General features: G+C 44.8%; 40 protein-coding genes and 1 CRISPR repeat array (1 of these 41 only partly in view). Of the genes, 16 read left to right on the forward strand and 24 right to left on the reverse strand.

Annotation, left to right across the window (positions count from 1 at the left end; translation table 11 throughout):
* From QUA50_RS08850 to QUA50_RS08870, 5 genes are all read left to right on the forward strand, one after another.
* A protein-coding gene (locus QUA50_RS08850) for a hypothetical protein (protein WP_333232807.1) crosses the window boundary here: on the forward strand, positions 1-179 show its 3' portion. Its footprint begins 100 nt before the window's first position; the window shows 179 of its 279 coding nt (coding positions 101-279); its start codon lies off the left edge, out of view; its stop codon occupies positions 177-179.
* A gap of 380 nt (positions 180-559) precedes the next feature.
* Positions 560-1,183 (forward strand): hypothetical protein, encoded by a 624-nt coding sequence (locus tag QUA50_RS08855; RefSeq protein WP_333232809.1) that lies wholly within the window; start codon positions 560-562, stop codon positions 1,181-1,183.
* On the forward strand, positions 1,177-2,613 hold the full coding sequence (locus QUA50_RS08860; RefSeq protein WP_333298626.1) for a 7-cyano-7-deazaguanine synthase: 1,437 nt from the start codon (positions 1,177-1,179) through the stop codon (positions 2,611-2,613). The genes QUA50_RS08855 and QUA50_RS08860 overlap by 7 nt, the downstream gene beginning before the upstream one ends.
* Before the next feature lie 114 nt (positions 2,614-2,727).
* Positions 2,728-3,921, forward strand: a complete 1,194-nt coding sequence (locus QUA50_RS08865; RefSeq protein ID WP_333232813.1) for an XRE family transcriptional regulator — start codon at positions 2,728-2,730, stop codon at positions 3,919-3,921.
* Positions 3,922-3,940: 19 nt separating this feature from the next.
* On the forward strand, positions 3,941-4,492 hold the full coding sequence (locus QUA50_RS08870) for a hypothetical protein (protein WP_333262805.1): 552 nt from the start codon (positions 3,941-3,943) through the stop codon (positions 4,490-4,492).
* 228 nt (positions 4,493-4,720) lie between these two features.
* Here the strand turns inward: QUA50_RS08870 and QUA50_RS08875 are convergent, their stop codons facing one another.
* On the reverse strand, positions 4,721-6,907 hold the full coding sequence (locus QUA50_RS08875; protein WP_333262807.1) for a ShlB/FhaC/HecB family hemolysin secretion/activation protein: 2,187 nt from the start codon (positions 6,905-6,907) through the stop codon (positions 4,721-4,723).
* Between the two features lie 423 nt (positions 6,908-7,330).
* Here QUA50_RS08875 and QUA50_RS08880 point away from each other — a divergent pair, with 423 nt between their 5' ends.
* Complete coding sequence (locus tag QUA50_RS08880) at positions 7,331-7,600, forward strand: hypothetical protein (protein WP_333298624.1); 270 nt, start codon at positions 7,331-7,333, stop codon at positions 7,598-7,600.
* A 19-nt stretch (positions 7,601-7,619) separates the two neighbouring features.
* Here QUA50_RS08880 and QUA50_RS08885 read toward each other — a convergent pair whose 3' ends face one another.
* The 9 genes from QUA50_RS08885 to cas5d all read right to left on the reverse strand — a co-directional run bounded on the left by QUA50_RS08885 (position 7,620) and on the right by cas5d (position 18,544).
* The gene (locus tag QUA50_RS08885) at positions 7,620-8,627 is read right to left on the reverse strand and encodes a protochlorophyllide reductase (RefSeq protein WP_333262810.1); all 1,008 of its coding nucleotides are present in this window, start codon (positions 8,625-8,627) and stop codon (positions 7,620-7,622) included.
* A gap of 507 nt (positions 8,628-9,134) precedes the next feature.
* The gene (locus tag QUA50_RS08890) at positions 9,135-10,253 is read right to left on the reverse strand and encodes an alkene reductase (protein ID WP_333262813.1); all 1,119 of its coding nucleotides are present in this window, start codon (positions 10,251-10,253) and stop codon (positions 9,135-9,137) included.
* Positions 10,254-10,377: 124 nt separating this feature from the next.
* Positions 10,378-10,638 (reverse strand): transposase, encoded by a 261-nt coding sequence (locus tag QUA50_RS29250; protein WP_445243134.1) that lies wholly within the window; start codon positions 10,636-10,638, stop codon positions 10,378-10,380.
* Between the two features lie 105 nt (positions 10,639-10,743).
* Positions 10,744-12,324: direct repeats of the CRISPR family, unit length 37 nt; unit sequence GTTTCAATCCCTGATAGGGTTTTAGGTTGTTTTCGGC.
* A 254-nt stretch (positions 12,325-12,578) separates the two neighbouring features.
* Positions 12,579-12,851 carry a CRISPR-associated endonuclease Cas2 gene (gene cas2, locus QUA50_RS08895; protein ID WP_333262816.1) on the reverse strand — a complete coding sequence of 91 codons (273 nt, stop codon included), beginning with the start codon at positions 12,849-12,851 and terminating at the stop codon, positions 12,579-12,581.
* Between the two features lie 15 nt (positions 12,852-12,866).
* Positions 12,867-13,871: a type I-D CRISPR-associated endonuclease Cas1d gene (cas1d, locus tag QUA50_RS08900; RefSeq protein WP_333262818.1), complete on the reverse strand. Its 1,005-nt coding sequence runs from the start codon at positions 13,869-13,871 to the stop codon at positions 12,867-12,869.
* A gap of 22 nt (positions 13,872-13,893) precedes the next feature.
* Positions 13,894-14,487: a CRISPR-associated protein Cas4 gene (gene cas4, locus QUA50_RS08905; protein WP_333262821.1), complete on the reverse strand. Its 594-nt coding sequence runs from the start codon at positions 14,485-14,487 to the stop codon at positions 13,894-13,896.
* A 174-nt stretch (positions 14,488-14,661) separates the two neighbouring features.
* A complete protein-coding gene (cas6, locus tag QUA50_RS08910) occupies positions 14,662-15,495 on the reverse strand; it encodes a CRISPR-associated endoribonuclease Cas6 (RefSeq protein WP_333262824.1) in 834 nt (277 codons plus the stop codon).
* A 3-nt stretch (positions 15,496-15,498) separates the two neighbouring features.
* Positions 15,499-17,775: a type I-D CRISPR-associated helicase Cas3' gene (gene cas3 / locus QUA50_RS08915; protein WP_333262826.1), complete on the reverse strand. Its 2,277-nt coding sequence runs from the start codon at positions 17,773-17,775 to the stop codon at positions 15,499-15,501.
* Complete coding sequence (gene cas5d / locus QUA50_RS08920; RefSeq protein WP_333262829.1) at positions 17,756-18,544, reverse strand: type I-D CRISPR-associated protein Cas5/Csc1; 789 nt, start codon at positions 18,542-18,544, stop codon at positions 17,756-17,758. Before cas5d ends, cas3 begins: the two co-directional genes overlap by 20 nt.
* A gap of 25 nt (positions 18,545-18,569) precedes the next feature.
* Between cas5d and QUA50_RS08925 the strand changes: the two genes are divergently transcribed.
* Positions 18,570-19,145, forward strand: coding sequence for a Uma2 family endonuclease (locus tag QUA50_RS08925; protein WP_333052653.1), 576 nt, complete (start codon positions 18,570-18,572; stop codon positions 19,143-19,145).
* Between the two features lie 167 nt (positions 19,146-19,312).
* Here QUA50_RS08925 and cas7d read toward each other — a convergent pair whose 3' ends face one another.
* The 4 genes from cas7d to mntA are packed head-to-tail and all read right to left on the reverse strand — an operon-like array spanning position 19,313 to position 24,032.
* Positions 19,313-20,362, reverse strand: coding sequence for a type I-D CRISPR-associated protein Cas7/Csc2 (gene cas7d / locus QUA50_RS08930; protein ID WP_333262832.1), 1,050 nt, complete (start codon positions 20,360-20,362; stop codon positions 19,313-19,315).
* A gap of 11 nt (positions 20,363-20,373) precedes the next feature.
* Positions 20,374-23,091: a CRISPR-associated protein Csc3 gene (locus QUA50_RS08935; RefSeq protein ID WP_333262835.1), complete on the reverse strand. Its 2,718-nt coding sequence runs from the start codon at positions 23,089-23,091 to the stop codon at positions 20,374-20,376.
* A 60-nt stretch (positions 23,092-23,151) separates the two neighbouring features.
* Positions 23,152-23,580 (reverse strand): type VII toxin-antitoxin system HepT family RNase toxin, encoded by a 429-nt coding sequence (gene hepT / locus QUA50_RS08940; protein ID WP_333262837.1) that lies wholly within the window; start codon positions 23,578-23,580, stop codon positions 23,152-23,154.
* On the reverse strand, positions 23,577-24,032 hold the full coding sequence (mntA, locus tag QUA50_RS08945) for a type VII toxin-antitoxin system MntA family adenylyltransferase antitoxin (protein ID WP_333262840.1): 456 nt from the start codon (positions 24,030-24,032) through the stop codon (positions 23,577-23,579). Before mntA ends, hepT begins: the two co-directional genes overlap by 4 nt.
* Before the next feature lie 753 nt (positions 24,033-24,785).
* Here mntA and QUA50_RS08950 point away from each other — a divergent pair.
* Complete coding sequence (locus QUA50_RS08950; protein WP_333262842.1) at positions 24,786-25,637, forward strand: WYL domain-containing protein; 852 nt, start codon at positions 24,786-24,788, stop codon at positions 25,635-25,637.
* A 289-nt stretch (positions 25,638-25,926) separates the two neighbouring features.
* On the opposite strand, the gene QUA50_RS08955 is transcribed toward QUA50_RS08950, so the two are convergent.
* Complete coding sequence (locus tag QUA50_RS08955; RefSeq protein ID WP_190731630.1) at positions 25,927-26,142, reverse strand: hypothetical protein; 216 nt, start codon at positions 26,140-26,142, stop codon at positions 25,927-25,929.
* Positions 26,143-26,407: 265 nt separating this feature from the next.
* Here QUA50_RS08955 and grxC point away from each other — a divergent pair, with 265 nt between their 5' ends.
* Entirely contained in the window at positions 26,408-26,722 is a 315-nt protein-coding gene (grxC, locus tag QUA50_RS08960; RefSeq protein ID WP_333262845.1) for a glutaredoxin 3, read from the forward strand.
* A 200-nt stretch (positions 26,723-26,922) separates the two neighbouring features.
* Here the strand turns inward: grxC and menD are convergent, their stop codons facing one another.
* A complete protein-coding gene (gene menD, locus QUA50_RS08965; protein WP_333262848.1) occupies positions 26,923-28,824 on the reverse strand; it encodes a 2-succinyl-5-enolpyruvyl-6-hydroxy-3-cyclohexene-1-carboxylic-acid synthase in 1,902 nt (633 codons plus the stop codon).
* Between the two features lie 73 nt (positions 28,825-28,897).
* On the opposite strand from menD, the gene QUA50_RS08970 reads away from it, so the two are divergent.
* Positions 28,898-29,194, forward strand: coding sequence for an antibiotic biosynthesis monooxygenase (locus QUA50_RS08970; protein WP_333262851.1), 297 nt, complete (start codon positions 28,898-28,900; stop codon positions 29,192-29,194).
* Positions 29,195-29,445: 251 nt separating this feature from the next.
* On the opposite strand, the gene QUA50_RS08975 is transcribed toward QUA50_RS08970, so the two are convergent.
* Positions 29,446-30,879, reverse strand: coding sequence for an isochorismate synthase (locus QUA50_RS08975; protein ID WP_333262854.1), 1,434 nt, complete (start codon positions 30,877-30,879; stop codon positions 29,446-29,448).
* A 382-nt stretch (positions 30,880-31,261) separates the two neighbouring features.
* On the opposite strand from QUA50_RS08975, the gene menA reads away from it, so the two are divergent.
* From menA to QUA50_RS08995, 4 genes are all read left to right on the forward strand, one after another.
* A complete protein-coding gene (menA, locus tag QUA50_RS08980) occupies positions 31,262-32,158 on the forward strand; it encodes a 2-carboxy-1,4-naphthoquinone phytyltransferase (RefSeq protein WP_333262856.1) in 897 nt (298 codons plus the stop codon).
* 133 nt (positions 32,159-32,291) lie between these two features.
* Positions 32,292-33,092: a 2-succinyl-6-hydroxy-2,4-cyclohexadiene-1-carboxylate synthase gene (gene menH, locus QUA50_RS08985; RefSeq protein WP_333262859.1), complete on the forward strand. Its 801-nt coding sequence runs from the start codon at positions 32,292-32,294 to the stop codon at positions 33,090-33,092.
* A gap of 120 nt (positions 33,093-33,212) precedes the next feature.
* Positions 33,213-34,247, forward strand: a complete 1,035-nt coding sequence (locus QUA50_RS08990) for an o-succinylbenzoate synthase (protein ID WP_333262862.1) — start codon at positions 33,213-33,215, stop codon at positions 34,245-34,247.
* Between the two features lie 147 nt (positions 34,248-34,394).
* Positions 34,395-35,840, forward strand: coding sequence for a 2-succinylbenzoate--CoA ligase (locus QUA50_RS08995; RefSeq protein WP_333262865.1), 1,446 nt, complete (start codon positions 34,395-34,397; stop codon positions 35,838-35,840).
* A 120-nt stretch (positions 35,841-35,960) separates the two neighbouring features.
* Here QUA50_RS08995 and QUA50_RS09000 read toward each other — a convergent pair whose 3' ends face one another.
* The 4 genes from QUA50_RS09000 to QUA50_RS09015 all read right to left on the reverse strand — a co-directional run bounded on the left by QUA50_RS09000 (position 35,961) and on the right by QUA50_RS09015 (position 39,709).
* A complete protein-coding gene (locus tag QUA50_RS09000; protein WP_333262867.1) occupies positions 35,961-36,932 on the reverse strand; it encodes a putative 2-dehydropantoate 2-reductase in 972 nt (323 codons plus the stop codon).
* Positions 36,933-37,009: 77 nt separating this feature from the next.
* On the reverse strand, positions 37,010-37,435 hold the full coding sequence (locus QUA50_RS09005) for a thioesterase family protein (RefSeq protein WP_333262870.1): 426 nt from the start codon (positions 37,433-37,435) through the stop codon (positions 37,010-37,012).
* 153 nt (positions 37,436-37,588) lie between these two features.
* Positions 37,589-38,035, reverse strand: a complete 447-nt coding sequence (locus QUA50_RS09010) for a tellurite resistance TerB family protein (protein ID WP_333052618.1) — start codon at positions 38,033-38,035, stop codon at positions 37,589-37,591.
* Between the two features lie 369 nt (positions 38,036-38,404).
* Positions 38,405-39,709: an ATP-binding protein gene (locus QUA50_RS09015; RefSeq protein ID WP_333262873.1), complete on the reverse strand. Its 1,305-nt coding sequence runs from the start codon at positions 39,707-39,709 to the stop codon at positions 38,405-38,407.
* A gap of 126 nt (positions 39,710-39,835) precedes the next feature.
* On the opposite strand from QUA50_RS09015, the gene QUA50_RS09020 reads away from it, so the two are divergent.
* The gene (locus QUA50_RS09020; RefSeq protein ID WP_190735279.1) at positions 39,836-40,159 is read left to right on the forward strand and encodes a TMEM14 family protein; all 324 of its coding nucleotides are present in this window, start codon (positions 39,836-39,838) and stop codon (positions 40,157-40,159) included.
* A gap of 327 nt (positions 40,160-40,486) precedes the next feature.
* Here the strand turns inward: QUA50_RS09020 and QUA50_RS09025 are convergent, their stop codons facing one another.
* Positions 40,487-41,512 (reverse strand): hypothetical protein, encoded by a 1,026-nt coding sequence (locus tag QUA50_RS09025; protein WP_333262876.1) that lies wholly within the window; start codon positions 41,510-41,512, stop codon positions 40,487-40,489.
* Positions 41,513-41,589: 77 nt separating this feature from the next.
* Between QUA50_RS09025 and QUA50_RS09030 the strand changes: the two genes are divergently transcribed.
* Positions 41,590-43,002, forward strand: coding sequence for a hypothetical protein (locus tag QUA50_RS09030; RefSeq protein ID WP_333262879.1), 1,413 nt, complete (start codon positions 41,590-41,592; stop codon positions 43,000-43,002).
* Between the two features lie 360 nt (positions 43,003-43,362).
* On the opposite strand, the gene QUA50_RS09035 is transcribed toward QUA50_RS09030, so the two are convergent.
* Both QUA50_RS09035 and QUA50_RS09040 read right to left on the reverse strand, forming a co-directional pair.
* A complete protein-coding gene (locus QUA50_RS09035; protein WP_333262882.1) occupies positions 43,363-45,906 on the reverse strand; it encodes a protein kinase domain-containing protein in 2,544 nt (847 codons plus the stop codon).
* On the reverse strand, positions 45,900-46,184 hold the full coding sequence (locus tag QUA50_RS09040) for a hypothetical protein (RefSeq protein WP_333298622.1): 285 nt from the start codon (positions 46,182-46,184) through the stop codon (positions 45,900-45,902). The genes QUA50_RS09035 and QUA50_RS09040 overlap by 7 nt, the downstream gene beginning before the upstream one ends.
* Positions 46,185-46,364 lie beyond the last annotated feature (180 nt).

The following is a 46,364-nucleotide window of genomic DNA, read 5'->3' on the forward strand; positions in this document are numbered from 1 at the left end:
TCGCATCTGTACGCTTAACCGAAGCAGGCTTGGATATTCCGAAGGAGCCTTTAGTATCAGAGCCGGAACTAGCCTTGTATGCCCATCTTCAGAACGAACGCGATGATGCTTATTATTACTACAATGCTTTACTAAATAGCCTCAACAGCTTTTGTGCTGCACTTGAGTCTAGAACATAACAATGATAATTCCGACTATGAACTACGGTTTTTACCAATGGAGAAAACAAAATGGCGATCGGCCGATCTGCTATTTTTCAAGTCCTTACGAGAATAAATCTTGTTGATTCTCGTGAGCGAACACCTAGAAGGACGTAAATACGTCTGATCGCACCTTGACAGGGCTGGCAATGCCTAGGCTGTAGTGTTGGTCATCGATCCAGTTTAGTGGACTATCACCAATATGTTGTAGAAACTTAGACCGCGAATACAGTCGATTAGCTTACGCAATAACCTGACATTTTATAGATTTAGTTATTTTAGCTGTTGACAATGTCAGGAAATTGATCTAAATTGAGGGTATAAGCAAACTCCTATTTTTGCAGCACGGAGCAGGGAACATGGCTGATGGAGATATTTTCCGCAATGGGCTTGGGTACTATAAAAAGCTATATGAGTCGCTCTGTGAGGGAAAAGCGAGTATCGATGAGTGTACTCGGATGGCGATCTCAGCACTCAAGCGAGATCTTCAAAAAAAAGGCAATCTACCAATCGTTGTTGCCCAACAGATGGGTGAAAGGTTGTCCCAGGTTATTGACATCGCGGGCGCGAATAACTCTGTTGACTGGGGTATTGCGAATAGGGAAATAGAAAAAATACTTCAAGTTAATGGAAGACATGACGTTAAAGAGCTTATTCTTTGCGCTGGAAAGAGTTTCCTACATGAGCTTAGGTATGGTAACGATCGAGGATTAACTGCTAATAGTATTTCGGAAGCAATTTTGGGGCAATACATGACCACAGTGATGGAATCAGGATTTCATGGTCGTATACCACTAACCGATGAACATCTGGCAGGGATGAATGATCGAACTCTTAAACAACTAATTCAAGAAATTCAGCCTGGGGTTGTTTCTGCGATTGGTAATTGGGCAAATAAGGCAAATATCGATGGAAGTGTAACCAAATTACGACTACCACGCCGTAAAGTAAATCCAGTAGATATGGATGAAGACCTATGCTAACAATGAAGAAGGAATTTCATGCTCACGATAGTGATTACACACTAGATTTTGGCTCTGGGGTAAATAATAATGGGTGTATTCAGTTTACAGATCATGCTACTAAAAAGGAGAGTTCTATTGGAATTACGATAGACGATCAAGAATTCAACTACCGAGTCAAGCAAGAGTTTCCATCTGTAGTTGCTGATCTAATCGATCTGGCTGTTGCAATCCATTTCGCAGATCGTCTTGCATTTCAAAATCTACGCCAAGATCAAAGTCGCATTTATGTAAAACTAGCAGTCCGTCATCCTGAAATAATGAATACTGAATTATTTCGCTCTCAGCTAGAAATTTTGCTTGAATGGGCTACTGGAAGTCTATGGTTGTTTGACTTCCAAAACAGATCGGATTCAGAACGTTCTGTTGTTCGCCAACCATCTTTGCCCGTAGCAGCTCAGGATTGTGAAGTGGCTATGTGGAGTGGTGGTCTTGATGCCTTTGCTGGTCTCTATCAACGTTTGCGATCGCATCCAGAAAAGTCATTTTTACTTTTTGGCACTGGAGGTAATGTTAACGTTCACAAGCTACAGGAAGATACAGAAAAACAAATTAGATATATTTTTCCCAATCGTTGTACTTTATACCGAGTTCCAATTCGCTTCTTTGATAGCAATGCAGTTAGGAAAAACAAAATTACCCGCGCAAGAGGTGTTGTATTTGCGATGCTGGGTGCTGCCTGTGCATCTTTAATGGGGCGACAAGAGCTTTGCTTTTATGAAAATGGAACTGGTGCAATTAATCTTCCATATCGCGAATCTGCGTTGGGATTAGATCGCACCAGATCGGTTCATCCATTGACTTTGCTGAAAGTGAGCGATCTCATCTCAGAGCTTCTAGGAGAGGCATTTCGGGTCTGGAATCCATTCCTATTCTCAACTAAATCTGAAATGTGTCAGATATTAGCAGAAGACGTGACGGGTAGACTATCTTCGCAAACAAAGTCATGCGACAGCCCCCACAGACATAATATCAGTCAGTGTGGATATTGCTCCTCTTGCCTTTTACGACGACAAGCTCTTAGTGCTGCTAAAATAGAGGATAAGACTCGATATCTAATATTACATGGAAATTATTCACCCGTGAAAGATCCAAGTGAGAGTTTACGACATATGCTCGCACAAGTTGAGACGCTACGATGCTTACTCAATCGACCTAATCCACATGAGATTCAGTGGGAAGCGTTAACTCGTAAATTTCCGATCCTCGATGATATTGTCGATCAATGTTCAGTCGTAGAAAAGTTGACCACTCTTGATATGCAGAGCAAGTTAATTAGACTTTATCAAAAGTATGTCGCTGAGTGGGATGATGTAAAATCTCAACTATCAGTCAACCTCATTAAGAATAGGGACAGTGAGTCGTTATATCGAAACTATAGCGGCTCTTAGATAGATGAGGTATATATCAAAGGTCACAAACCTTGATGTACATAGAATCTGGCATACCTCACCTTTTTGAGAAAGGCTATATTCGATCGCTTAATAAGATTAAGGAACACTGTAATGGCTACTAATATATTAGACAACATCGATCTAGCGAGATTGGGGGAACTCCTTCAACAAGCCCGTAAAAGCTGTGACATGACTCAAGCTCAAGCAGCCCAGATTATTGATACTGCAAGAACAACTATTGTTGCAATTGAGAAAGGAGAACGCCGGATCAAAGCAACGGAACTGATTAAACTCGCCCGTGCTTATGGAAAAGCCATCGGCGATTTCGTTCAGCCTCGTGCTGTTACAGAACCTTTTGAGGTTCAATATCGCTCGGCATTTGGGCAGAATGAAGCTGAAGCAGCACGGATTAAACCCAGTATTTTGCGCTTAGAGGAACTGTGCCAAAACTATCTAGATCTCGAAGCGATGATGGATGCACCCTTACCTCGAAATTATCCACAAGAGTACAAGATCGATAATATGCCACTTGAGGCCGCAGCGGAAAGTATTGCCATCTCAGAACGTCAACGGCTTGGGCTTGGTGATGCACCTATTCCATGTCTGCGAGATATTTTAGAACAGAGTGTCGGATTACGAATTTTTTATATAGAGATGCCGCCTAAATACTCAGGCATCTATAGCTACAACGAACAAATGGGTGGCTGCATCGCCATCAATGCTGGACATCCTGAAGAGAGAAAACGCTGGTCATTAGCACATGATTACCTGCATTTTCTCGCTCATCGACGGAAGCCCATAGTTGATTTTGACGATCAGTATAAAAGGAAACCAGAGAGCGAGAGACTAGCAGACACTTTCCCTAATTATTTCCTAATGCCGACAAGTGATTTACTCAAGCGATTTAACGATATGCACCGTTCTCATGGCAAGTTTACTGCAACAAATTTATTCACTTTAGCTCACCATTATGGAGTGTCTATTCAAGCTCTAATCTATCGATTAGAAGCAATTAAATTGTTACCATCTGGAACTTGGGAGCGTTTGCGCGATCGAGGATTAAAAGTCCGAACAGTTCAACAGGAAATGGGCTTAGAACCTATCACGGAGCGCATCGATATGGCTCCTATTCACTATCAGCATTTAGCGATAGAAGCACTAGATCGAGGGTTAATTACCGAAGGACACTTTGCTAATTTTCTTGGTGTCGATCGCCTTGAGGCTCGACGGATTGCAGAATCATTAAGTGCACATTCAAGCGGAATAATCGAAGAAGTTGCTGATTTAGACCTTTGTCAGGCGTAGGATAATTGGGTAATTAACGATGAATATTAAACAATCCCATATTGTCCTAGATACCTGCTGTATTCTGAATTTCTATGCTTCGGGAAAATTTCTAGAAATATTGCAAGCTATTCCCGCTCAAATTGTTGTTACTGAAGTTGTTAGATCGCAAGAATTAAAGACACTTCAGCGGATTGAGAATGAGGAGAGTAAAGGTGCAATTTATTTTGACCAGGCGGTTCAAGAAGGTTTAATATCGATCGTAGATTTTGAATCAGAAGCAGAAGCTGAAACTTTCATCAACTATACTGCTCAAATAAGGGGTGAAGGAGAATCTGCAACATTTGCGATCGCCTTTCACCGCGAATGGGCAGTTGCAACTGATGATAAGAGAGCGATCGCCTTTCTAAGAAAAGAGGCTCCTCACATCCAAATTATATCAACACTGGAAGTCATTAAACATTGGCCGGAAAAATTAAAAATTGACTCAGTAACATTAAAAGCCGCATTGAGTGCAATTCGAGTTAAAGCGAGATATCAACCTCCTCGAAATCACCCTTTGCTGATTTGGTGGGAAACTGCAATGAAATAAATAGATGAGCGCTCGAATATATAAAGCCAAGTAAAGCACAAAATAAATCTCGCAAAACATAAAATATTTACTATTTTGGGCTTGATTGACTCTAGTTATTAGTTATACCATTTTTATATGAAGCTGCATAGAATATATACTTTGCCGGAAAAGGTTTCAGGTTTCCCATTCTGTGCAGCTTCATAAAGAATTGGTATTACTTATCAATTTTGTAACCCAACCTACAACTTAAAACGGAAAATAATTGATTCTAAAGTAGATGCCTTTTTCCTGCAAAGTTCGATCGCCCGATCGAGCATTTATCAAAGGAATACCGTAGTCCAAACGCACATTCAACCGATCGCCCATCTGCCAAACCAGCCCCAAACCCGCACCCAGCAGTTTATCCGAGTCAGGATTCGGCTTTTCCTCCGAATGGTTCCACCCTACCCCAAAATCGATAAACGGAGCGACTTGCAACAAACCTTCGACTTGCGGGACACGCCAAACCGGGATTCGCACCTCTGCAGACGCGATCGCACCGCTATCAGTTAACAGCAAATCTTGGCGGTATCCGCGCACGCTTTGAACGCCGCCGATCCCGATTTGTTCCAGGGAAAGCAGGGGGCGATCGGCTAATTGAATGTCGGAACGCACAATCAGCAAGGTTTCTGGCGCTAACAGCCGCACGTACTGGGCTTGTCCGCGCCACGCCAGAAAACTGCTGTCAGGGCCGCTATCGTTCGCAGTAGCGCCGAACAGATTAGTGCCGAGGGAGAATTGCGATCGCGCCGCGAACACTTGGTTGGAACTGCGCTGCACGTATTCTTGAAAAAACCGCACAGCCGAAACCCGCGTTTCACCGCGATCGTTTGCTCCCGCCGAAAGCGCAAATCGTTCCCCCGACAGGAATGTATCGCTTTCTTGCCGCGAAAAACTCAGTCCCAAAGCCAAAGTGCGATCGGGCTTTTCGACAATCGGCTGGCGGTAAGTTAACTCGTAAGTCCGCGATTTCCCCTCGATTTGGGCGCGATCGAACGGTTCCTCGATGATATTAGTGCTAGCAGCACTCGCCGCGAACCCAATCGTGCCGTTGCGCGCGTTGACGGGGACTGTGTAGCTGCCGTTGAATTCGTTGCTGCCGTCGGTGTTAGCATAAGATACCTCTAATCCGTCGCCCAAACCGAGCAAATTTGCTTGATTGATGCGAACACCGCGCCGAAAACTGCCGACGCTGGGCGATCGGTTGTTGTCTGCGAACACTTCAGCGCTAAAGCTGTCTGCTTCTTTGACGCGCACTTCTAAGCGGCTGTTTTCCGGGCGGCTTCCGGCTTGCAATTCGGCGGAAATATTGCCAATTAAGGGGTCGAGTTGCAGCATTTGCAAGGCTTCCAGCAACCGAGATCGATTGAGGGGCCGTCTGGTAGCGCGTTCTAGGCGCGATCGCACGTAATTTGAATTTAAGCGCCTGTTTCCAGTAATCTCAATTTCATCTAATCCGCCTTCTACAATCCGAATTTTCACCACACCTCCTTCTCTGGGAAAGGTTTGGTTGGCGGGAATTACAGCGCCGGAATTGATGTATCCGGCGGCTACATATTTTTGAGTGACGGCTGCTTCGGCTGCGATCAGTTCGGCAAAGGTGATTTCGCGGCCCGCAAACTGTTGCGTAACTTCTGCGAGTTCGCGATCGCTAAAAGCTGTGTTCCCCTCAAATTCAAAGCCGGCGACCCTAATTGTACCTGGAATCCCCTGTCTAATTTCGCTTTCAACGGGTGTTGGCTGGGTGGGTTGGAGGGGAGACGGCGCAGGGGGTTGCGGCGGCTCAGGAGCTGGCAATTCTGGTTCTCGCGGCAGAATGGGGTTGGGCAGTTGGCTTAGTTGCAAAGGTCGATCGATACCCAAATCAATTTTTTGTCGGTCAATATTTTCTTCTAGTTTTCGATCTGAGTTAAAAAGCTCGGTTTCTTGAGTTTTTGTGCTGAAAGTGCGATCCTCTCCGAGGGCTTCGCTAACGGGCTGAGATGTTGCACCATTGTCAATAAGCCTGTTACTGGCGGGCAGGATGCCCACCCCACAATCAAACTCACTCTTTGTGGAACAGGCATCTTGCCTGTTCTTGAGAATGGTGTCAGATGTCACATCGACTGAATTTGCCGCAGACGGCGGTAAGTCGGGAGTTTCCGCCGCCACTGAGTGTTCTGATTCAGCGGGTAACTGCGTTTCCTCGTCTTTTGCGGGCAACTCTTCGCGTTTGTCAAAAGTGGTGTCGTTGGGGGCTAAAGCTCGATCGCCTTTGCTGCTAACTGCTGTCAAATCCTCAACATTTGAGGTTAAAATTTCACCTGTGCTAGCGGATGTTTTCGCTGGTTTTGCCAACAAAACTAACCCCAAAATACCAGCGAATAAAAATAGTTTTTGCGATCGACAAGCCATAGGATATAATTATTATCTCGCTTAAGTGGGTGAAAATATTTTCCGCAATCGAGCACCCTCAAGTAAAAATCAATCTTAACAGCAAAAAACGAAACAGCCGTCGCAGCCAACAGTTTCGGCGACGCTGCAAACCAAAAGGTCGATCGACGGCTGTTCATTTCCCAAGACTTACGCTTCAATCGGGTGATTATCCGAAAAAATATCGTGTAAGTCGATCGTAAACAGTAAAAAAACCAAATTTTTTTTGTTGCCAAACCTACGCTTTCATGCTAATGCCGCAACCAGAACAGCCCTGAACCCCGCAGTAAACCAGAAACCGGGTTGTGTCCGAAAAGACTCGCTACAACTGATATCTGGCACCATTCTCAATAATCTTTTTACGAACAGGCTTTTCGGCCTGTTCCACAAGAGATAAATTTTATTGTGGAACAGGCCGAAAAGCCTGTTCATAAGAATAGTGCAAGATGTGAGTTACAACTTCCACAAGAGATAAATTTTATTGTGGAACAGGCCGAAAAGCCTGTTCATAAGAATAGTGCAAGATGTGAGTTACCACCCGCAGAGCCGCTAAAAAAGCCAGTTTCTTTGATTTTGGTGCATCATCCCAAATCCGACTTTAATAGCCCCTTTATTATTGAGTCAGCGTCTACCCACATCCTGTGCGTAGACGCCGTTTCAACCGCCCTGCGATAAGGGGATTTGTAACTTTGAATTATGCAGAGCGGCCCGCACCAGCCGCAGCACCCATTTGAGCCCCGTCAGTCAATCCCACCAACTTAGCACTCAACTCCCACATCCGCTCGCCTTTTTCATCATCGCGGGCCTGGGGAGAAACCTTCTGTACAAAAGACTGACCATCTTTTTTCTGGCGGTTCCCCCAACTCCAATAAGCCCCAGATTGCTTGTATTCTGGGTCAGCAACCACCATCGCCAGCCTTTCCCCCGCCAACTCCTGCGACACGTAACCCCCGGTGATATTCTTCTGAAACAGCGGGAACAGCTTCTGAAACAAAGGATAGTGGTTGCGGAACAGCGGCGTATCCGCAACGCATCCCGGATACAGCGAAGTGAAAGTAATCCCCGTGGATTCGTGAAAGCGGCGGTGCAATTCCCGCATCGTCAGCACGTTGCAAACTTTGCTATCTTTGTAAGCCTTGACCGGTTCAAACTTCTTGCCGTCAACCATCGAAATCGGGTCTTTGAAACCCGCTTCAAAACCCTCAAAATTGCCCAAATCCGGGCGCGGCGGAATCTTCCCGCCCAACTCGTCTGGATTGTGAGTCACGGTTCCCAAAATCACGATTCTCGCATCGGAATAATAGGAAGGCTTCATATTTTCCATCATCAGGTTGCACAGCAGGAAATGACCCAGGTGATTGGTAGTCATCGTCAACTCGTAACCCTCCGGGCTCCGCAGCGGTTCCTTAATCAAAGGCATATAAATAGCCGCGTTGCACACCAAAGCGTCCAGAGGCCTGCCGCTTGCCTTAAATGCGCGAGCAAACCGGCGCACGCTCTCCAAATCGCCCAAGTCAATCTCCATAATGGAGAAACTGCCTTCAGGTATACCCAACTCTCGCGCGGCATCTCCGGCTTTCCGCACGTCCCGACAGGCCATGACTACGTGCCATCCCTTGTCTGCGAGAGCTTTCGCGCCGTACAAACCGACGCCGGAGGAAGCGCCGGTAATGATAACCGTTGATTTTTGATTTTGTGCCATCTTGTTAAAAGCGCTTCCGCTATTGATTTTTTTCAGGCACTCAAACGCTGAGCTAGCAGCTTGGATGTTTGGAAGTACCCTATGGTTATTAGGATATGGGGAAACGTTCTCGATCTCAACTGGGAACCTCTCACTTTTGCAGCCAAGCTAGAAATTGGAGGCCCGATACTGCGAGGCAGGAGGCAGAAGGAGGGATTCAGAAGAAGTGTTTTTACAAGTAGGAGATGCTGGCTCTCAACGGGCGATGAAAATTAAATATGGCTCCCACTTCGACTCCTATTTTGAGAAATCAACCATACATCTTTTATATCATGTTCAATCGATTGACCGCGATTAAAGGCTTAGGAAGGGTTGACAGATTTTCCCGTTTCTCTTCAATATCTTGGTGAGGGGAGTCCCTACAGGAATCATGGTTAATTGAGCGGACATGATATTAGGGGCGGGTTGACAATTATCTATGATGCACATACTCAGTATTTATTGATAAACCCGCCCCAACCAACTCAACTAAGAAATAGCTGCTTGTTCCTGATAGGTAGGGAAATCGATATAACCTTCAGGCCCAAAAGAATACCAGACGCCGACTTCAGCAGGCGGATTGAGCGGCCAACCATTAGTAAAACGCTCTACCAAGTCAGGATTGCTGATAAAATCTCGACCAAAAGCAATTAAATCCGCAACTTTGCTGCTCAGGGCCGTTTCAGCCTGTTCTTGAGTATATCCGCAGTTACCGACGAGCGGCCCTGCAAACACATCGCGAAACTCTCCTATCACCATCGGGGTTCCCAATTCATGAAAGCCAAAAGCGAGACCATCTACCAAGTGAAGGTAAGCTAAATCACAGGCATTTAACTGCTCCGCGAAATACAGAAAATCTTCTCGATAAGTGGGAGAACCCATGTCATTGAAATTACCGTTGGGAGATAGTCTAACTCCCACTCGGTTGGCGGGAAATACTGTGATAATTGCCTCTACAATTTCCTTAAGAAAACGGTAACGGTTTTCAACTGTGCCGCCATAGGAATCAGTGCGGTGATTGGTTTTGGTTTGTAGGAACGTGTCAATAAGATAGCCGTTTGCCGCGTGAATTTCTACACCGTCAAAACCTGCTATTTTAGCTCTTTCGGCGGCCTTGCGATAATCTTCTACAACCAGGGAGATTTCATGGGTTTCTAGAGCGCGGGGAGTTTCGTAGGGCTGTTTGCCTAGAGGGGTATGAATGCCTTCTCCGTTGATTTTGATGGCAGACGCTGCAACTGGCAATTGATTGTTTTCATGAAAACTGCTGTGGGAAGCTCGTCCGCAGTGCCAAAGCTGCATGAAAATCGGCGTTTCGCGGGCATGAACCGCAGCCACAATTTGTTTCCAAGCTTCTCTTTGCTCGTCTGAATAAATACCGGGCGTATTTAGCCAACCATTACCTCGAGCAGAAACCACTGTCGCTTCTGTAATGATTAAACCAGCGGAGGCCCGCTGAGTGTAATACTCTGCCATCAAGGCGTTGGGCATCCGCGCTTCACCGGCTCTGGCTCTCGTTAGGGGTGCCATGACTACCCGGTTTTTTAAGGGTAAATCTCCGATTTTGAAGGGGTTCAGTAGGAGTGGAGAAGTTGTTTGAGTGGTCATAATTTTGAGGTTTTCTCAACTGAATAATCTGGGAAATCACATATAGCAACGGCCGGTGTTATGCTCCCAGGCGCAAGACATCCCAGGCTCGCCAAAATGTAAGCAATCAAACCGATCGAGCTGTTTACGAGTTTGACTTTTTAGCCAAGACTCTTCTTTGTTCAATTTTGTCAAACTCTGGAGAGTATGGCGGTAAATATAATAGTCTACACCGTGCTGTTTGAATCCATTCCTGAATCTGACCACTTTTATCAAATGTGAGATTATCCATGAGCGCCACCTGTGCTGTGACAAGTTTTGGAAGTAAACTTGTTTCTAGCCCAAGGTCAAAAACTGTTCGATTACACGCTCCCATGACTGTAAAAGGAGCGAAGGGGCGATTTATGTTTGGTTACACAGGGCAGCGATCGTATTTACCCCCGGCAACGGCTGAAACCTCAAAAACATCCGAGGGACGATCGCAACGATCGAAAATCACTACTCATCAGTTGTTTCAATCCCTGATAGGGTTTTAGGTTGTTTTCGGCTGTGGGTAAAATCAATTTGGGATGCTCGAAAGCAGGTTTCAATCCCTGATAGGGTTTTAGGTTGTTTTCGGCGCATCACAAATTAAATTTTTACACGTTTTGCCAGCGTTTCAATCCCTGATAGGGTTTTAGGTTGTTTTCGGCGTGAGTTTGTTGGTGATTTTCTTGTCCCAGATGTAAAGTTTCAATCCCTGATAGGGTTTTAGGTTGTTTTCGGCTAGCGCTGATTGAGGGCATCTAGCTCTTCTTCTAGTTTCAATCCCTGATAGGGTTTTAGGTTGTTTTCGGCCGCACTCGTCGCTCCCGACGCTAATCCATTCCGCATCGGTTTCAATCCCTGATAGGGTTTTAGGTTGTTTTCGGCGCGAAGTGCAGGGCTGTCGAAATCAGCCCCCTCCGTTTCAATCCCTGATAGGGTTTTAGGTTGTTTTCGGCACAAACACATGAAAACAAGAATAATTGACGACTACGACTCGTTTCAATCCCTGATAGGGTTTTAGGTTGTTTTCGGCAGTTTTTCTTGTGTCCAAAAATACCGTCCCTTAGGTTTCAATCCCTGATAGGGTTTTAGGTTGTTTTCGGCTCCCAAGGTGTTCTGCCATCCTTTATCTTAACTAGGTTTCAATCCCTGATAGGGTTTTAGGTTGTTTTCGGCTCGAAAGCCTTGCAAGGTCAGACAGAAAGTGTTTTGTTTCAATCCCTGATAGGGTTTTAGGTTGTTTTCGGCTGAGATGTTAGGTGGTTGCGGGTGTTTTATAGATTCAGTTTCAATCCCTGATAGGGTTTTAGGTTGTTTTCGGCGCGGTTGCAGAAAATTGGCACAAAAATCAGCCCGCTTTTGTTTCAATCCCTGATAGGGTTTTAGGTTGTTTTCGGCTTGATTCTATGGTTGAGAGATGTTTTTTGAGCGTGTCAGTTTCAATCCCTGATAGGGTTTTAGGTTGTTTTCGGCTTGCCGGCTTCAAAGTCACCTCGGACGCGATCGCCAGTTTCAATCCCTGATAGGGTTTTAGGTTGTTTTCGGCCTTTTGCGGCATTCCTGACCCCAATTATCAACAAAGTGTTTCAATCCCTGATAGGGTTTTAGGTTGTTTTCGGCAAAAGACAAAAATGCAAAGGCTATCTAAGGATTACGTTTCAATCCCTGATAGGGTTTTAGGTTGTTTTCGGCGGAGTCGCCACAGCCCGCACGATTTGAAACTATTGTTTCAATCCCTGATAGGGTTTTAGGTTGTTTTCGGCTAGCCCCCCAACCTGTCCACGTCAATACAAACTCAACTCAAAGTTTCAATCCCTGATAGGGTTTTAGGTTGTTTTCGGCCGATGCAATGCGTTCTAATTCAATAGCGTCAATTCCTCTGTTTCAATCCCTGATAGGGTTTTAGGTTGTTTTCGGCCAGTTTCGCTCGAACATTTCTTGGTAGCGTTTCTGTTTCAATCCCTGATAGGGTTTTAGGTTGTTTTCGGCGCGGCCTCTTACTACTATTGCTACTTTGGTAACTGCAATGTTTCAATCCCTGATAGGGTTTTAGGTTGTTTTCGGCCGCCGGGGTCTGGGAGGCTTGAAATATAAAGTTTTCAAGGTTCAGTTGCGTCTGACTGCAATCAATATACCGTTTGGGCGATCGCCCTGTCAAGAGGGCAAAATTTAAATACACCTCAAACTGTCTCCCAGTAAAGGTTTCAGCATTTGCGTCTGACCCCGATGAGGTACAAACCACTGCAAACCCAGTCCTAGTAAAGCTCTCAGCCATTAAAATTCACACCCTCCCTTCAACACCTACAGCCAGACGCAAAATCAAACCATAAAGATCGTAGTATCCAGCGGTGCCCGGCCGCCAATCCGCTCGATCTTACCCTGACAGCAAGCACACAAATAGTGAAACATGATACTGTCTTCTTCCGACTTAATCACCTTACTCAGACGTTGGCGCATCCGGGCATACTGAGTATCCGTCACCTCGCAATGAAACACCGAATACTGCTTCCATTCCCCATAAGACTTGAGAATCTTGTGAATCTTAGTGCGGCGCTTGTCCTCAGATATATCATAGCAAACCAAAACAAACATAACTTAATTGCCTCCCTATTTAAGAATCAAAGGCGGATACTTATCAACTTCACCCATCAAATACTTAGCCATCAACCGCCCTTGAATTTCAAAAGCTTCTTGATAGGTACACAACTTTCCCATCACTGGATGCTTGAACTTTGACTGCTTCTTTTCTTCGTAAAGTCGCAAAAAATTGTGCAGCGCTTCTTTTGTCAAAGAAACCGCCCCGCTCAACGGTTCTGCCGTAAAATCATTCGGCGAAACTTTCTGCAAATTAATCGCCTTCAAAACTACAGCATCAACTACCAAAGGTCGAAATTCTTCCATCAAATCCAGCGCTAACGAAGGACGGCCATAGCGCTCAAAATGCAAATATCCCAAATACGGATCGAACCCCACAATATTCACCGCACTTTGAACATCGTGCCGCAGCAGAGAATATCCCAAACTTAACAGAGAATTTACCGCGTCAGTAGGCGGACGGCGGCGGCGAACTTCAAAGCTAAAATCTGGCACGCGAATCAGTTGATTGAAGCAGCCAAAATAAGTCGCACTACCCGCCCCCTCTAATCCTCGCAGAGAATTAATATTGGAAGTTTTGTCAATAGACGCAATTACTTGTTTCAATTGGGCAATGGGTTTTTCAAAATCATGGGGAGAATATTTGCGCTGACATTCTAACAAAGTATTGCGGTAATTCTTGAGCTTTCCCCGTACAAATCCCCTAACTAAATGCACGGCTTGTTCCGATTCCCCAGCCGCTTGCCACTGAGCTTTTCGCACAAAGATATTTTTCGTCATTTCCGGTTCCAACCTCCCCAAATAACGTCCGTTTAAAGTCAAAAAACTTAAAGGAATGTGACGTTCCAACAGTTCCACAACCACAGCCGGCGAAACTGTAGCGCGCCCCAATGCAACAACCCCATCAATCTTAATTAATGGCACGTCCAACAGATTTTTTTTGTCAGCTTTAACCGTCAGACGTTCATCCACTTTGCCGATAAAAGCATCTTCTTGAGTAATGTAAACTGTTCCCATTGTGAATTCTCCTATTTGCAGGTTAACTTGCTTCTTGATAGCGGTTGACTTTGGCCGCAGCTTGGGGCAGACAGTGGGGAAAAAGACTGCATCCCGTACACCGAGCGGTGTAAACTGGTAAAGGGATATTTCCCGATCGCCAAAGAGCACCGACTTTTTCAATAGTGGCGATCGCCTCCTGTCTCAACCCCTCAGAAATATCGACTAATTGCCGCTGGTGCGACTGCGCGTAATACACATATCCAGTCGCAATAGTTTTCCCCGTCATCTCCTCCAAACAAAGCGCTTGGGCGCAAACTTGCAACTCGTCGTTATCCCATTCTCCCTTCCGTCCCCGCTTGTATTCCACGGGGTAAATCTCACCCTCAGCCGACTCAATCAAATCCGATTTACCAATCAGTTTATACTTCTCAGACTTCAGCCAAATCGCCCGCACCTGCCAAGTTTCATCGCGGTTAATTTCGCCCATCGTGTGAACGCGATCGTGCAAACTCGTGCCTTCAATGGTATACTGATTATCGGTGAATTCTCCCGCACAAGACATTCGCCAGCAGCGGTGAGGACAGTAAGAATACTGGTTGAGAGATGCGATCGAAATGTAATCAGAATCGTTCATAATTTTGATGATTTGTAAGAGATTGGTAATTGGAATTAGCAACAGGCAAGATGCCTGTTCCACAAGAGTTTAGTGTTATTGTGGGGAGTAGGGGTTGGGCATCTTGCCCGCCCTGGAATTCCGGCATCTTGCCCGCCCTGGAATTCCGGCATCTTGCCCGCCCTCAAAATCCGTTTAACTTTTTTTAACAAGTATTCGCCTAGTCATTCCCATCCCCATCGGAGTTTTCCTTCCCACCCCGCAGTAAACAGCAAAATCAGCCAAAGCATTAATTTGCTTAATCGCTAAAGGTTCGACATCTCCCAAAATCCGATAACTAACCTCCCCAACCATGCCGACAAAATCGCTTTGATAGTTAGTCAATCTTTCACTTCTGATATTGACAAAAGTCGAAAAAAGTGCATCGACAGAAAGATCCGGAATTGCGATCGGGCTGTACTTATTCCACCGACTGAGGAGACTGTTAAAAACGCATTCTCTAGTAGGAATCACCGAATCGAATTTGCCCTGTCGAAAGGTAGTAGGAGTCGCAAAACTGAAAGCAATTAAACGATTAGTTTCCGAAGCTTGTTCGTAAAGTTGAGAGTAACTGCAAGCATTAGCCCAAGGCTGATCTACTTGGGGCGTTCCGAGAATCTTAGCAATCATCAAATCGGCGGATCCGAGATGCCACGGCTTTGACGGATTGAGGTTCAGCCAAAGATTAGTTAATTGACCGAATAAAGTGTCATCAAGCAGAGTAATCCGCCACCAACAGAGGGTGTGTTCTGGAATCGGTTCTGTGTGTTCCCATTGCAGGAAATGGTGTTTTTTGAAAGGGCATTTTTTAGTTTGCAAAGGGCTGAGAGTGAAGGATTTTTGGGCTGCGGCATCGTGGAGGCGATCGCCGAGTTTTTTGTCAACGGAGCTCACGAGGGTGAGAAAGAGGGCGTGCAGGTGTCTTCCGGTGAGGTATCCGGGGGGAATTGGGGCCAGGGGAAGGATGTTGAGGACTAGGCTGTGCGGCATGATTTAAACTACCCAGAATTCTTGATTGTCAGGACATTTTAAGGTAACGCCAGCGGAGGCGATCGCCAAAATGCCGGATAAACTTGGAAAAAATGTATATTCTTGTTCGTTAGCAAAGCTATCTTTGACCGTAATCGGATAGCATTCGATTCCTTGTTTTCTGAGTTTGAGGATTGCCCAGCGATTTTTGCGATGTTCTCGGACAATCACACCGGGCATTAAGGGCGGTGTAAGCTGGGAAATTAACGCTGTGGGACGGACGTTATCGCCGATCGTCCGTTCGATCGTACAATTTTTAAAAGCATAAAGTTTGCAAAGGTAGTGGTTGGCAAAATCTTCTAAATCTGCCACTTGCAAGGCAAACTTGAGCCCGTAAGTTTCGGCGGCGCGATCGGTAAGCACAATCCCATTTTCATCGGACGCAAATTCAAAAAATCTCAGCAGGTGAATGGGGTCAAGATTGGTTTCGCCGACTTCATCGAGTAAAAAGTTTTTGGGGTCATAAATTTTGACATTTTCAAACAAGCTTTCTCGAAATTTGAAAAGTGGCGCATAACTGGCTTTGAGAATTGTCGCGTATTCTTTCAACTCTTCGGCGACTTTTTGGTTTTTGCGGATTTTTTCCTCAACTAACTCGATTGACGTTCTCCCAGAATCTATTTCTTCCCAATCTTCTGGATAGTTGGCTTGCATAAAACTGATGACGCAGTTTTGACCGCCTTTAATGTACTGCCACTCTTTTTGAATTTGTTTGATAGTAGATTTAGCCACATTTTCTGCACCTTGCAATACTTTCATCCGCCGCCGGTAAGAATTCCAGTCTCGTTTACCTCCCAACACTATTTGCATGGTTTGATAAAGCTGCATAACTAAACTTGCTTCCGGCAATTTGTCAAACAGTATTTCTAGTTCTAATAATGGTTTGGCAATTTCTAGAAAAGCTTCGGAACGCCAGTAAATGTCGAGAAAGGGACGCTTCATGCAGTCTAGACTTTCTAACATTTCCGTCAGGGTTTTGCGTCCGCCAAAACAGTCAAGTTGTTCGATGCCTTGTTCCCAAGCGCGATCGGGTAAATAGGCGATCGCCTCGGAAGGAATTTCGGTTTGCGTTTTCCCTAAAACCCGTCCGACACGCCCGATGCGCTGCCAGAATGAAAAGCGATCGCGCGTAGAAAAAATTAACCAATCGAGATTTTGCCTGGGTGTTTCTTTCTCCCGATCGAAGTTGAAGCCGACATCGACGGTACTGGTAGCTAGAATCACTTGTTTTTGGGCGGCCAGCGGGCGTTCTTCCTTCGGTGTATCCCCCGTAATTCGCCCGCAGAAATCGGCAAATCCGCGATCGCGCAATTGGTCAGAAATGCGGCCTAGGGTATCTTTGGCATCAAGAATTACTGCCCCATTTTGGTCGGGATTTTCTCTGAGTCGCCGCAGAACTTCTCGGACAATTTCTGCGATCGTAGTTTCTTTATCAACCTGCTTGCGAATTTCTAGATGGACTTCAGTTTGAGAAGGACGTAGATAACTAATTTGACTTTTGCCATCGATTCGAGCAATTTTTACCCCATTTTTTCCTAACACATTTAAGGCTTCTTCGCAAGCAGGTTCGGGCGTTGCCGTCAACAGAACAATTTTTCTCTTGTACTGAAAGTAGCCAAACTCTTTAGATAAAGCGAGATAGAACAACAAGCTAACTAATTGTTTGGCATCATAAAGGTGAAATTCATCGAAAATTACAGTCGAGAAACTGCTGTAAAATTCACTGGCAATATTTCCGCGATCGAGATTATTGTAAGCAAAAAACGTCGCATAGTAGAAAATATCCGGGTTTGTCACCAGCAAAATTGGTCTACCGCCACCGCATTCGGGAAAAATAGTTGCAGGTTCGCGCAAAACATTATAGATTTTTTCCCCTGAACGTTTCCCAACGCGATCGTCGGGCCAGGAATTGACTTGTCTAGCAGAAGCAGCTTTCACGATATGAGGTAAGCCCGCATCCCGAACAAATTTTTCGGCGGCTTCAGTTTGCTGGTCAACTAAGGCATTTGTCGGTGCGATATATATAGCATTGCGCTGAGAGTTGTGCAGCAAAACACTCAATCCGGCTTTGGTTTTTCCCGTTCCAGTCGGTGCGAGATCGAGAATGATATCATTATTTTCGGACGCTTCATAAACATCTACTTGATGCTGCAAGGCTTGTCCCATAAATTCCAGTTGTGTAGGCAATTGGGGACAGGCAGAAATGCTGGCTGGTTCGAGTTTAATTTTTAGATAATCCATTGTTGTTTCCACCACAAAATTCAAGGTTAGCTGGGAGAATAAAATCCTCGGCTTGCAGCGCTTCACCGCGAAACGAAAGATTTTTCAATAACGATGCGGGCGGCATCGAAATTAAGTCGAAAGCGAGGAGTTCGATATTTGCAGGTAAGTCGGCGGCGCTGAGATAAGTATTGCAGCGGTAATCGCCCCTCGGAAGTTGCACAACATCGAGTTTTTTCACGATTTCAACACGGACTTTGCTGGTAAATTTTCCAACGCGAATGTATTCGGGCAATTCGCGATCGCCAAATACTAATGTCTGAAACCGATTTCCGCGTTCAATTACTCGCAATCGCCCGGTTTGGGGGAAGTTGCTAGGACGGTAGGTACTGGGTTTTTTCCCCGTTCTACTGAGGGGTAAATCTTCGCGCGCCGTTGCTACTCGGTTATTTGTCATCGCATACCAATAGGAGTCAGAAAGGGCGTTAAACCGCTCAAATCGGAAGGATAAAGTGCCGCCAGCCGGCCATGCGGGGAGGATGTAGCTATTACCGGAAAGGGGCGTTAAATCTTCTATATACCGAGGTCTGCTGGTGTCTTGGCCGGTAAGGCGATAGGGCGATCGCGCCCAACCTAAAGCATAGGCTAGTGCATAATTGCCGATCGCCCCTTCGGTATAGTAAGTATCGGACAATTCCCGCGAGGCAAAAAACACGGGTTCGGCGCACCAAAGTTCTATCAAGCGTGCCGTGGAATGTGTCAAAATAGAGTTGGATCGGTTTTGAGTCATAAATTAATAAGGATGGATTAAGAATATGGTTGCAAGTCAAAATTCCGGCTATCTTTCTCCAGAAGATTATCTGCAATTAGAGGAAACCAATTCGGTTAAACATGAATACAGGCAGGGCGATATGTACGCAATGGCAGGGGCAAGTAATACTCACGTGCTAATTACTGGAAACCTGTATGTGTTGCTGAGAAATCATCTGCGCGGACGAGGTTGTCTCCCATATATTTCTGATACAAAGGTTCGGATTGAGAGGATTAACACCTATTACTATCCAGATATTGCGGTTACTTGCGATCGCCGGGACAGAGAGTTTAGCAATTTCTTGCGCTATCCCTGTTTGATTGTGGAAGTTTTATCTGAGACAACAGAAGCTTTCGATCGCGGGGACAAATTTACCGATTACCGAAATTTAGAATCTCTCCAAGAATACGTACTCATCAGCCAAACTCGAATACAGGTTGAGTGTTTTCGCCGTAATGACCAAGGACAATGGGTTCTCTATCCTTATCGAGAAACGGATACAATTCATCTGGCTAGCGTGGATTTTTCCTGCGCGATCGAGGATTTGTATGAAGATGTAGACTTTTCTCCTATTTCTTAGTTTTAGGAAGGGCGAAACTCACATTTTGCACCATTCTCAAGAACAGGCTTTCCGGCCTGTTCCACAAAGAGTAGATTTTCTCGCTTCACGAGCCCCTGATCCCGTTCGTAAAAGACTTATTGACAATGGTGCAACATCTCAGCGAAAGCCTTTCGCCCCTACAATCGCTATTCTTCGGATTTTTTACCCTTTCCTTTCTTCCCACCTCCTTCACTCTTCACCTTCCGCCAAGGTGCGTAGGATTCATCGAGGCGTTTGAGGAAGGTTTCTTGTTCCGCTAGCGACCAATGGCGATCGACATCGGCAACCAGCGCATCAAGTTCTGCTGGGGAAAGCTGCATCGAAATACCTCGTTTATTTGTCCAACTGCCGATTATTTCCTGAGTTGCATCTACTAAAGATGCGGTTTTTAAAGGATGTTCTAGGGCGGTATTTTGGGCTTTCAACTTGTCATAAACCCTTTGGACTAATTCCAGGGAACTCGGCAATTCAGCAATACCGCCAAATACACCGAGAATTTGATTGTCCATGCGTCCCACGCGGCTGGAAACTGCACCGTAACGAGTGGTTAATAAAATGTTGCCGAGGGTGTAGCGCAGTTCGTCAGCGGTGACATCTTTGAGGGTGACAATATCGAGGAAGTGAACCCCAGGTTTGATGTAGTCGCTGGTGTTGAGACCTTTAGAAATGTCCGTTTTCTCCCCTTCTTCATCTCGAAGCCTCATCGTACCATTTTCATAAACTGCGTTCAGCGTTCGCTCGCTAATTAGTTCTGTAACTGGTAAGATACTAAACGCGTCCTCTGTCCAAACTCGACTTTTCTGTGCGCCGATATTATCTCCTCCTTTCCCTGCTGCGAAGCCGTACAGAAAACAGTCAATGCACATTGCACACGGATGATTAGTGTTCAAAGAGCAGACATGATTTTTACCGTTGTCTTCAGTAGTGTGTAGCAAGTCATGCGATCGCAAAAACTCTCGTCCTTTCCGCCTTTCTGGTGCAACTTGTTTGCGTTTTGTCATTACCAGCCGAGGAATTGATTCGGTATCTTCAATGCCAGCTTGCACGTATTCATTACACATCGGTTCGCCCGTTCCCTCTGTCCTAAAAATGGTTTCCGATTGCGTGGTACGAAGGACAACAATCCCGATGGTGCGGCCTTTGGGGAAGTTTTCGTAGCTAGGTGCGAGGAATGGTTGCAATTTTGCGATCGACATTTTGAATTCTCCTAGTTGTTTACAGATGTTGATTCAGATTCGGTTTTAGACTTAAGTTCTTGACGCGCTTCTTGTAAAAAAAACAAGTAGGCAGCTTCGAGGGTTTTGCTATCAGTTAGCAGTCGTTCGGGACGCGAGTGATAAACATCCTCAAACAGTTGTTGCAAAACTTGATAAAACTGCTTGATTTGTTCGTATTTTGTCGCACCCGCCCCGTGTTCTCGAATGCGATCGAGACGGTTGTGATATTGCTGCACTAGGGCGGCAAATACCGTGTCCCAATCCATATGAGATTTTCGCGATCGCACAGCTTTGATAAATTCCGAAAACGGTTCTGTTTGGGCAGTGCGGCGGAAGGAACTGCCCCGCAACTTGGCAAATTCGGCAATGTGTGCGGCTTGCTTGAGATAGCTAGAAACGCGATCGTGTTCTTCTGACATGAGACTCCTCAGTAAAGTATTCAAAGGTTCTTTTATCCGAGACCAAACTGCCTCCAAATTGGGGTCATCTTGTTCCCGCAGCAGCCAGCGCAGCAGGACGTAATAGAAACTCAGGGGACGAGTTGCCGCCCGCGCCAAGTCATACAAACAGTCATCTTTTTTCTGAATACTTGCCACCGAAATAGCTAGCTTTCCGATACAGCGCAGCCGTTCTAAAACTTGCTCAGCAGTGACTGCCGTGCGCCGTTCTTCCTTGGATAAATGACCGTTTCGCCGATACTGGCCGCTGCCTAATAGTGGCTGCAAAGATGACGGAATTCCCTCAACTTTTCCAAAAAAATCCCAAGTTGGTTCGACTTCCAGATTGGCACCCAAAACAAAGGGAAAACCCAAATCAAAGGCCAAACTCATTTCCAACGCCAATCTGAGCGATTTTAGCAACGCCAGGGAGTTATTAACTTCTCCCCACAGTACGGGAATTGTCACCGTTGAGTTGATAAATTCAGGACGTTTTGGCAGTGCCAAGCCAACCATTTTGTTGGATTGAAAGACTATCTCGTTTTCGCGGTAAAGTTTAATTTCGTCAACTGTTACTGTCCCATCTTCATTTTTGGCTGCGGTATTTCTCATAAAATTTTGCCAAATTATTCTGAGTTCAACACTCGATCCTTTTGGCAGCGCAAAGTGAAGATATAGCGGGTCTTGTTTGACAGAGTTCGGGAAATTTGCACCAACTGCCATCAACTGATAACCCAATGCCGATAAGTTATCTGCCCGCCGTTTGGGTTCAGCAATCATGCCGCCGGGAAGACGATTGGAAAAAGCTTGGACTTTGGTTCCCGGTGGCATTTTTGGGGAACTCAATTCGCCGATTTGTAGCGATGTCGTCCCCAAGGAACAGCGCTGGCGCGGGTTGGCTTCAATGTAGGCTGTGAGTTCGTTAAAGCCTTGCCAGTTGGCTGGTGTGGAAAAGTTTAGCAGTTGCCGAACGGCATTTACCAATTCTTCAGATACGTCTATCTCTTCGGCTTTGCCGCGCAGTTGAAATGAATCTTCTAAGGCGGCAAATACCTTTTCTAGCTTCTGTTCGCGATCGCCCTCAATGGATTTAGCCGCAAACAAACAGCGTCCGTACTGGGCGTTAAACGGTTCCAATGCCGCCCGCTGTTCAGGAGATAATCCGACTTGCGCGGCAATTCGATCCCAAACCTCCTTGGGGCTGAGTTCGGCTGCCCGATAGCTGAGGTAAGCGGTTTTTAGTCCTTCAGAAATGGCAAATTCATCGGCATTGGAAACTGGATGCAAGCCGACAGCAGCGGCTGCGGTAACGGCATTTTCTCCAGCATCTCCGCCATATTTGTCAATATCCTTGGCGACTTTTTCGACTTTGTAACCGCTGGCTTTTTTTAGCAGTAACTTATCTACTTCGTCTAAAGTTGCTTCGGGGTTTTGTTGGATGGCTTGCGGGTCGATTTTGATGCCGTCTTTGGTGGCGTTCACGAGTTGTTCGACGTTGCTGCTAAAGACACGATCGATCTTTTTTTGCCATTTTTTAGCAATGATTAAGCTTAAATCGCCGTCGGGAAAGGCTGATCCGACAAAAATTTGACCGTTGGGGTCGATCGCGAGAGTATGCAAATTGCGATCGTGCAAAACCTCTTCACAAGCTGACAGCAATAGCGAAGTCAGATAACCTCGGTCTTCGGAAAGAGTGACCTGAAACAACTTACTGTCACGCTGCAATGCAACTGTTAACTCATTTTCGACTTTGCGAATGCGTGTTTCTTCGTCAATTCCTAAGTCAAATAAGTCGCCCCCAATCAACATCGCGGCCCAACGTTTGATATTGGGGTCTTCTGGTAAAAAACGCATTGGATCGCTGGCGTTGTGGCCGGAATGGCGTTCTATCAGGCGGCGGACGAGTTCGAGTTCTGACTCGGTTTGGGCGAATTGGGCAACGCAGGCGCGATCGAGTTGTTGTAGCAAAAAAGGGCGATCGCGCGCCAACGTCTTAACATTGCGTCCGTCGTCTGCCAGCTTATTCAAATCGTGAACGGCAGTCGCGGCCAGAATACAAGCGCGTTTGTCATCGGGAACTCCGGCAATTTTGCTAACCGTTAAAACGAACTGACAAGCCGAATCGAGGTGTTCGGCAAGGGTGCGTCCTTGGCGAGTGCCATACTGTCCGTGATTGGTATGCAGTTGGTACAGTCGGGGACGAACTTCTGCAAAATAGCGATCGTCTAAAGTTGTTGTTTCTTCGTCAAAAAGCAAACTTTTTGTGGACATAATTTTGCCCTAATATGTTGATTTTTATGACTTATTTGCTGGATTTTAACTGGCTGTTATTCATTGTTTTTGAGAAATGTATTCAGCAACTTGCTCGATGTAAATCGGATAATAGATTAAAGCAACTTGAACGGAATTAAATAACATTACATAATCTATTTCTAAGTACCGATGAGCCAAAATGTTACGCAGACCTGCTGATTTTACTAATTCTTCACTAACTTCAGGTGTAATAATTCCATAGCTTCCAAGCTGAACAAAAGATTCTCGATTACTATCCGAGTTAACCTTCATTCCACGGGTCAGAATATGCTCGTTAATATCAACTGCTGCCTGAACTATCAACTCCATTATTCTTTCTGAGATTATTTTTGAATCGAAGCTAGCTAGATAATTTTCCAGGCTCATCGATTCAAAACGTCTCAATTCGAGCAGATACTCTCCAATAAATTTGAGTCGGGTTAAAACTACTGTTTTCTGAATACTCATACCGACCTCCAATCTTTGAGAAAATCATCAATACTCTGATAAAGTTGACGTTCCAGTTCTTGCAATTCCAGATCGTTCATTAGATGAGTTTTGACAAATTGCTCAAACTGACCCGATTCTTGTTCATAAATAAGTTTGCCATCACGAGCAATAAAATTGGCAATCAGAGGGGAACAGCGATTCAATTCAACGACATCAATTTCATCGCTGTTAATGCTAAAAGCTTCACCCAAAATCCCAGGAACTTCAAACCATGCAAAGCCTCGATTATTGCAAGATTCTTCCCTAAGCTTTTCATCGTAAAGTGCGGCAAAATCCCAATCACTTTTTGCGTGAGTATCGCATCTGGCACGAGAACCAAAGAGAATTAGCATTTTGAGGTAAGGAATTTGTTCGGGAAGTTGTGAAGCAATTTCCTGAAGTTCAGTCAGGGTTGGGGAAATTTGGAGCATAGTTAACTTGTGTAGGGTAAACAAATTCGAGGACGAGGACAGCAAATTTTCTGTTGTCAGAATAGTTTGTCTCTAGCACTCTATCTTTAGAGGGGTAGAAAGAGAAAAATTCCTTCAAACCCCCTGACAAAATAGCATTACATCCTATTATTGAGGTTCAGCAATAGTCGGTATTCGTGCTGTTGTCCGCTCAGGCGACGTTTCTCAAATTGATAGCCTTGCTTTCGCAGAATGTGCATGGTTGCTGAAAACCGATGGCTAACACTCTCGATTAGCTCATTGGCGCTATGCCATTGCCCATCGGACATCAGCCGAAGCATTTGATTCGGAAGATTATCTGTCATGGTTGTATTTGCGTAGGTTTACAACCAGACCAGCCATGCTCTATTCTAAGAGTTAAGTAATTTAAACACGGGCGAGCTGGCTTTATGTCTGGCTTGCTTTTTACTCTACCATACGTTTTGGGTTAGTACAGCGATTAAGTAAAATTTTTGAACCGATCGATCGCTTTCACGCTAAGATAGATACACAAATGCCTTTCAGGAATTGAAAGAGTACCGCGATCGAGACAATAACCTTGTCTTTCACACAAATACCTATTAGGGCTTGAAAGCCGGAGCTAGCCTCTGGCTTTTTTTGTTGGCTCTAGAATTTGCACGGCAACATTTGCGATCTATGAGATTTGTAATTGCACTAAAATTATATTTACATTAAAAACCCAATCTGTCAAGTATGTATTTACACTTTTGTTGAATGCCCCGCAAAAAAGAGACAATTACACTTTCAATTCCGACCGGAACCAAAGAGCAGCTAGAGGAGATCGCCCTTCGCCTCGGTATCAAATGGGGCAAAAGTCCCAGCGTATCGGGGTTATTGGTCGCGATAGCCCAACAAAAAATCGAAGTGGGCGAACCCTTTACCCTAAATTCAGTGCAAGTACAATCTTTGAACAAAGCCGTCAAATTCCTCAACGACTCCGGCGAAGTCGAAGCCGCCCAGATCGTCATGGCATTACTTTTGGACAAAGCCAATCTGGAAACCCCTTTCCGGCAAAAGTTGCTCGAACAAGTCAACCAAACTGCCGAAGCGTGGCGGCTTCGACTCAATCAACTGATTGACGATCGCCAACCGTTCAGGCTGTTTTACCAGTCAGGCAAAGACAAAGTGAGCGAATTTACTGCCCGCAGTGCCAAAATTCGCCTCTACGACAAGCGCCTGTACCTAGAAATCTGGTGCGACGATGCTGACTCCAGAGAAATCCCGGAATTAGCTCACAATCGGTGTTTGCGCTTAGACAAGATTGTTAACTTGTTACCTGCAAGTGAAAAATGGCGCGAAACCATAGACTATCTAGAAGTACACTTACACTTAGCCAGAGGATTGGCTGGGAACTATGAATTCAAACCGGATGAAGATGTGGCAAATGAAATGGTGGGAGACGTGCGCCATGTAGTGAAGCGGGTATCCAGCCGATTCTGGCTGTTCCGAGAGGTGTTTCGGTACGGCAAAGACTGCGTGATTGTCTCGCCCCAGAATGTGCGCGATCGCTTCCAACAAGAACTGATCGACCTCTGCCGCCAGTACAACATCGAAATCCGCGATTAGAGGACTTGGAAGTACCGAAAAACACACAGAGACTTAAGAAACCGGGTTTTTTCCGAGATTAAGGGTTTGAATCCAGTATTTTGGTAAAAACCCGGTTTCTGACAACCCGCGATTAGATCAAAAAAAAGCAGCCTGTAAAGGCTGCTTTGACAAATAAACCGTTGTTGAGTTAGAGGAGAAAACTTTAAATCGAATTCAAATTACCGCTGCTTCCACTCCTGCCTGAGTTTCCACTATTTTTATCTACCGCTGACTCACCTTGCCTTCAGAACAAAACTTCAAATCCCGATTAGAATGCTGCTGAAAGTTCGTTGACCACTTTCACTCGGCCTCTGAGTACCGCCCGCAGCAAGCGGTTGACGCAGCCTCTGTCTTCGTCGTTCAGAGAGTCGTCGAAGGTGGCGGCCATCAAACCGTAGCGATCCGCCAGAGTCAAAACGCCTGTATCCGTTACAGAAGCGAGGATTTCAGAGATAGCGCCGGGGAGGAGTTGTACGGGGTGCATGGCAGTGCGGTTGAATTCGATATATTTATCATCTTCTGGTTTCCTCAAAATATCGGTGATATTAATGAGGCCGCGAATGTGATTCTCTAGGGTGAAAGCCAGTGATCCGAGTAGAGTAAATGTGTGACTTGGGTCACAGGGTCGCAGGTTGCCGCAAGCAATTCTATCGCGCGCCGATTTTTGGGTAGGACGTGGGGCTGACGGCATTTCGCTAAAATGATCGTTAATCCCCCAACCAGTTTAATTTTTACCCCCGTACCTAAAAATGCTTGACTTTCTCAACCCTCTCTTGGGCCGCAAGCCCGATCGCATCAAAGCCAATGTGGAAATCTATACTTGGCAAACCTGTCCCTACTGCATCCGCGCCAAAACTTTGCTGTGGTGGAAAGGCGTAAATTTCACGGAATACAAAATTGATGGCGACGAAGCGGCTAGAAACGCAATGGCCGATCGCGCTAACGGACGCCGCAGCGTACCCCAAATTTTCATTAATAAGCAACACGTAGGCGGCTGCGATGACATTCACAAACTCGATGCAGAAGGACAGTTAGATCCGCTGCTAGCTCAACCTGCAGTTTAAATTAGTTAGTTCGCGATCGCACGGGTGGTCAGAAACCGGGTTTTTTACCTAGGGCTGCAACGAAGTATTTCGGAAAAAACCCGGTTTCTTGGATCGCGATCGCACGGGTGCTCAGAAACCGGGTTTTTTACCGATTCTAGGGCTGCAACGAAGTATTTCGGAAAAAACCCGGTTTCTTGGATCGCGCCGTGCGCCGAAAATTACAAATCTTTGGCAAATTTACCTAGATTGTCTTGCCGCCATTTAGCATCCGATCGCCTGTCTGTTTGCAATTCTAAGACGCGAATCCCGCTATTTGGCAAAAAACTTAATTTTTGTTTGAACTGTTCCCAATCGTCTATTATCTCGTGTTCCACGCCGTAAGTTGCACACAACTGAGCAAAATTGATATGCTGCGGCGTGGCAAAAAACTCTTCAAATGGCGGGTCAAATTTAGCAACGGGCAACATTTCAAAAATTCCCCCACCGTTGTTATTAATTAATATGATTGTCAGATGACCTATAAATTTATTTTTAATTAAAAAACCGTTTGTATCGTGCAAAAATGCTAAATCTCCTGTTAGCATGATGCTGCTTTGATTGCGGTGAGAAACTCCTAAAGCTGTTGATAATGTGCCGTCTATGCCGTTAGCGCCGCGATTGAAAAACGGTTTGATTTCTAAGTTGTTCGGCTTCCAGAAAAACTCTACATCTCTGACGGGCATACTGTTAGCAATAAATATCGGTGTTGCGGGTGGCAAAATTTGGGAAAGCAGCCAGGAAACTTTGGGCTCGATTATGTGGTTAATTGTTGATATTTTTTGGTCTATTGTTTGTCTGACTTGGATTTCGGTGTTGTGCCAAAGTTGGAGGTATTCGTTTGAGGGTGAGGTTGGAACCCCCCCTAACCCCCCCTTGCTAAGGGGGGGGATTTGAGTTGACTCGCCCTTGTTTAGGGGGGGGACTTGAGGGGAAATATTAGTGGTAGCAGTGGTTAGAACCCCCCCTAACCCCCCCTTGCTAAGGGGGGGGACTTGAGGGGAAATAGCAGTGGCTAGATGCTCTACGGAGGTTCGCAGGTGCATTGTTTTGCCGTGTAGCGGATCGAAGTTGTGCTGGCTGGGGTCGATTATGTAGCGTTTTGGTTGGGTTTTGTCTAGCCAGTTTCGCAGTTCTTTGCTTGTGGGTAAGTCTCCGATTTGAATGGCGATTTCTGGGGTTAATTTATCTGCTAGGAAGCGGTTTCGCAGGATTAAATCGTAGGTGGAAATTAGATGGGGGTTTAGTTGGGCGTAGTTTCTGACTGGGGATAGTCCTTCTGCTAAAACTGGCCAGTTTAATAATTGAGAAATTTGACCGATCGCACTACAGTATTTTTCGGCAAATTGGGGCTGTGCAACGCCTGCAATAATAATCCCTTTGCTGCACTTTTGCCATTGTTGCAATGTACTTTCTTCTCCCCCCCTTAACAAGCTGGGGGGGGTAGAGCTTTCTCCTGCGAAAATGGGTTCTAATCCTGCAAAGAATTCTTCGGGATTGAACTGTGTTTCTAAAGCTTCTACGGCTATGTCTGGAACGGGTACAAGCGGGTCGCGAAAGGGGATGTTGAGGTGGACGGGGCCTGGTGTTGGAAATTGCGATCGTTCCCAAGCATACACGATCGTCTGCCGCAGATAGTCTAGCATTCCTCTGGACGCAGAAGGTATCGCTAATTCGGCTTGCCAGTTCGGATAATTGCCGTATATTTTAACTTGGTCGATGGCTTGTCCGGCGTGACAGTCCCGCAGTTCGGGAGGTCGATCGGCGGTGAATATTAGCAGCGGAATTCGACTTTCTCTGGCTTCTATTATCGCAGGATAAAAGTTGGCAGCGGCCGTTCCCGACGTACAAATTAGTGCTGTTGGTAAACCTGATTTTTTGGCAATTCCTAATGCAAAAAAGCTGGCTGAACGTTCGTCGAGTACGGGCAGAGTTTCTATTTTGTTGTTCTGGGCAAAGGCTATTGTTAGCGGTGCAGATCGCGAACCGGGACAAATGACGGCGGTAGTTAATCCCAACCGCTGCAAAGTTTCTGCTAATACGGAAGCCCAGACGGTATTTGTGTTGCGAAAATCTATTGGCATTGCTAAATCTGAGTAGCTCAACTCTGTATTGTGCTACGATATTATACCCAAATAATTGTCAGGATACATTTTTATGATTCTTGAGGCGGTTGTGCTGAATGTCAAATCTGGCTGTGAGGGGGATTTTGAGATAGCTTTTAGAGAAGCATCGAGTCTGATAGCGTCTATTGATGGATATTTATCTCACGAACTTCATCGCTGCACAGAAGTTCAAGGAAAATATTTATTATTGGTGAGATGGGAAAATTTAGAAGCTCATACAATTAGATTTAGAAGTTCTGCTGAATATCAAGAGTGGAAAAGAATGCTTCACCATTTTTACGATCCTTTTCCCGTAGTAGAACATTTTGAGGAAGTGAAAATTAATTAACATGACTTAGGATCGGGAATTAAATAATTTACACTCTTGAAAGTGGGGAGTAGGGGTTGGGATCTTATAGCCCGCCCTTTCTGGACGGGCGGGACGCCCATCCCACAAGAAGCATCACGCATTGTAAGTTATTTAATTCTAATTCCTTACGCATTCCAACCAAAGAAACCGGGTTTTTACGGAATATTCGGGCTACAACGCATCTATTCGTAAAAAACCCGGTTTCTGGGAGCGGATTAAAATTAGCTGAATTAGACTAAAGCATTTAAAAGTGCTTGTAATTTGAGCTGAATTTCTGCTAGTTCTTTTTCTGGTTCCGAACCCGCCACAATACCAGCACCAGCATAAAGTATAGCCCGATCGCCGTCGATTAATGCCGATCGAATGCCGACGGCAAATTCGCCGTTGCCGGTGCGATCGATCCAGCCGATGGGTGCTGCATACAGAGAGCGATCGCAGCTTTCGCAGCCGCGAATTTGCTGTAGGGCAATATCTCTCGGTACGCCCGCCACCGCTGGCGTTGGATGCAGTTGGGATAAAATCTTTAATAAATGAATATCGCGGGGAATTTTAGCCCTTATGGGCGTCCACAAATGCTGAATGTTTGACAGTTGCAGCAGTCTCGGTAGTGGAGAAAATTCGGGATTGATACCGAGACTCGACAGGCGATCGACTATAAAATCAATTACCACTAGATGTTCTCGAATATCCTTTTCGCTGTTGAGTAAACCTTTGCCTAAATTTGCATCTTCTGCTTCTGTTTTTCCCCTCGGTGCGGAACCGGCTAAGGCATCTGTTACTAACTCATTTTTGTGAATGCTGATTAAGCGTTCTGGACTGGCACCGATGAAATTTTGACCTTTGCCGTTACTGGTAGAAAATACGTAGCAACCGGGATAAGTAAGGCGCAAGTTATTTAACGAATCTATTAAACTGAAAGGGGTTTGGGAAATGACATTTATTGCTTGGGACAAAACAATCTTGCTGAAATATTGAGAGTGGATAAATTCTAAAGCGGACTTGACGGATGTTTTAAATTGAGCGGCATCATTCACAGGAATTTGTTGGAAAAATATCGAGCTGTTTCTAATAGAGGTTATTTTTTTGTAAGGTGAACACGAAATTTTATCAAATTTTTGCCAAATATTATCCGTGATTATTTTAACATTTATATCTCGGTTTATAATTGCAGTGGCAACAATTGTGCAGCTATCTTTCAGGCGAGTAATCTGCCATTTTGGTAAAAATATGGTGCCAGGGGGAAAGTAAGAATTGGTGGCGACATTCTCATCGAAAAAAGCAAAGCTACAAAAAAAGTGCGGCCCGCTGAAGGGCAAGCGTTCCGTACCGATGGTAATTGTTCGGGCAAGACAAGATTGAATAAACTTTTGAGCGAGGGTAAATCGCTCGCTTCCGGCTACTGTTAGATGGATGGCCGAATCTAGGGCGGCGATCGCAAAACTGTTGCCGGAAATCGGGTCTCTTTTTTCAAAGTAAAAGTGCCGCTGGCAAGGTTCGGAAATCTCTTGAAGTACAACTAGCGGATCGAGGGGGGCAATCTCCTGAGAAATACTAACTATCTTTGTTTGATCTTTGTCGGTTAAAGACTGCTGGCAATCTAACAGAAACTGATGCAGTTGATTGCGGTCTTGTAAAAGATTAGCGCGGTGCGGTATTACTGTCATGAAAGCGAGAATAGCAGATTTGTCACAAAGAGTGCGGTTTTGTCCCGCTAGAACCCCTATTTCGATCTAAGCACGGGAGGGCGATCGCAAAACACGACCTTTTGAGTTTCCCTCCCTGTTTGGGCTCTGTTGGGGAAAAAAACCGACCGTCGGGCGATCGATCGAAACATTTAGACACAAAACTTTAAGATCGATCGGCTAAATTTCGCAAAAGTCGATCGCCCCTGCCGAGGTTTACACACGGGCTACTTGCGCTGTTTGAGTACCGCCACAGCCTCTGTGTGGATGCCCCCCGCCCACTCAACCCGATACAGAGTAGAGTTTCTTCACCAATAAAATTGTAAAATTACTACGCTGCTATCAATTGCATCAAGTTTGTGTAATGACAACAAAGTTAATTGAACGTCCAAATAGTAAATTGTGGCTGGCGGCAATCAAGCCGCCCATGTACAGCGTTGCGGTGATTCCTATTTCAGTAGGAACTGCAATTGCTTTTGCCGAAACTCAAACGATTAATTCGTCAATTTTTTCGACATTTTTAATTTCAGCCATTTTGATTATAGCATGGCTGAATCTCAGCAATGATGTATTTGACTCGGAAACAGGCATCGATAAAAACAAAGCACATTCCCTAGTTAATTTAACCGGAAATAAAGCTTTAATTTTCTGGCTGGCAAATCTGTTTTTAGCAGTCGGAGTATCGGGAATCTGCGCTATTTCCTGGTGGCAACAAGACCCAACAGTAATTTTGCTGGTAGTTTTGTGCTGTGCTCTGGGTTACACGTATCAAGGGCCTCCGTTTCGTCTGGGCTATCAGGGTTTGGGGGAAATCATCTGCTTTTTCACCTTTGGGCCCCTAGCCTTAGCCGCTGCTTATTACAGTCAAACTCAAACTTGGTCTGCCACTAATTTTGCGGCTTCGGCAATCGTGGGAATTACTACGAGTATCATCTTATTTTGTTCCCACTTTCATCAAATTGCGGACGATTTGGCTGCGGGTAAAAAATCGCCAATTGTGCGACTCGGTACGAAAAAAGGTGCCCAGTTGTTGCAGTGGTTGTGCGGCAGCGTTTATGCTTTGACTGTGCTATTTGTGGCTTTGGGAATGTTCCCAATTTGGACGCTGTTGATTTTTGGGAGTTTGCCATTTGCGATCGACCTTTGCCGCCATGTCACAGACTATCACGACCAACCGGCTCATGTCAGCAACTCTAAGTTTATCGCAGTTACGCTGCATTTTTCGAGCGGATTGCTGCTGGCGTTGGGATTTGTTTTGTAGATCGGGCGATCGAGAATCACGGTAAAATGGAGGTATGGTTTGTTAAGTTGAGGGAGTTGGTGGAGTTGGGTGACTTCTCAAAATCTTGTTGAATTTAGCAATCCGTACCTCATATTGAATCGTATATTTGTATATGGAAAAATTTAATAATTATAACTTTCACTATTCCTTAACGGGCAATATTAATCAGCAGACAATTCTATTTTTGCATGGATTCACGGGCAGCAGTCAAGACTTTGGCAACGTCATTCCCTTACTTTATAACAGTTATTGCTGTCTAGCCGTTGACCTTCCCGGCCACGGAAAAACCCAAGTCAGCGGCGACGAAAGTTGCTACAATATATCAAATACTGCCCAAGCATTGATACACTTATTAGATGATTTACAAATAAACAAATGTTTGTTGTTGGGCTATTCAATGGGCGGGCGATTGGCACTTTACATGACATTACATTTTTCAGAAAGATTCGAGAAAGTAGTGTTAGAGTCAGCTTCTCCGGGATTGAAGACAGAAAAAGAGCGATCGCACCGCCGGGAAGCAGATTTACAGCTAGCACAAAACCTGGAAAATAGCAATATTAAAGATTTTTTATTAAACTGGTACGATATCCCTTTATTCAAATCTTTAAAAAACTCTCCACACTTCGACAAACTCATAGAAACCCGCTTAGCAAACAATCCTTTAGAATTAGCCAAATCCCTCCGCAACATGGGAACCGGCAACCAGCCCTCTCTCTGGGAAAAACTCGCACAAAATCAAATCCCCATCCTCTTGCTAGCGGGAGAATATGATGATAAATTTACAACTATAAATACCGAAATTGCTAAATTGTGTCCGGCTGCTAGTCTGGAAATTGTACCAAAAGCTGGCCACAACATCCATTTTGAAAATATTGATGAATTTGTCGCAGTTGTGAGACAATTTTATGATTAACAGGACTTGAGGCCAGAAACCGGGTTTTTTACAAAAATACTGCATCCCAACCTTTAACTGTCGTGAAAAACCCGGTTTGTTTGATACTTATGCGTAAATCCTAGATTAACTAAAAAACTAATGCTTTATCAATTCGAGTTTCGCACTTATCAGCGAAAATTTAAGCGTCCCTTGCAAACAAGTCACGGCATTTGGGATAATCGCGAAGGAATTATCCTGCGACTTGTGGACGAAAATAATCGAATTGGTTGGGGAGAAATTGCCCCTTTGAGTTGGTTTGGTTCCGAAACTTTTGAGCAAGCTTTAGATTTTTGTCACCAGTTGTCAGGTAATATTTCATCAGAGATGATTTTTGCTATTTCCGCCCAATTGCCGGCTTGTCAATTTGGCTTTGAGTCAGCACTAAACGAGCAAAATTTACCCCCCCCAGCCCCCCCTTGCCAAGGAGGGGAGAAAAGCGAAAATTTAACTTACCTTTCCCAAAAGGGGGAGAAAATGCAAAATCGGTTCAGCGGTTTATTGCCAGCAGGTGAAACAGCTTTGCAGGCTTTGCAAGTTCTTTGGTTAGAGGGATATCGCACGTTTAAATGGAAAATTGGCGTTGCTGCAATTGAGGAAGAATTAAAGATTTTTCAGCAGCTAATCCAAGCAATGCACAATTTGTGCGATCGCGAAAAAGCATTTTTGCGGTTAGATGCCAACGGGGGACTCAGTTACTCGCAGGCTAAAACATGGCTGGAAGCTTGCGACAAGGTAAAAGCAACTCCCGACTTTTTCGCAAGCATTGAATTTTTGGAACAGCCGCTGCCCGTAACACAGTTTCAGGAAATGGTAGAATTGAATGCTATTTATGCAACTGGGATCGCCCTTGATGAATCTGCCGCCAACCTCGATCGCATTCAAGAATGCTACAGCCAAGGCTGGCGGGGCATTTTCGTCATTAAACCTGCGATTGCTGGTTCCCCATCCCAACTGCGAAAATTTTGTCAAACTCACAATATAGACGCTGTTTTCTCATCAGTATTTGAAACTCAAATCGGCATACAAGCAGCATTAAATTTAGCAACACAATTGTCTTTAAATAATAGAGCACTGGGCTTCGGCACAGATTGCTGGTTCGATGACAATCATTCGATTTTAGATTTTAGATTTTAGATTTTAGATTACTCCTGGGGCTCAGAAACCGGGTTTTTTACGAAAAGACGCGTTGCAGCCGACAAATTCGGTAAAAAACCCGGTTTCTTTGTCGGAGTGCGTAACTCCTGTAATTGTTTTGAATCGAGAAACTTGGTGAAAGCATCTATGGCAACAAATCTAACAGTAAATATCCTGGATATCGCGTCTGGCTTGCCCGATAATTGGCTGATCGGTTGTGACAGTCGCGAATTTGCCCGAATTGTCGATCGGCTATTTCAAGAAATCGCCCAAAATCCCGCACAAAAAACACCCCCAAAAATTTGCCTCGCCGAACCACAACCAGTGCAATTTCTGGCGAGTTTCACCGCCGCCCGCGCCGCCAAATGCCCGATTTTTCTGTGCAATCCCAACTGGGTAAAACCAGAATGGGAACAAGTCTTTGATTTAGTCCAACCAGACATATTTTTAGGACAATACCCGCTGCCCGACAATCCCCATATCCCAGTCTGCGAAGGCGGACTTCGTTTGTATAGCCGCGAATTCCATGCGCCGACTAAAAGCAGTTTTGATACAATCATGATTCCCACCGGCGGTTCTTCAGGGAAAATCCGTTTTGCCATCCACACTTGGGAAACACTAACAGCATCAGTACAAGGTTTTCAACAATATTTTCAAGTTGACAAAATCAACTCTTTTTGCGTTTTGCCATTATACCACGTCAGCGGTTTAATGCAATTTATGCGTTCCTTTACTAGCGGCGGACAACTGGTAATTCAGCCATTTAAAGAATTAGAAAATGGTAAAATATGCGATATCGAACCAGAACAATTTTTCATTTCTTTAGTTCCAACTCAACTGCAACGGCTGCTGCAAAACCCAGATACAGCTAATTGGCTTGGACGGTTTCGTGCTGTACTTTTGGGTGGGGCTCCCGCTTGGCCGGAACTTTTAGACACAGCTAGAAACTATCAAATCAAATTAGCGCCCAGTTACGGCATGACAGAAACCGCCTCGCAAATTGCTACACTAAAACCCGAAGATTTTCTCGCGGGCAATAACAGTTCCGGTAAAACTTTACCCCATGCTAAAATAACTATTCGCAGTGTAAAAGGCGAAATTTTGTGTTATAATAAAATCGGTCATATTGCGGTAAATGCTAAATCTTTGGCGTTGGGTTATTATCCTGAACAATTTGGCGATTCCCTGCGGGATAGCTTCGCTTCACGCGAATATTTCCAATTAGACGATTTGGGATTTTTTGATAAAAATAACTGCTTAAATATCGTCGGACGCAGCAGCGACAAAATTATTACAGGCGGAGAAAATGTATTTCCGGCGGAAGTCGAAGCCGTTGTGCGATCGACTAATTTAGTCGCGGATATTGCTGTAATTGGCTTGCCAGACAAAGATTGGGGTCAAGCCGTTACGGCTATCTACGTTCCCGCTAATTCCGAAGTTACTGTCAAAAATTTGCAAGCGGCAATAGAAGATAAGTTGAGCAAGTTTAAGCGACCGAAATATTGGGTAGTCGTCGAACAATTGCCGCGCAATTCTCAAGGCAAAATCAATCAAGAACAATTGCAAGAAATTGCGATGTGTCATCGCCGGTGAATCGATAGTATTAACCGGATTTGACAGTAATTCCTGTCGGGGCGGGTTCACCAATATCTACAACACCAGCGAGAAATCTCACAAACCCGCCCCGCCCAATTCCCAATTGCCAATTGCCAATTACGACAAACCTAACAGCCTTCTCGTCCTCTCCGCTTCTTGTCTTTGAACGTCCACAAATTTCAACATTCGGTAAAGTACCTGTATTTGGGGCAACTTAATACCTGCTTGCTGCGCCACCCGTATCGGATTACCAAAAATTGCCTCAACTTCCAGGGGCCGCGATTCATCATAATCGATTTTCATGCTGGTGCGGTAAGGCTTCATTTTCTGAGTGTATTCAAGCATTTGTGGGATAAAGTCATCGGGAATAATGCGATCGCAACTTTTGGCTCCCGCTACCACTTCCTCCATCATTTCCTTAACTAAAATCAGAGTATCTGGATTAGCCATCAGTTCGTCAGTTCTCGCATCCAACACTACAGACAACCCGTTATAAGGAATATTCCAAACCAGCTTTTTCCACCTTGACAGTAGCAAATCTTCGCTCATTTTAATAGGAATATTAGCACGTTTAAAGTCCGCAGCAATTTTGTGCAATCTATCAGTAATACCGATGGGCTTGTAGTCTTGGGCATATTCTCCCAGGGTGATAGTGCCGTAATCTAGGTGGCAGATGTGACCTGGCCCAACTTTATAAGAACAGAGAAAACACAGCCCGCCAACCACTCGTTCTGCACCGACAATTTTAGCTACTTCCGGTTCCGTATTCAATCCATTTTGCAATACTAAAACCGCGCCGTTATCCTTTAATAAAGGAGGCAAAATTTTGGGCAACAAGTGATTTTGAGTTGTTTTCAGCGCTACAATTACTACGTCGCACTGAGGCATTTTGTGCGCGTCGCGGTAGGCGCGGACGTGGGGGAGGGTGAAGTCGCCTTCGGGAGACTCGACAATCAAACCGTGTTTTTTGACGTAATCGTAATCGCTGCGTAGCAAAAAATTGACTTCTAAACCTGCTTGTTGCAGTCTAGCACCGTAGAATCCGCCTAAAGCTCCCGTGCCCACAATGGCATAATTGCGATTTGACATACTATCAACAATTCAGAAATAATTATCAACAAAACAGAAATTTTACAGTCATTCCCTGTTATTATTTAAAGATAGAACTAACCTGAAATATCAATTTCAAATTTCCTCATCCACTGCATCAAGTCTTCAGATAGCTGTTTTCGAGTTCTGCCAACTGCATCGATGCAGACGTGCTTAGTAAGAGCTTTAGCAGCGCTTCTTCCTGCAACTTCGCCAGAAAATACTTGATAGGCAATTTCAAATTCATCGCCAGTAACTTCTTTGGGCGTCAATTGAATCATCAGCCGATCGCCCGCAAACATTGGGCGATAAAAATCTACACTAGCATGAATTATGGGAAAGGCAACCTCGGAATTGCTGAAAAATGCTTTGAGATTGATTCCCGATGCTGCTAGAGATGCCTCGTAAGCTTCGTGGCACATCGCCAAAACGTTAGCAAAGTAAACGACTCCAGCAGCATCGGTATCTTGAAAGCGAACAGTGCGGGTGTAAGTGAAAGGCATTTGAGGTAGTAACGGGCGATCGCAAATTCGATCGCACTTTTACCAACCATCATATCGGTAAACCCGCACTTTTGGAGAAGTTGTCAGCTAAGTAAGTAGGCGCTAATTTTTTATATTGTAAAATTCGCCCTCCTCACTCCTCCCCCTGATTTCTTAACCTTTGTTCTTAATCAACATCACGTCTATAATCTTGAGGGCAATATCTTCGGAAATCCCCAATGCACTGTAAAGATCGTTCAAAAGTTGTTCTTCTTCTTCTGAAACCTCGCCATCTGCTAAAGCGATATCAGTTGTCACAGCAAAAACTGTTTCTTTAAGTTCGTCAGGAAGCATTGCCAAAGCGGCATTAAACAGTACCTCCACTCCTTGCCGTTGCATAATCATCAGCAGGCGATCGAGCATTTTTCTCATCACGTCATCGGGATAACTGCGGAACAGTTGCATCCGAGATAGCGTCATGCTAATCGCTTTACTTTCGCTGTCATTGATGTAACCGTCCGCTGCTACGGCAATTAGCGCGATCGCCGCAAATGATTCGGCCGGCCCTAAAGTTACTTCCGTTTCTTGGCGAGTCTTCGATACTTTATCAAATAAACCCATGATATTTTCCTCTTTATTTAGTGGTGGATTTATGGAGTCAGGATGGGTTCTGGCTCTGGAGGTTTCTTGGGAGATTTTGATAATTATATCAAATTTGGTTAGTTATTTATTATTAATAAAATTATGAAAAAATTAAGAATTTTTATTTTGCCCTTCGGCGCTGCAATGGCGGGTTTATTCAGATCCTGAATTGCCTTCCTATATTTCAGGTAAAACTGACATCTTCCACCCTTCTCAAGAACAGGCTTTTCGGCCTGTTCCACAAAGAGTGAATTTTCTCGCTTCACAGGCCGAAAAGCCTGTTCATAAAAAACTTATTGAGAAGGATGTAACATCTCAGTTAAAACCCGCCATTACAGCGCAGACGATCTACTTGTCAAAAAGGGCTAAATCTGCTTTCAGAAAATCAACAAACTGCCGCGCAGTCCTGCCCGATCGCCCGTTGCGACGAGTTGCCCATTCTTTAGCGCGGTGTTCCAAATCCTCAGCAGCGAGTTTGATTCCAGCAAGTTCTGCCAGATGTCGGACAATTGTTAAATAAGTGTTTTGATCTGCCGGTTCAAAAGTTAAAGTCAAGCCAAATCGATCGCTAAATGAAAGTTTTTCCTGCACAGTATCCCAAGCGTGAACCTCGTCTCCATCGCGGGGGCGAGGCCTGTCGTCAAAAAACTCTCGAATTAAATGCCTGCGGTTAGATGTGGCATAAACTACCACATTTTGAGAGCGAGCAGTGACATTCCCCTCCAAAACAACTTTCAGAGCTTTAAAAGCATCGTCATCTTCCTCAAAAGACAGGTCATCCACAAAAATAATAAACTTTTGAGGAACTCCCCGCAACTGCTCGACAATTAGCGGCAAATCTTGCAAATCCGATTTAGATACTTCAATCAAGCGCAGATTGCGAGATCCAAATTCATTTAACAGCGACTTCACCAAAGAAGACTTACCCGAACCGCGGCTGCCGTACAGCAAAACGTGCAAAGCCGGATAACCTGCCAGCAAAAACTCCGTATTTTTCACCAAAGCATCCCGCTGCCAATCGCAGCAAACCAACTCTTTTAAAGTTATGCGATCGGGATGCGAAATAGTCGCCAACTGCCCTCCCCGCCACGCAAAAGCGCGATATTCGGCAAACAAACCCGTGCCAAACTGTCGGTAATAAGCTGCCAAAGATTCCGTAGCGCTCGACCATTTTTCCAGTTTCCCGTGCAAGGGCAAATCTCCCGGTTCTGCTACAGTTTCCGAATGCCAAATCGGAGGCACTGCGTCAAGTTGACCCGCTACCCGCACCCACTTGCTCAACTGTTCGCTGCTGCATTCGTAAATATTTTGCAGCACTTCTAAATCATGTCGGGCGGCCTCCACCAAAGCGGGGGGCAAACTTGCAAAATCTGTTTGCTGTGCTCGGCGAGAAAAGGGGTTTTCGTCTTTGAGAATTTCCCAAATCAGAGAATCTTTCCAGCTTAAATTTTTAGCAGCCTGAAGTTTGAACCAGTTCCCGTAAGCTACCTGACATTCCAAACCGCTGACTTCGCTGTGGTGAAGGGCTTGCAGCAAATCGAGAAAAGCTTGACCTGCGGGGCTTTTGAGAACTGATTGATACAGCAGCAGGGATGCTGCTTGGCGCTGGAGATAACGGATTTGGGCGATCGCACCAGAAGTTAGGGCTGACATAATGGCAATTGTATAACAGTTACATATCCTGACTGGCTTTAATAAATTTTCTAACAATTCGTGACACTAATTGCAGGCCGCGCTGTATAAATTTAGATGCAAAGAGTGAAATCGGGAGGATTAAAAATGAATTTAGGTACAGCAGCGGCGATCGGCTACGGCATTTTAACACTGGTTGGCGGCATCATGGGTTATATCAAGGCCAAAAGCCAAGCCTCCCTCATTTCGGGCTTGATTAGCGGTTCCCTGCTAATTTTTGCCGGCACCGCACAGCTTATGGGACAAAGTTGGGGTTTAACATTAGCAGCAGCCATCTCCGCTGTTTTAGTAATAGTCTTTATTGTGCGCCTTGTTAAAACTCAAAAATTCATGCCGGCCGGAATGCTAATTTTAGCTAGCTTAGCGTCTTTGGGCGCGATCGTTTACGAAATCAGCGGTCAATATCAATAATCATTCGATTTTAGATTTTAGATTTTAGATTTTAGATTTTAGATTAACTCCCCAGCCTTGAGTGGGAAGTTGAACTAAAGTCTAATTTTTTTATTTCCCTGACTTAATTCCGGGGCTTGTATCTATTTTTAGCAGGACTTACGCAAAAAGTGGTTTGACGCGCTAATTATAGCGCTAAGGTGCGGTGTGCATGGAGCCGTAAATAATTAATTAGCTTCTGTGTAAGTCCTGTTTGGGTGAATTCAACAGTTAGGGGTCAGTAATTAGTAGTTAAAACACTAATTACTAACTCCTAATTACAAATTGCCAATTACTAATAACTAACCACTAATGATTGATGACTGCATCAATATACTGCTGAACTTCCCTGAGTTGCTGCCGCTGGCCTTCAATCCAATCTTTTTCCGCCGCTCGCTGTTGGGGCGTTTCTTTCTGATACCGCGCCTGCTTCTCTAAAAAATTATTGTAGAATTTAATCGCTTTTTCAACTGTTTCAATTGCCAGTTTCAGACGCTCCTCAAAAATTGCTAAAATCACATTTTCCAGGATTAAGCCAATCACTTTACAGCACTCTTCAAAATCGACCAAGCTGATTCCCAGATTGCTTTTATGAACCAGAGTTTCTACAGGTTCTTTTAGCGTTTCTTTAAAACTCTTCATATAAGAATCCGGCAAATATTTCAGGGGTTCCGTAAACTTCGATACAATCTCCCCGCCTATTGATTGTAGTCGCTCTCTAAATTTAGACTGACTTTTTAGGTCAAAGCATTCAATACACAATTCAATTTTTTCCATATCAATAGATTGTAATTCTTTAAAAATTAAACTTAGTTCATTCTCCATAATTAAAATCACTCGCTCTGCCTGGAAATCAACTTCATTCCGCAACTCTTTGTGCAAATTATCTTTTTCAAAAAAACCAATAGTATCTCTTTGAAAGACTTGAGGGTTTTTATCCCACAAAAACCAATGATTTTTTAACTTGCTTGCCTTGTCGCTCCAAGATTTGCGAACTTTAGCAACAGCATCATATTGGCCCTGTTTTCCTAAACTGCGAATTCTCACATCGCATCCGCTTAGTTCGCCAATTTGCTCCCAGACATCAACAGGCGATGCTCCAGCAATTCTCGGCTTGCTATTCCAGACATCCTCAGCCTGAGATACATCTTTGAAACATACCTGAAGTAGCCCTTTGAGCCTGATGGCAGATTGCTTAATTTCGTCAATACAAGGTTCCACATCTAAATTGAGTTGGGTAGCTGACTGTTTAATCTCCACGGATTGATATTCGTCTGCCAACAATCGATCGCTAAACAGGGTAATAGCCTGGAATACCTTGAGATACTCATTCATTTACTTTTATCCCTCGTTTCCCTAAACAGCATACAATACAAAACATCTGCCTTTTTCAATGGAAACTGAGCCACAACATGGATTATATATTCACCCCTGCAACTCAGGCGCGACTCAATAGTGGCAACCTTGTACAGCCTGCTGCCAAAACTGGAAAATTGCTCCCGGTAGCTAGAGATCCGGTGACAGGGGAGTTTGTGGAGCTCGCAAAAATTTTTTATCAATCAAGAAGTGAAACTCTATCCTCGCGGGGAGTTATAGCATTGCTCGCACAGTTAGCCGGAGGTGGCCCCATACAGCCGCTGGTAGCTCCCGTGTACGTCACTGTGGCGCCGTTGCAGGTTGCTCAAACTCATCAGGGGTTTCAAAAAATATACAGAATGCTTAACTGTCTGAAAATTAATTTAGCAGTGATGCAAGCAACTGCTGCTGTCATTGGTATGGGCGCTGTATCCAGCACAGTTTTGTCAGCAGTAAACCTCAACCAAGTATTAAAAATTCGAGAAGAGGCAAAGCACCAGAAGCTAAAAATTAAAGATGGATTTATCGATCTCAGACACATCCTCAAAGATAGGGGAGTAGAGGTGATCCAGCAGATTTTTAAGGTGGCTCACGACTCAAGTTTTGAAATGCACCGCCAGAAACTGGTTAACGGTTACGAGATTTTTTCTAAGGCTGTCAAACGCTGTCAGTCAGCCTTGACAGTCCCCGATATTAAACTTCGGAATTCCGAAATTAATAGCGGGCGGGATATGCTGTTTCAGGCTTTAAAAATTTATGATAATTCTAGTTTGTTGGAGGGGGTGTGTTCTGCAGGACAACTGAGGCAAATGGAATGTGTTTGGGCGATCGAGCAGGCGATCGGCGTCACGTTTCACTTGCAGCGGGCCTACGATACGGTGAGCGATCGCCTGCTGGAACTGCAATCAAAAATTCGTCAAAATATTCTAACTGTTGTTAAAGGATGTCAATCCGAACCCGAACTAGATTTTTTATTTCCCGAAATTACTAGGATTCTCGGTCATGATTTAAGTGTAATAGAATTTTGGCAAAATGAGGTTGATTGGATGCAAACTTTGTCTCCAAAAGAGCAGCACCAGTTAGCTAGTTTAGATAAACTCAGCGGCGAGAGTTTAAAAAGCAGCGTGTACACTACATTCGCGGTATTAGCTGCGGAACCTTCACTTTATGAAAGTTTAAAGCAAAAGTCTCACTTTCTATCCTTGCGCGACCAGCTAACCTTCGCTGTGTCGCCGGAAATCCGCCGGAGATACGAATTTTATGTCAGCCAGCAGGCGATCGCCACTGGCTATCAAGCTTTAGCGGCCTCGAATTGGCAAGAAATATCCGATTTAACTGTGGCTAACCTCTACTACTTTTTTCAAATCCGAGAGAACTCAACTGAAAATTCTCCAACTGAGGACGAATTAGAAACGCCTTATTGGCACTTTCCCCGAACCTTAAAAAATGAGCTAAATTATACCAATTAAATGACCGATGACTAATGATATCATGTACGATCGAGCGATTAAAAGGGCGGGTTTTTGAGATTGTCAATTATTGGCAGATATTTTTGGTGAACCCGCCCCTACCGTATTATATTATGTCGGTCAATTAACCCTGATTCCTGTAGGGGCGGGTTCACCAAGATATTGAATAGAAACGGGAAAATCTGTAAACCCGCCCCGGCTTTTAATCACGGTCAATCGATCGGACATGATATTAGAGGTAATCGACCGGAATTGATAGTACACCAGTTCCTCAAAAGGATGCAACTGTAGGGAAATTCCCAACCATTATGCAGTAAGTCATTCCCATCTAAAATCTAAAATCTAAAATCTAAAATCGTATTACCTCAACCACAACTTAATAGTATTATCTTTAGAACCGCTAGCAATAGTTTTGCCATCGGGACTAAAAGTGACCACATAAACCTCATCGGAATGTCCCGTCAAAGTATTCAGCAATTCTCCAGTAGCAAAATCCCAAACTTTAATAGTTTTATCCTTGCTCCCGCTGGCAATAAACTTCCCGTCCGGGCTGATAGCAACCGAGACAATATCGTCAGAATGTCCCTTGATAGAGCGAATTAAATCTCCTGTTTCGATATTCCAAATTTTAATACTTTCATCGTAGGAACCGCTAACAATTGTCTTGCCGTCCGGGCTAACAGCAACCGACCTCACCGCGTCGCCGTGTCCCTCAATAGTTTTGAGCAGCGCCCCTGTGGCGACATCCACAACTGTAATTTTTTTATCCTTAGAAGCGCTAACCAAACTTTTTCCATCGGGAGTGAAAGCAACAGAATAAACAAAATCTGTATGGTCTGGAAAACTCAGAATCAAACGGCCAGTTGTTGCATCCGAAATCTTTGTGGTTTTGTCTCCGCTGGCACTAGCCACAAGCTGTCCGTCGGGGCTGAGAGCAACAGACCAAACAGAAGCAGTGTGGTCGAGACTGCGAATCACTTGCCCTGTTTTCAAATCCCACAGCATGACTCGCCAAAAACCGGTTCCCGTCGCCAGTTTAGTACCGTTTGAGTCAAAAGCAACCGACCAAATAGTGGAGGAATCTCCTGGAAAAGTGCGAATCGACTTGCCTGTAGCTAAATCCCAAATTTGGATGGTTTTGTCTTTAGAACCGCTGGCTAACATTAAGCCGTCTGGACTGAAAGCAACAGACCCAACTGCATCGGAATGCTGAGCGAAATTTTTGACTTTGGCGTTCTTCCACTGCAGACCTGCTTGGCACTGTTCTTGTAACTCCCGTGCGGAGGAATAGGTGCTGGAAGTGTCGGCAATTGTTGGTATTTGGCTGATGCAGCCTTCATAATTGCTGGCTGTATAAAGAGCTTCAATTTGATTGAGCTGTTGAGATTCTTTCTGGGCTCGCTGCTGCCATTCTTGCCACTTGAGATATCCGTAAATGCCGCCGATCGCAGCTAAGATAGCCGCAATTGTTGCCCCGGCGAGATAAGGATTGAATTTGCGAGTTTCTTTGGGGACAAGTGCTGCTGGGCTGGCGATCCTCTCCGTTGGCGCAGCCCCCGTAGGGGCGGGCTGCGCTAACGAGAAATCGGTTTTTCCGTTCAGATTTACTTGCGGGGATACCGCCGGACTTGCCTGCAATTCCAGGTGAGGGGCGCTACTCGGTGGTGGCGAATTGGGGTTGCGGTGTCCCTCCAAAACTGTGGAGATCGCCTTGTACAATTTAGCAAATAAAGATTTAGGAATGACTAATTCTTCGATTTTCGCGGCATCTTCGTCGGTAAGGCCTAAAACTTGCTGCAAGCGTTTTAATTCGTCGCGAGTTTCCAGAGAAAAGGGATATTCTTGCTGCATTGCTTCTTGCAGTGATTGTTCGTAGCGTTCGCCTTTTTCCCTGTATTTCCGGTAAGGGTTCAATACCTCATCTTCGATCGCCTCTGCTTCTTCTGGCAGCAATTCCAAACTGACGCGCAGTTCATCTAATATTCTCCGACCGACGACTGTAATATCACCCCGGCTGCTGCTGCGCCGATCGACTTCTTCGCGATATATTGTCAGCTTGGGAATCCGCGCCCGCGAGCGATCGCCAATTTTCCTCAAATCGGCTAAAGCTTCCGCCGCCGACTGGTACCTCTCCCGAAAATCGTAGCGCACCATATTGTCCAAAACATCGGCCAGCGCTTGGGAACAGGTGGCTAAATGCCGCCAAACAATTTCGCCTTTATTAGAATTTTTCAAATCCCGCAGTTTCGGCAAATCGTAAGCCGGCAAACCCGTCATTGCTTGGATGCCAATCATTCCCAAAGCGTAGATATCGCTGTTGAGTTGCGGGTTGTATTGAAATTGTTCGATCGGCATATATTCCAAAGTGCCAATCCGCACAGTTACCGGCGCTTGTCTTTGAGCGATGTGAATTTCTTTCACCGAGCCAAAGTCGATCAAAACTAACTTGTTGTCGGAATAGCGGCGGATTAAATTTGCCGGTTTAATATCTCGGTGAATTACGCCCTGTCCGTGTACGAACACTAAAATTTCTAACAGTTCCTTCAGCAAAGGAATCATTTTTTCTTCAGTTAGAGGCTTGCCCGGTACAATCTCGGTTGATAGCGAGTGACCGGCAACAAAGGATTCAACTAAGAAAAATTCTTCATTTTCTTCAAAATAAGCGAATAGCTGAGGAATTTGGTCGTGTTGACCGAGCTTTTCTAGAACTTCTGCTTCTTTTTGAAAAAGACGGCGCGTAGTATTAATTAATTTCGGTTCGGTAGTACCGGGACGCAGGTGCTTGACAAAGCACTGCGGTTCTCCGGGACGGCGAATATCTTTGGCCAGATAGGTTTGTCCAAATTCTCCTGTTTCTATGACTTCAATGATTTGATAGCGTCCATCTAAAAGTTGGCTCACCATGATAATAACGCAGCCTTTTTTTGGTTGATTTTCGCAAGAAACAGTGGCAATTTTGAGTCAGTTGTATAGCCTTTTTCAGGTAAATTAGGTATTCCTGGGCATTGGCAAAACAGGGCATTGGGCATTGGCAAAACAGGGCATTGGGTATTCGGAATAGTTGTTTCTTTCCTTCTTCTTTCTTTCCTTATTCCGACTTCCATCCGACTTCTTCCCTCGGACTTTTTTCCTTCTGACTGAGATATTGCACCATTTTCAATTACTTGTTTAGGAACAGGCAAGATGCCTGTTCCACAAGAAAAATCATTCTTTGTGGAACGGGCATCTTGCCCGTTCTTGACAATGGTGCAACATCTGAGTTCTGACTTAGATATTGCACCATTCTCAATTACTTGTTTAGGAACAGGCAAGATGCCTGTTCCACAAGAAAAATCATTCTTTGTGGAACGGGCATCTTGCCC

Source organism: Microcoleus sp. M2_D5 (assembly GCF_036701935.1).
GTDB lineage: Bacteria > Cyanobacteriota > Cyanobacteriia > Cyanobacteriales > Microcoleaceae > Microcoleus.

Excerpts from the sequence above, each read along its gene's own strand:
- QUA50_RS08855 (WP_333232809.1), top strand. The coding sequence starts at position 560 with ATGGCTGATGGAGATATTTTCCGCAATGGGCTTGGGTACTATAAAAAG.
- QUA50_RS08860 (WP_333298626.1), top strand. The coding sequence starts at position 1,177 with ATGCTAACAATGAAGAAGGAATTTCATGCTCACGATAGTGATTACACA.
- QUA50_RS08865 (WP_333232813.1), top strand. The coding sequence starts at position 2,728 with ATGGCTACTAATATATTAGACAACATCGATCTAGCGAGATTGGGGGAA.
- QUA50_RS08870 (WP_333262805.1), top strand. The coding sequence starts at position 3,941 with ATGAATATTAAACAATCCCATATTGTCCTAGATACCTGCTGTATTCTG.
- QUA50_RS08875 (WP_333262807.1), bottom strand. The coding sequence starts at position 6,907 with ATGGCTTGTCGATCGCAAAAACTATTTTTATTCGCTGGTATTTTGGGG.
- QUA50_RS08885 (WP_333262810.1), bottom strand. The coding sequence starts at position 8,627 with ATGGCACAAAATCAAAAATCAACGGTTATCATTACCGGCGCTTCCTCC.
- QUA50_RS08890 (WP_333262813.1), bottom strand. The coding sequence starts at position 10,253 with ATGACCACTCAAACAACTTCTCCACTCCTACTGAACCCCTTCAAAATC.
- cas2 (WP_333262816.1), bottom strand. The coding sequence starts at position 12,851 with ATGTTTGTTTTGGTTTGCTATGATATATCTGAGGACAAGCGCCGCACT.
- cas1d (WP_333262818.1), bottom strand. The coding sequence starts at position 13,871 with ATGGGAACAGTTTACATTACTCAAGAAGATGCTTTTATCGGCAAAGTG.
- cas4 (WP_333262821.1), bottom strand. The coding sequence starts at position 14,487 with ATGAACGATTCTGATTACATTTCGATCGCATCTCTCAACCAGTATTCT.
- cas6 (WP_333262824.1), bottom strand. The coding sequence starts at position 15,495 with ATGCCGCACAGCCTAGTCCTCAACATCCTTCCCCTGGCCCCAATTCCC.
- cas3 (WP_333262826.1), bottom strand. The coding sequence starts at position 17,775 with ATGGATTATCTAAAAATTAAACTCGAACCAGCCAGCATTTCTGCCTGT.
- cas5d (WP_333262829.1), bottom strand. The coding sequence starts at position 18,544 with ATGACTCAAAACCGATCCAACTCTATTTTGACACATTCCACGGCACGC.
- QUA50_RS08925 (WP_333052653.1), top strand. The coding sequence starts at position 18,570 with ATGGTTGCAAGTCAAAATTCCGGCTATCTTTCTCCAGAAGATTATCTG.
- cas7d (WP_333262832.1), bottom strand. The coding sequence starts at position 20,362 with ATGTCGATCGCAAAATTGCAACCATTCCTCGCACCTAGCTACGAAAAC.
- QUA50_RS08935 (WP_333262835.1), bottom strand. The coding sequence starts at position 23,091 with ATGTCCACAAAAAGTTTGCTTTTTGACGAAGAAACAACAACTTTAGAC.
- hepT (WP_333262837.1), bottom strand. The coding sequence starts at position 23,580 with ATGAGTATTCAGAAAACAGTAGTTTTAACCCGACTCAAATTTATTGGA.
- mntA (WP_333262840.1), bottom strand. The coding sequence starts at position 24,032 with ATGCTCCAAATTTCCCCAACCCTGACTGAACTTCAGGAAATTGCTTCA.
- QUA50_RS08950 (WP_333262842.1), top strand. The coding sequence starts at position 24,786 with ATGCCCCGCAAAAAAGAGACAATTACACTTTCAATTCCGACCGGAACC.
- QUA50_RS08955 (WP_190731630.1), bottom strand. The coding sequence starts at position 26,142 with ATGCACCCCGTACAACTCCTCCCCGGCGCTATCTCTGAAATCCTCGCT.
- grxC (WP_333262845.1), top strand. The coding sequence starts at position 26,408 with ATGCTTGACTTTCTCAACCCTCTCTTGGGCCGCAAGCCCGATCGCATC.
- menD (WP_333262848.1), bottom strand. The coding sequence starts at position 28,824 with ATGCCAATAGATTTTCGCAACACAAATACCGTCTGGGCTTCCGTATTA.
- QUA50_RS08970 (WP_333262851.1), top strand. The coding sequence starts at position 28,898 with ATGATTCTTGAGGCGGTTGTGCTGAATGTCAAATCTGGCTGTGAGGGG.
- QUA50_RS08975 (WP_333262854.1), bottom strand. The coding sequence starts at position 30,879 with ATGACAGTAATACCGCACCGCGCTAATCTTTTACAAGACCGCAATCAA.
- menA (WP_333262856.1), top strand. The coding sequence starts at position 31,262 with ATGACAACAAAGTTAATTGAACGTCCAAATAGTAAATTGTGGCTGGCG.
- menH (WP_333262859.1), top strand. The coding sequence starts at position 32,292 with ATGGAAAAATTTAATAATTATAACTTTCACTATTCCTTAACGGGCAAT.
- QUA50_RS08990 (WP_333262862.1), top strand. The coding sequence starts at position 33,213 with ATGCTTTATCAATTCGAGTTTCGCACTTATCAGCGAAAATTTAAGCGT.
- QUA50_RS08995 (WP_333262865.1), top strand. The coding sequence starts at position 34,395 with ATGGCAACAAATCTAACAGTAAATATCCTGGATATCGCGTCTGGCTTG.
- QUA50_RS09000 (WP_333262867.1), bottom strand. The coding sequence starts at position 36,932 with ATGTCAAATCGCAATTATGCCATTGTGGGCACGGGAGCTTTAGGCGGA.
- QUA50_RS09005 (WP_333262870.1), bottom strand. The coding sequence starts at position 37,435 with ATGCCTTTCACTTACACCCGCACTGTTCGCTTTCAAGATACCGATGCT.
- QUA50_RS09010 (WP_333052618.1), bottom strand. The coding sequence starts at position 38,035 with ATGGGTTTATTTGATAAAGTATCGAAGACTCGCCAAGAAACGGAAGTA.
- QUA50_RS09015 (WP_333262873.1), bottom strand. The coding sequence starts at position 39,709 with ATGTCAGCCCTAACTTCTGGTGCGATCGCCCAAATCCGTTATCTCCAG.
- QUA50_RS09020 (WP_190735279.1), top strand. The coding sequence starts at position 39,836 with ATGAATTTAGGTACAGCAGCGGCGATCGGCTACGGCATTTTAACACTG.
- QUA50_RS09025 (WP_333262876.1), bottom strand. The coding sequence starts at position 41,512 with ATGAATGAGTATCTCAAGGTATTCCAGGCTATTACCCTGTTTAGCGAT.
- QUA50_RS09030 (WP_333262879.1), top strand. The coding sequence starts at position 41,590 with ATGGATTATATATTCACCCCTGCAACTCAGGCGCGACTCAATAGTGGC.
- QUA50_RS09035 (WP_333262882.1), bottom strand. The coding sequence starts at position 45,906 with ATGGTGAGCCAACTTTTAGATGGACGCTATCAAATCATTGAAGTCATA.